The 46,352-nt window shown below is 67.9% G+C and carries 37 protein-coding genes and 5 pseudogenes; 20 read left to right on the top strand and 22 right to left on the bottom strand.

Features of this window, described 5'->3' with window-relative positions:
- On the top strand, positions 1–2,926 hold a 2,926-nt coding region (locus tag ACE3P2_RS05930), incomplete at its 5' end, for a translocation/assembly module TamB domain-containing protein (protein WP_374262092.1).
- A gap of 7 nt (positions 2,927–2,933) precedes the next feature.
- Here the strand turns inward: ACE3P2_RS05930 and ACE3P2_RS05925 are convergent.
- Complete coding sequence (locus ACE3P2_RS05925) at positions 2,934–3,362, bottom strand: organic hydroperoxide resistance protein (protein WP_374262090.1); 429 nt, start codon at positions 3,360–3,362, stop codon at positions 2,934–2,936.
- 189 nt (positions 3,363–3,551) lie between these two features.
- On the bottom strand, positions 3,552–4,268 hold the full coding sequence (locus tag ACE3P2_RS05920; RefSeq protein ID WP_374262097.1) for an alpha/beta fold hydrolase: 717 nt from the start codon (positions 4,266–4,268) through the stop codon (positions 3,552–3,554).
- A gap of 130 nt (positions 4,269–4,398) precedes the next feature.
- Here ACE3P2_RS05920 and ACE3P2_RS05915 point away from each other — a divergent pair, with 130 nt between their 5' ends.
- From ACE3P2_RS05915 to ACE3P2_RS05905, 3 genes are read left to right on the top strand one after another with little or no spacing between them, the layout of a single operon-like run.
- The gene (locus ACE3P2_RS05915; protein ID WP_374262087.1) at positions 4,399–5,121 is read left to right on the top strand and encodes a DUF2189 domain-containing protein; all 723 of its coding nucleotides are present in this window, start codon (positions 4,399–4,401) and stop codon (positions 5,119–5,121) included.
- Between the two features lie 29 nt (positions 5,122–5,150).
- Positions 5,151–5,699 carry a peptide-methionine (S)-S-oxide reductase MsrA gene (gene msrA / locus ACE3P2_RS05910; RefSeq protein ID WP_374262084.1) on the top strand — a complete coding sequence of 183 codons (549 nt, stop codon included), beginning with the start codon at positions 5,151–5,153 and terminating at the stop codon, positions 5,697–5,699.
- 35 nt (positions 5,700–5,734) lie between these two features.
- On the top strand, positions 5,735–6,079 hold the full coding sequence (locus ACE3P2_RS05905) for an FKBP-type peptidyl-prolyl cis-trans isomerase (RefSeq protein WP_374262082.1): 345 nt from the start codon (positions 5,735–5,737) through the stop codon (positions 6,077–6,079).
- A gap of 76 nt (positions 6,080–6,155) precedes the next feature.
- Here the strand turns inward: ACE3P2_RS05905 and ACE3P2_RS05900 are convergent, their stop codons facing one another.
- The 5 genes from ACE3P2_RS05900 to ACE3P2_RS05880 all read right to left on the bottom strand — a co-directional run bounded on the left by ACE3P2_RS05900 (position 6,156) and on the right by ACE3P2_RS05880 (position 10,383).
- A complete protein-coding gene (locus tag ACE3P2_RS05900) occupies positions 6,156–6,686 on the bottom strand; it encodes a glycine zipper family protein (RefSeq protein ID WP_374262080.1) in 531 nt (176 codons plus the stop codon).
- 15 nt (positions 6,687–6,701) lie between these two features.
- The gene (locus ACE3P2_RS05895; RefSeq protein ID WP_374262077.1) at positions 6,702–7,079 is read right to left on the bottom strand and encodes a hypothetical protein; all 378 of its coding nucleotides are present in this window, start codon (positions 7,077–7,079) and stop codon (positions 6,702–6,704) included.
- A gap of 127 nt (positions 7,080–7,206) precedes the next feature.
- Complete coding sequence (recQ, locus tag ACE3P2_RS05890; protein ID WP_374262074.1) at positions 7,207–9,027, bottom strand: DNA helicase RecQ; 1,821 nt, start codon at positions 9,025–9,027, stop codon at positions 7,207–7,209.
- Positions 9,028–9,054: 27 nt separating this feature from the next.
- The gene (locus ACE3P2_RS05885) at positions 9,055–10,044 is read right to left on the bottom strand and encodes a hypothetical protein (protein WP_374262071.1); all 990 of its coding nucleotides are present in this window, start codon (positions 10,042–10,044) and stop codon (positions 9,055–9,057) included.
- A gap of 72 nt (positions 10,045–10,116) precedes the next feature.
- Positions 10,117–10,383, bottom strand: a complete 267-nt coding sequence (locus ACE3P2_RS05880) for a hypothetical protein (RefSeq protein ID WP_374262069.1) — start codon at positions 10,381–10,383, stop codon at positions 10,117–10,119.
- A gap of 151 nt (positions 10,384–10,534) precedes the next feature.
- On the opposite strand from ACE3P2_RS05880, the gene ACE3P2_RS05875 reads away from it, so the two are divergent.
- Positions 10,535–11,476: an MBL fold metallo-hydrolase gene (locus ACE3P2_RS05875; RefSeq protein WP_374262066.1), complete on the top strand. Its 942-nt coding sequence runs from the start codon at positions 10,535–10,537 to the stop codon at positions 11,474–11,476.
- 45 nt (positions 11,477–11,521) lie between these two features.
- On the opposite strand, the gene ACE3P2_RS05870 is transcribed toward ACE3P2_RS05875, so the two are convergent.
- Both ACE3P2_RS05870 and ACE3P2_RS05865 read right to left on the bottom strand, forming a co-directional pair.
- A complete protein-coding gene (locus tag ACE3P2_RS05870) occupies positions 11,522–11,971 on the bottom strand; it encodes a YbaN family protein (RefSeq protein ID WP_374262063.1) in 450 nt (149 codons plus the stop codon).
- 123 nt (positions 11,972–12,094) lie between these two features.
- Positions 12,095–13,531 carry a catalase gene (locus ACE3P2_RS05865; RefSeq protein ID WP_374262061.1) on the bottom strand — a complete coding sequence of 479 codons (1,437 nt, stop codon included), beginning with the start codon at positions 13,529–13,531 and terminating at the stop codon, positions 12,095–12,097.
- 234 nt (positions 13,532–13,765) lie between these two features.
- Between ACE3P2_RS05865 and ACE3P2_RS05860 the strand changes: the two genes are divergently transcribed.
- Genes ACE3P2_RS05860 through modC form a run of 4 tightly spaced genes read left to right on the top strand, consistent with a single transcriptional unit; the run spans position 13,766 to position 17,140 of the window.
- Positions 13,766–14,593, top strand: a complete 828-nt coding sequence (locus tag ACE3P2_RS05860; RefSeq protein ID WP_374262058.1) for a TOBE domain-containing protein — start codon at positions 13,766–13,768, stop codon at positions 14,591–14,593.
- Between the two features lie 22 nt (positions 14,594–14,615).
- Positions 14,616–15,371, top strand: a complete 756-nt coding sequence (gene modA, locus ACE3P2_RS05855) for a molybdate ABC transporter substrate-binding protein (protein WP_374262056.1) — start codon at positions 14,616–14,618, stop codon at positions 15,369–15,371.
- Between the two features lie 6 nt (positions 15,372–15,377).
- Positions 15,378–16,067 (top strand): molybdate ABC transporter permease subunit, encoded by a 690-nt coding sequence (gene modB / locus ACE3P2_RS05850; protein WP_374262054.1) that lies wholly within the window; start codon positions 15,378–15,380, stop codon positions 16,065–16,067.
- A complete protein-coding gene (gene modC / locus ACE3P2_RS05845; RefSeq protein ID WP_374262051.1) occupies positions 16,064–17,140 on the top strand; it encodes a molybdenum ABC transporter ATP-binding protein in 1,077 nt (358 codons plus the stop codon). The genes modB and modC overlap by 4 nt, the downstream gene beginning before the upstream one ends.
- A 245-nt stretch (positions 17,141–17,385) precedes the next feature.
- Here the strand turns inward: modC and ACE3P2_RS05840 are convergent.
- Positions 17,386–18,158, bottom strand: a pseudogene (locus ACE3P2_RS05840) (transposase); the annotation flags it as partial.
- 126 nt (positions 18,159–18,284) lie between these two features.
- Positions 18,285–18,434 (bottom strand): annotated as a pseudogene (locus ACE3P2_RS05835) (transposase); the annotation flags it as partial.
- 151 nt (positions 18,435–18,585) lie between these two features.
- Here ACE3P2_RS05835 and ACE3P2_RS05830 point away from each other — a divergent pair.
- Positions 18,586–19,467 (top strand): annotated as a pseudogene (locus tag ACE3P2_RS05830) (IS5 family transposase); the annotation flags it as partial.
- Positions 19,468–19,474: 7 nt separating this feature from the next.
- On the opposite strand, the pseudogene ACE3P2_RS05825 reads toward ACE3P2_RS05830, so the two are convergent.
- Positions 19,475–19,597 (bottom strand): annotated as a pseudogene (locus ACE3P2_RS05825) (IS5/IS1182 family transposase); the annotation flags it as partial.
- Between the two features lie 733 nt (positions 19,598–20,330).
- Between ACE3P2_RS05825 and ACE3P2_RS05820 the strand changes: the two are divergent.
- On the top strand, positions 20,331–21,854 hold the full coding sequence (locus tag ACE3P2_RS05820; RefSeq protein WP_374262048.1) for a hypothetical protein: 1,524 nt from the start codon (positions 20,331–20,333) through the stop codon (positions 21,852–21,854).
- Between the two features lie 183 nt (positions 21,855–22,037).
- Here the strand turns inward: ACE3P2_RS05820 and ACE3P2_RS05815 are convergent, their stop codons facing one another.
- Entirely contained in the window at positions 22,038–23,483 is a 1,446-nt protein-coding gene (locus ACE3P2_RS05815; protein WP_374262045.1) for an IS5 family transposase, read from the bottom strand.
- Between the two features lie 130 nt (positions 23,484–23,613).
- On the opposite strand from ACE3P2_RS05815, the gene ACE3P2_RS05810 reads away from it, so the two are divergent.
- A complete protein-coding gene (locus ACE3P2_RS05810; protein ID WP_374262042.1) occupies positions 23,614–24,678 on the top strand; it encodes an ATP-binding protein in 1,065 nt (354 codons plus the stop codon).
- A gap of 12 nt (positions 24,679–24,690) precedes the next feature.
- Here ACE3P2_RS05810 and ACE3P2_RS05805 read toward each other — a convergent pair whose 3' ends face one another.
- From ACE3P2_RS05805 to ACE3P2_RS05795, 3 genes are all read right to left on the bottom strand, one after another.
- The gene (locus ACE3P2_RS05805; protein ID WP_374262040.1) at positions 24,691–26,706 is read right to left on the bottom strand and encodes a TonB-dependent copper receptor; all 2,016 of its coding nucleotides are present in this window, start codon (positions 26,704–26,706) and stop codon (positions 24,691–24,693) included.
- A 134-nt stretch (positions 26,707–26,840) separates the two neighbouring features.
- Entirely contained in the window at positions 26,841–28,451 is a 1,611-nt protein-coding gene (locus tag ACE3P2_RS05800; RefSeq protein ID WP_374262037.1) for a methyl-accepting chemotaxis protein, read from the bottom strand.
- Between the two features lie 202 nt (positions 28,452–28,653).
- Positions 28,654–30,264 (bottom strand): methyl-accepting chemotaxis protein, encoded by a 1,611-nt coding sequence (locus ACE3P2_RS05795; RefSeq protein ID WP_374262035.1) that lies wholly within the window; start codon positions 30,262–30,264, stop codon positions 28,654–28,656.
- Between the two features lie 176 nt (positions 30,265–30,440).
- On the opposite strand from ACE3P2_RS05795, the gene ACE3P2_RS05790 reads away from it, so the two are divergent.
- From ACE3P2_RS05790 to ACE3P2_RS05770, 5 genes and pseudogenes are all read left to right on the top strand, one after another.
- Positions 30,441–31,304 carry a spermidine synthase-like protein gene (locus tag ACE3P2_RS05790; protein ID WP_374262032.1) on the top strand — a complete coding sequence of 288 codons (864 nt, stop codon included), beginning with the start codon at positions 30,441–30,443 and terminating at the stop codon, positions 31,302–31,304.
- Positions 31,305–31,510: 206 nt separating this feature from the next.
- A pseudogene (locus tag ACE3P2_RS05785) lies at positions 31,511–32,272 on the top strand (PAS domain-containing protein); the annotation flags it as partial.
- A complete protein-coding gene (locus tag ACE3P2_RS05780) occupies positions 32,270–32,827 on the top strand; it encodes a methyl-accepting chemotaxis protein (protein ID WP_374262095.1) in 558 nt (185 codons plus the stop codon). The pseudogene ACE3P2_RS05785 and the gene ACE3P2_RS05780, both read left to right, overlap by 3 nt.
- Before the next feature lie 281 nt (positions 32,828–33,108).
- Positions 33,109–33,438 (top strand): YnfA family protein, encoded by a 330-nt coding sequence (locus ACE3P2_RS05775; RefSeq protein ID WP_374262029.1) that lies wholly within the window; start codon positions 33,109–33,111, stop codon positions 33,436–33,438.
- 54 nt (positions 33,439–33,492) lie between these two features.
- On the top strand, positions 33,493–33,825 hold the full coding sequence (locus ACE3P2_RS05770; protein ID WP_374262026.1) for a multidrug efflux SMR transporter: 333 nt from the start codon (positions 33,493–33,495) through the stop codon (positions 33,823–33,825).
- Positions 33,826–33,904: 79 nt separating this feature from the next.
- Here ACE3P2_RS05770 and ACE3P2_RS05765 read toward each other — a convergent pair whose 3' ends face one another.
- Positions 33,905–34,846: a PEP-CTERM sorting domain-containing protein gene (locus ACE3P2_RS05765; protein WP_374262023.1), complete on the bottom strand. Its 942-nt coding sequence runs from the start codon at positions 34,844–34,846 to the stop codon at positions 33,905–33,907.
- Positions 34,847–35,358: 512 nt separating this feature from the next.
- Here ACE3P2_RS05765 and ACE3P2_RS05760 point away from each other — a divergent pair.
- Positions 35,359–36,378 (top strand): diguanylate cyclase domain-containing protein, encoded by a 1,020-nt coding sequence (locus tag ACE3P2_RS05760; protein WP_374262021.1) that lies wholly within the window; start codon positions 35,359–35,361, stop codon positions 36,376–36,378.
- A gap of 121 nt (positions 36,379–36,499) precedes the next feature.
- Here the strand turns inward: ACE3P2_RS05760 and lldP are convergent, their stop codons facing one another.
- From lldP to ACE3P2_RS05735, 5 genes are all read right to left on the bottom strand, one after another.
- Entirely contained in the window at positions 36,500–38,146 is a 1,647-nt protein-coding gene (gene lldP / locus ACE3P2_RS05755) for an L-lactate permease (protein WP_374262018.1), read from the bottom strand.
- A 107-nt stretch (positions 38,147–38,253) separates the two neighbouring features.
- On the bottom strand, positions 38,254–41,028 hold the full coding sequence (locus ACE3P2_RS05750; RefSeq protein ID WP_374262015.1) for an FAD-binding and (Fe-S)-binding domain-containing protein: 2,775 nt from the start codon (positions 41,026–41,028) through the stop codon (positions 38,254–38,256).
- Positions 41,029–41,112: 84 nt separating this feature from the next.
- Positions 41,113–42,567, bottom strand: coding sequence for a LutB/LldF family L-lactate oxidation iron-sulfur protein (locus ACE3P2_RS05745; RefSeq protein ID WP_374262013.1), 1,455 nt, complete (start codon positions 42,565–42,567; stop codon positions 41,113–41,115).
- The gene (locus tag ACE3P2_RS05740) at positions 42,564–43,238 is read right to left on the bottom strand and encodes a lactate utilization protein C (protein WP_374262011.1); all 675 of its coding nucleotides are present in this window, start codon (positions 43,236–43,238) and stop codon (positions 42,564–42,566) included. Before ACE3P2_RS05740 ends, ACE3P2_RS05745 begins: the two co-directional genes overlap by 4 nt.
- The gene (locus ACE3P2_RS05735) at positions 43,238–44,050 is read right to left on the bottom strand and encodes a (Fe-S)-binding protein (protein ID WP_374262008.1); all 813 of its coding nucleotides are present in this window, start codon (positions 44,048–44,050) and stop codon (positions 43,238–43,240) included. The genes ACE3P2_RS05740 and ACE3P2_RS05735 overlap by 1 nt, the downstream gene beginning before the upstream one ends.
- 278 nt (positions 44,051–44,328) lie before the next feature.
- Here ACE3P2_RS05735 and ACE3P2_RS05730 point away from each other — a divergent pair, with 278 nt between their 5' ends.
- Positions 44,329–45,093: a GntR family transcriptional regulator gene (locus tag ACE3P2_RS05730; RefSeq protein WP_374262005.1), complete on the top strand. Its 765-nt coding sequence runs from the start codon at positions 44,329–44,331 to the stop codon at positions 45,091–45,093.
- Positions 45,094–45,189: 96 nt separating this feature from the next.
- On the top strand, positions 45,190–46,352 hold a 1,163-nt coding region (locus tag ACE3P2_RS05725), incomplete at its 3' end, for a leucine-rich repeat-containing protein kinase family protein (RefSeq protein WP_374262002.1).

The raw sequence follows: 46,352 nt of genomic DNA, 5'->3' as shown, positions 1-46,352 counted from the left end.
CGGCCCGGATACCGCGCCCGCCGGCTTCGGCGCCGTGGATGCCGCGCTGCGGGTGGTCGGGATCGACGCCCGTAAGCTCGACCGCCGCGCCGTCGCCACCCGCATCGCCGGTCGCATCGACGCCGAGGCCGATGCCGACGCCCAGACCGTCAGCGCCGACCTGCGCGACCCGCAGCTCGCCCTGCGCCTCGAAGCCCGCCACGCCGCCGGCGTCGTCACCCTCGACAAACTCGTCGCCAGCGCCCGCGCGGCCCGCCTCGAAGCCCGCGGCACGGTCGCCCTGGCCGAGCCGGGCGCCTTCGAGGCCAGCGGCCGGCTGAGCCGCTTCGATCCCCGCGCTTTCGTCGCCACCGCGCCGCCGGCCGATCTCAACACCCGATTCAGCATCCAGGGCCAGCGCGCGCCGCAGTTCAAGGGCGCGCTCGATTTCGACCTCGCCCCCAGCACCCTCGAAGGCAAGCCGCTCGAAGGCGGCGGCCGGCTCGTCGTCGACGGCCGGCGTCTCGCCGACGCCCGCCTCGCCCTCGCGCTCGCCGGCAACCGGGTCAGCGCCAAGGGGCGCTACGGCAAGCCTGGCGACGCCCTCGACATCGCAGTCGATGCGCCGGCCCTGGCCGCCCTCGGCCATGGCCTCGGCGGTCGGCTGCGGCTCAGCGGCGTGCTACGGGGCAGCCCCGATCACCCGGCCGGCGAATTCGACCTGGGCGCCGAGCAGCTCAGCGTCGGCGGGCTGCGGGTGGATGCGGTCAATGGCCGCGGGCGCGTCGCCGAAGGGCGCAGCGGCCCCATCGCCCTGACGGTCGGGCTTGCCGGCCTGCGTCAGTCCGGCCCGGCGGGCAGCGGCAATGGCAATGGCAATGGCAATGGCGATGCGCTGGTGCGCCGCGCCAGCCTGGTGTTCGACGGCACGCGGGCGGCCAACACCGCGCGGCTCGACATCCAGGCCCGTGGCGACAACGCGCTGCAGGTCGCGCTCGCCGGCGCGCTCGGCGACGGGCCGCGCTGGCAGGGGCGCCTCGAAAGCCTCCAGGTCCGTGGCGACTACCCGATCGCGCTGCTGGCGCCGGCCACGCTGTTGCTCTCGCGCGACAGCGTCCAGCTCGGCACCGCCGAACTGCGCGGCCCCAGCGGCGGCCGCTACCGCCTCGACGAGACCCGCTGGGATGCCCGCCATCTGGTGGCGCGTGGCAGCGTCAGCGGCGTGCAGGTCGGGGTGATGCTCGATCCGTCCACCCGCAAGGTGCAGTCGCGGGGCGATTCGCTCCAGGTGGGCGGCGAATGGAATGTGAACATCGGCGAGCAGGTGAATGGGCTGGTGCGCTTCTACCGCGAAAAGGGCGATCTCGAACTGCAGGGCGATTCGCCGGTGCGGCTGGGGCTGGACGAGCTGCAGCTCACCATCAACGCGGTCGCCAACCGCATCGCCTTCGGCTTCTCGGCCCACGGCAGCCGGCTGGGCAGCGCCTCCGGGGCGGGTACCGCGCTGGCCGAACGCACCGCCGACGGCACCGTGCGTCTGGTGCCGGGCGCGCCGCTGCTGGGCTCGGCGCGCCTCGACATCCCGTCCATCGCCTGGGCCGGCCCGCTGGCCGACCAGAACCTGAAAACCGACGGCAGCCTGAAGGGCGAATTCACCCTCGCCGGGACGCCGGCCCATCCTGAGGCCGCCGGCCGCATTCGCGGCGAGCAGCTCTCCTTCGTGATGGCCGATCAGGGCCTTCATCTGTCGGGCGGCACGCTGCAGGCCGACTTCAACCGCGACCGCCTGCGCCTGGAGGATTTCAGCTTCGTCTCGCCCAATCGGGTCAAGCCCCGCGAAGGGCGCATCGACGTGGCCCGCCTCACCGCGACGCCCGGCACCCTCAAGGCGAAGGGCGAGATCCAGCTGGCTAGCGGCGAGGGCAGCTTCGATTTCCGCGCCGAGCGTCTGCCGCTGCTGCAGCGGGTGGACCAGTGGCTGATCCTCAGCGGCGAAGGCGAGGTCAAGACCGGCTGGAACTCCGCCTACCTCAAGGGGCGGCTGGTTGCCGACGCGGGCTTCGTCGAGCTGTCGCGCACGCCGCCGCCGAGCCTTGGCGAGGACGTGGTGGTGCTCGACCCGGCGAAAACCGGCAAGCCCGCCGCCAGCCCGTTCAAGATGGGCGTCGATCTCACCATCGGGCTCGGCAACGCGCTCTACGTGAAGGCCCTTGGCCTCGACACCCGTCTGGCCGGCAACCTGCACCTCACCGCCAGCGAAGGCCGGCCGCTTGCCGCCAGCGGCACCATCAACACCGTCGGCGGCGTCTTCGAGGGGTACGGCCAGAAGCTCTCCATCGAGCGGGGCATCGTCACCTTCAACGGTCCGGTGTCCAACCCGGGGCTCAACGTGGTGGCGCTGCGCAAGGGGCTGGCCGTGGAGGCCGGGGTGGGGATCAGCGGCACCGCGCGGCGGCCGGTGGTGCGGCTGGTATCCGAACCGAACGTGCCCGACCCGGAAAAGCTCGGCTGGATCGTGCTCGGCCGTCCGCCCGATCAGGGCTCGGGCGGGGAAATGGCGCTGCTGCTGCCGGCCGCCCAGGCGCTGCTGGGCGGCACCGGTGGCGGCCTGTCGGCCAGCGTCGCCAGCGCCCTCGGCTTCGACGAGATTTCCTTTGGTTCGAGCATCGACAGCCGCAGCCGCGTGCAGACCAGCAGTGTCGCCACCGGCAGCGTCACCGGCACCGCGTCCAGCGCCTCGGCGAGCAACATCGACAGCGTGCCGGGGCAGGTGGTGACGATCGGCAAGCGCCTGTCGTCCCAGGCGATGCTGAGCTTCGAGCAGAGCATCGCGGGCACCTCGAGCATCGTCAAGCTCACCTACCAGCTGACGCGCCGCATCGCCGTGATCGGGCGGGCCGGCAGCGAGAACGCGCTCGATGCGATGTTCTCGCTGTCGTTCCGCTGAGCGTCGCTCAGGCGACGTTCAGCACCACCTCGATGTTGTCCCGCGTGGCGTTGGAGTACGGGCATACCTGGTGCGCGGCCTGGACCAGATCGAGGGCGAAGCCGCGCGCCATGCCGGGCAGGTGCACCGTCAACTCGACCCGCAGGCCGAAGCCCTGGGGGATCGGGCCGAGCTCCACCACCGCGTCGATGTTCGCGTCGGCGGGCACGGCGATCTTGCTCTGGCCGGCGACGTACTTCACCGCGCTCAGGAAGCAGGCGGAATAGCCGGCGGCGAACAGTTGTTCCGGGTTGGTGGCGCCGCCGGTGCCGCCCAGGCCCTTGGGTGGGTTGAGCTTCACGTCGAGCAGGCCATCGTCGGAGACGGCGCGTCCATCGCGGCCGCTGGTGGTGTGGGTGCGGGCGGTGTAGCGCACCTGGTCGAGCTGGACTGCCATGATTTCGTCCTTTGCCTTGGCGTAGGGCGCCACGTGGGGCGCGCGTCGGGGGAGGCGAGCGCCGCGAGGGGCGGGCGGCGACTCGATGGCTGCAGTCTAGGCAGCGCCCTCCGTCACGCCCAATGAATTGTCGGCATGGATTCGATTGGCGAACGCTATCCGCCCGCCATGGCCGCCCGGCACGCGGAATCAGGGCGGGGCGATGAAGTCGCCGATGGCGGCGATGACGCCTTCGGGCGCGCTGACGTGGGGCAGATGCCCCTCGGCGTCCACGAACACCAGCGTGCTGGCGGGAATGTGGGCGTGGAGGTATTCGGCCACCGCCGTCGGCACGAAGTCATCGTCCCGCGAATGGAGCAGCAGCGTCGGCACGCGGACGCGGGCGAGCTGGTCGCGGTGGTCGGTCTGCAGCACCGAGCACAGGATGGTGAGCATCATGTCTGGCGGAATGCCGAGGATCGAGTCGGCAAAGCGCTGGGTCAGCAGCGGGCGGTCCGGGTTGCCCATGGCCGCGGCGGCCAGCCTGGTGGACCACTGGGCGTAATCCTGGTTCACCGCGCTGTAGATGGTCTTGATGTCCTCGGCCGTGAAACCGCCTCGGTAATCCGCCGTGTCGGTGTAGCGGGGCGAGGCGCCGATCAGCACCAGACGCCGGAACTGGGCGGGGTGATCGATGGAGGCCAGCAGGCCGGCCATGGCGCCCAGGGAGTGCCCGATCACCACCGTCTCGCCGTTCAGGCCAAGGGCCGAGTGCAGAGCTCGAGCAAATCGTTGGCGTAGCCCTTGACGTTCAGGTAGCGCAGCTGCTTCTCGCGGAAATAGGCCTGATTCGCCTGCGTCGTGCCGACGTGGTCGAAGAGCACCAGCCGGTAGTCGTCCGCGAAGGCCGGTGTCAGCCGGCTCCAGTAGCCCTGGTCGGTGCCCAGGCCATTGACGAAAACGATCGTCCTCGCCGCGGCCGGCGGGGCTTGATTCAAATCATGGACGCCGCCGTCGCCGGGCCAGATATTCCGTCCGATTCCCGTGGAGGTCGTCCATGTCCGAACCGCTCGTTCCCCGCCGCGTCGCCGTTGCCACCGTCCTGTCGTCCATCGCCGGTGGCTGGCGGACGTATCGTCGCTGCGCGATGCCCGCGCTGGCCTTCGCCGCCGTGTTCGCGGCGCTGGGGGTGGGGATATTCGTCGCGCTGGCGCATTTCGGGCTCGCGGCGATGATGCTGCCCTTCGCCGGCGGCTTCCTGCTGGTCGGGCCGGCGGTGCTGGCGGGCTTCTTCGGCCTCCGGCGGGCCGTCGCGGCGGCGCGGCGGCCGGGCTGGGGCGACGTGTTCGCCGGCTTCCGCCGTGCGCCGCGCGGGCTGTGGGTGCTGGCCGGGGTGTGCAGCCTGCTGCTGCTGATCTGGCTCACCGATGCGGCGACGGTGTACAGCTTCATGATCGGCGCCGCGACCCCCGACGTGGCGCAGGTGGCGCGCTTCCACTTCTGGACCAGCCTGATGGGCGCCGTGCTGGCGTTCATCGTCTTCAACGTCACGGCCTTCGCGGTGCCGTTGCTGTTCGACGGGCGCGCCCAGCTGGTGACGGCGGTCACCGCGAGCGTGCGGGCGGTGTTCGCCAATCCCGGGGCGATGCTGGCCTGGGGCCTGATCCTGGCGGTGGCGATCATCGCGACGATCCTGTTCCCGCCGCTGCTCCTGGTGTCCCTGCCGTGCCTCGCGTTTGCCAGCGATCTGCTTTATCTTGAGGTCTTTCCGCCGGCCTGAGCCGGGCCGGCCCGACCCGGAGAGACGAGATGACGGATAACACGAGCGAGGTCGCCATCCTGGCCGGCGGCTGCTTCTGGTGCATCGAGGCGGTGTTCCTCGAAGTGAAGGGCGTGCGCGCCGCCCAGTCGGGCTACATCGGCGGGCACGTGGACGCGCCGAGCTACGAGCGGGTCTGCCAAGGCGAGACCGGCCACGCCGAGGCGGTGCGCATCGAGTTCGATCCGGCGGTCGTCGGCTACGACGACCTGCTCGAGATCTTCTTCGCGATCCACGACCCGACCACCCCCAACCGCCAGGGCCACGACGTCGGCACCCAGTACCGCTCGGCGATCTTCACGACCACGGACGCCCAGGCCGAGACGGCCCGGGCGAAGATCGCGCAGCTCGCCTTCGAGGGCGAATTCGACGCCCCGATCGTCACCGAGGTGACGCCCGCCGGCACCTTCTGGCCCGCCGAGGCGTATCACGACAATTACTTTGCCCGCAACGGCGGCCAGCCCTACTGCCGGATGGTGGTGGCGCCCAAGGTGGCTAAGTTCCGCAGTGCCTTTGCCGGCCGTCGCAAGGCGAATTGACTTAGAATCGCGCGGTCTTTCATCAGGAGCATTTCATGACCCAAACCACCACGGCGAGCGGCCTCGTCATCGAAGATCTGGAAGTGGGCAGCGGCACCGAAGCGGTCGCCGGAAAGCACGTCCAGGTGCATTACACTGGCTGGCTCACCGACGGCCGCAAGTTCGATTCCAGCAAGGATCGCAACGACCCCTTCGTGTTTCCCCTCGGCGCACGCCACGTGATCGCCGGCTGGGACGAAGGCGTGCAGGGCATGAAGGTCGGCGGCAAGCGCAAGCTGACGATTCCGCCCAACCTGGGCTACGGCGCCCGTGGCGCCGGCGGCGTGATTCCCCCCAACGCCACCCTGGTGTTCGAGGTGGAGCTGCTGGCCGTGCAGTAAGCGGGGCTGCGCTTCGCGGTTCCAGGCAGGACGGGCGCCCGAGGGCGCCCGTTTTCATGGCGGTGACGACCGCGCCTCAGTTCATGCCGGGCGGGCGGTAGCCCGGCGGCGGCGGGGGCGGGGGATAGGCGGAGGAGGGTGTCGAATAGCCTGGCGCCTGGCGGACGGGCAACTGGCCCTGCGGCACCGGCACCTGATGCCCCTTGGCATACATGCACTGGATGTAGGCGTTGTCGTACTGCCGCTGGCTGCCATAGGCCGAACTCTGCGCGGCACCCGAGCCGGCGGCGCTGCCGAACAGCAATCCCGCGCCGGCGCCCACGCCGGCCCCGTTGTGTCCGCCCATCGCCGCGCCGGCTGCGGCGCCGACCACCGTGCCGATCGCGGCGGAGCGCACGCCGGCGTCCACGGCGGCCTGGTCGGCCGTCCTGCCGCCGATCTGGTACTGCGCGTACTGACGGCAGTCCATGTCGTCGGAGCGGAATTGGTCGAAGTTCTTGCCGGTGCCCGGGAGCACCATCGCGGTCGGTCCGGTGGGGGCGACCGCGCAGCCGGCGAGCACGACGAGGGGGAGCGCGGCGAGCAGAGCGGTGCGAGCGATCTTCATGGTGGTTCCTCCGGTTCAGCGCGGTGCCGACGGCGGCGGCTGAGGTGTGACGCGCTGCCATGGGCCGGCGCATTCCTTGACGTAGGGGTAATACGTCTTCGATTCGGCGCAGTAATACCAGTAGTTTTCGGCCGGGGCGGGCGCGGCGGCGGCCGGCGGTGCGGCCACCGGTTGCTGTTCGACGTAGACCTGCGGCACCGGGCGCTCGACGACCACCGGCGGGTAGTAATACGGGTAAGGCGGGTAGGCGTAGGGGCCCCAGTAGGGGCCGATCACCGGGGCGCCGATCACCACGCCGAAACGGGTGTGGCCGTGACCGTGGTCGGCATGGGCAGTGCCCGCACCGGCGAGGCCCAGCGCGGCGGCGACGAGGAGGGTCGGGAGAATTTTCATGGCATGCCTCCGCAGGCGGTGGAGTGGCCGGCCCGGCGCCGGTCCTTCATCCACTGCATGATCGGCGATCTGCCGGTAAAGGGGCGTTCGTCGGGTGTAAAGGGAGGGATGTAACGCCCTGCCGGACTCAGGCGGCGCCGGCAAGAAGCGCCAGGATGTCCTCGCCGTAGGCGTCGAGCTTGCGGTCGCCGACCCCGGAAATGGTGGCGAGTTCGTCGATGCTGGTGGGGCGGCGGTGGGCGATGTCGCGCAGGGTGGCGTCGTGGAAGATCACGTAGGCCGGCACGTTGCGTTCCTTTGCGGTGCTGGCGCGCCAGGCCCGCAGGCGGTCAAGGCGCTCGGCTTCCTCGCCGGTGGCCTCGGGCCAGTCGGCGGCCTTGCGGGCGCTGCCCACGTTGCGGCCCTTCTTGGCGGCGGCCATGTCGAGGCGCATCGTGAAGGCGGCTTCGCCGCGCAGGAGCGGCCGGGCGGCTTCGGTGAGGGTGAGCGCGCCGTAGCGTTCGTGGTCGACGGCCAGGGCGCCGTGGGCGACGAGCTGGCGGATCAGGGTGCGCCAGCCCTTGTCGTCGAGCTCGGTGCCGATGCCGAAGGTGCTCACCTGGTCGTGCTGCCACTTCTTGACGTTGTCGGTGGCCTTGCCGATCAGCACGTCCACCACGTGGGCGGCGCCGAAGCGGCTGCCGGTGCGGAACACGCAGGACAGCGCCTTGCGGGCCGATTCGCTGGCGTCGCGGGTTTGCGGCGGGTTGAGGCAGGTGTCGCAGTTGCCGCAGGGCTCGGAGTCTTCGTCGAAATAGCCGAGCAGGCGCTGGCGCCGGCAGCCGGTGGTCTCGCACAGGCCAAGCAGGGCGTCGAGCTTGGCGGTGGCAACGCGCTTGACCTCGGCGTTGGCCTCGCCCTGGTCGATGAAGCGGCGTTGCTGCACCAGATCGGCCACGCTGTAGGCCATCCAGGCTTCGGCGGGCTGGCCGTCGCGGCCGGCGCGGCCGGTTTCCTGGTAGTAGCCCTCGATGGAGCGGGGCAGGTCCAGGTGGGCGACGAAGCGCACGTCGGGCTTGTCGATGCCCATGCCGAAGGCGATGGTGGCGACCATCACGATGCCGTCCTCGCGCAGGAAGCGGTCCTGGTTGATCGCCCGCTCGTCGGCGCCCATGCCAGCGTGGTAGGGCAGGGCGGCGATGCCTTTTTCCTGCAGCCAGGCGGCGGTTTCGTCCACCTTCTTGCGCGAGCTGCAGTACACGATGCCGGCTTCGCCCAGGTGGCCGTCGCGGATGAAGGCGAGGAGCTGGGCGCGCGGGTTGTCCTTGGGAACGATGGTGTAGCGGATGTTGGGCCGGTCGAAGCTCGAGACGAACTCGCGGGCGTCGACGAGGCGCAGGCGCTCGGCGATCTCGCGGCGGGTCTGGGCGTCGGCGGTGGCGGTGAGGGCGATCCGCGGCACCTGCGGGTAGCGCTCGGGCAGGATCGACAGTTGCAGGTATTCGGGCCGGAAGTCGTGGCCCCATTGCGACACGCAGTGGGCTTCGTCGATGGCGAACAGGGCGAGCTGGCCGGCTTCGTGGAGGTGGTCGAGCAGGTCGAGGAAGCGCGGCGTGACGAGGCGCTCCGGCGCCACGTAGAGTAGATCGAGCGCACCGGCGAGCATCGCCCGCTCGATTTCCATGGCCCGCTCGAAGCTCAGGCTGGAGTTGAGGAAATCCGCCGCCGCGCCGACTTCCTTGAGCGCGGAGACCTGGTCCTGCATCAGCGCGATGAGCGGCGACACGACGATCGCCACGCCGGGGCGCAGCAGCGCGGGGATCTGGTAACACAGCGACTTGCCGCCGCCGGTGGGCATCAGCACCAGGGCGTCGCCACCGGCGCTTACGTGTTCGACGATGTCTTCCTGCGTTCCGCGGAACTGCGTGTAGCCGAAGACGTGGAAAAGGGTTTCGCGGGCGCGGCTCATAGACCCGTGATTTTAACCCGGCCAGGCTCAGAGCAGCCGGGCAAGATGGTCGGACAGGCCCTGCGGAGTGACGAAAGTGAGCTCGTAGGTGCTCGATAGACCGGCCGCCTGCTCGTCGCTGAGGCCGGTGGCGCAGAGGATGAACTGGCTGCGGTCGATGCCCAGGCGCTTGCGCAGGCGCAGGTATTTGTCGATGTCCTGGCGGAACTCGCCGGTCTTGCATTCGATGCAGATCGGCGTGCTGCCGTCGACGAGGAAGAACACGTCGAGTTCGTGGAGGTCTTCGTTCGGGAAGATCACCGACAGCTGGCGGGCGCACGAAAAGTGCTGCCTGCGCTCGCGCAGCAAGGCCAGCACCTTCATGAAGGCGTACCACTCAAGCCACTCGCCGGCGAAGAAGTTGCGGATGGCGGGGGCCGACTGGATGGTGGCGCGGCCGATCTTCTCCTGCTTCTGGTAGAAATATTTGGCGAGGAAAGCGCAGTCGTAGAGCCGCTTGCAGAAGGCGTTCACGGCCTGGCCGTCCTTCTGGCTGAGCTTGCCGAGGTTGAGGCTGAAGTTGGGCACGTCCTTCTGCTGGCCCCAGCGGATCTTGTCGACGACCTCGCGGAGCAGGTCGTAGTTGTCGCCCAGTTCGATGGCGATCTCGTCGAAGAAGCCGGTGGTGTCCACCGCGTCGTGGTTGGCGCGGATCTGGATCTGCCGGCGCTCGAACCATTGCAGCACCGCCGCGTGCTGCGCTGCGCTCGCGAGGTGGGACGAGTTGTGGATGTCCACGGCCAGATCGGGCGTGGCCGCAGCGTCGTTCAGCGTGGGCAGCGGGGTGCGCTGCGCCGCCTTGAGCGTGTTGAGTTCGTCGCGCTGGCTGAAATACTGCTGGAGCACCTTGCGGACGAACAGCACGGTGTCGTAGACCGCGACCGGCTGCGTGCATTGCGGGCAGGCGATCTGCTGGCCGGTAAGTTCGCCGGGGACTTCGGCGACGTGGCCGCATTTGTTGCAACGGAGAATGGCCATGACGGGGAACGCACGAAAACGAATTGGCGGATTATGCCAACCCGTCCGGCGTCTGGCGATATGCCGAAAGAACTAGGCGGCGAGCGTCTGGTGCGCGGCGACGTAGTGTTTGAGCACGCTCTTGAGCAGCGCGGCGTGGGCGGCGTCGCCTTTTTCGCGGGCGTGGGCGAGGTCGTCGACGATCATGCGGCGGATGCGCTTTTCGCCGCTGGGCGTGTGGCAGAGATAGCAGCCCATCTCGACGGCGGCCATCTCGGGAATGTGTTCGTGTTCGGCGATGGCGAGGATTTCGTCTTCGGTCAGATCGGACAGTTCGATGCAGTCTTGAAGCGTCAACATTGGATTCTCCCCCGTCGTGTGTCAGCGTGTTTGTAAGTCTTTTTCTTACTTGACATTAGGCGCTTTTTTGGTGAAGGAAATGTTGATGTAACGCAAGGCGACTCCGTTCAGCGCGAATGGATAGAATCGAGTCTTTTTGCTGGGGACGGTCATGCAGGGCTTGAAGGCGTTCGGAAACGGGATTTACGCGGTCGATTCGGGCTACACGGGGCCGGATGTGGCGGCCATTCACCTGATCGAGCAGGGCGGCCGGGTGGCGCTGGTGGATACCGGCAACAACGAATCCCTGGGCCCCGTTCGCGAGGCGCTGGCCGAGCTCGGGTTGGGCGCCGAGGCGGTGGATTTCGTGCTGCTGACCCATATCCACCTCGATCACGCGGGGGGCGCCGGTGCCTTTATGGCGGCGTTTCCCAATGCGCAGCTGGTGGTCCACCCGCGCGGCGCCCGCCACATGGCGGAGCCGTCGAAGCTCTTCGCCGGCGTGTCGGCGGTGTATGGCCCGCAGCGCGCGCGGGAGCTCTACGGCGAACTGATCCCGGTGCCGACCGAACGCATCGTCGAGGCCACCGACGGGCGGGTTCTCGATCTGGGCGGGCGGGCCATCCGCGTCTTCGATACGCCGGGCCACGCGCGGCATCACGTGTGCTACTTCGACACCCTGAGCCGCAGCTTCTTCACGGGCGACACCTTCGGCCTATCGTACCGGCAGTTCGACGTGGCGGGCCGGCCGAGCATCTTCCCCACCACGACGCCGGTGCAGTTCGAGCCGGAGGCGATGCACGATTCGATCCGCCGCATGGAGGCCGAGCAGCCCGCGGCGATGTACCTGACCCATTACGCCCAGGTCACCGACGTGCCGCGCCTCGCCGCCGACCTGCATCGCCTGATCGATGCTCACGTGGCGATCGCGAAGCGCCACGCCGGCGCGGGCGACGCGCGCAAGTTGCTGATCGAGAACGATATCTGGGCTTTGGTCGGCGAGGAGGCGCAGCGCCAGGGGTGGACGCTGCCGGAGGCCGAGTGGCGGCGCATCCTGGCCCTCGATGTGGAGCTCAACGCCCAGGGGCTCGACGTGTGGCTGCAGGCGCACTGAGGCGTCCGCGCGCCGCCGCCGCCGGGCGTTGAACGGCAGCGGCGGTCAGGCGGTCGGCGGCGTGGCTTCCGGACGGGTGGCGACGAAACAGGCCGCGGCGAACTGCGGCAGCCCGGCCACCGCGAGGATCGTGGCGTTGTCGTGGAGGGCGAAGGTGGTCACGGCGAGCCCGAAGGCCAGCCCGCCCAGGGCGAAGTGCTTGCCGCGGCGGCTGATGGTGCCGTCCTCGATCCAGGCCCGCACGTGGAGGCCGACTCCGGGCAGGCCGTAGAGCCAGTGCTGCAGGCGCGGACAGCTCTTGCTCCAGGCCCAGGCGGCGACGATCCAGAAAATGGTGGTGGGCAGGAGCGGCAGGACCAGGCCGACGGCGCCGACGGCGAAGCTCAGCGTGCCGAGCACGAACAGGCCGTGACGGCTCGCGCTGGCGAGCAGGCCGACCGACGGCGGGGCGGTGTCGGGGGCGGCGGGGATGCCGGCTTGATGGCACGGGGGCATGACGGCGCTCCTTTCTTGTTGTTGTGGGCGATGCCCGGCGGGTCTTGCTTCGACGCCCGGCGGGAGCGCAGGTTCGTTCGGCGTGGGCCGCCGGCCGGATGATCCGACCGGCGGTGGCCGGGCTTACTTGCCGAGGGCTTTCCTCACGCCCGCGCCGTAGGCCGGATCGGCCTTGTCGAAGTGGGCGAGCTGGCGCTCGACGATGTCGTCGGGCACGCCCTTCATGGCCGCGGCGATGTTGGCGAAGAGGCGCTGCCGCTGGCCTTCGTCGAAGAGCCGGAACAGGTCGCCGGGCTGCTTGTAGTCGTCGTTGCCGTCGCGGTGGTTCCAGCGGGCCGCGTCACCGCTGATGCGCAGCGGCGGTTCGGCGTAGCTCGGGTCCTGGGTCGGGCCGCCGAAGGAGTTCGGCTCGTAGTAGAAGTCGCCGGGCATGTTGGGGGTGAAGCGCATCGCGCCGTCCTTGTGGTAGTGATGCACCGGACACCTGGGGGCGTTCACCGGGAGCGACTCGTAGTGCGTGCCGAGGCGGTAGCGGTGGGCATCGGCGTAGCTGAAGATGCGCGCCTGGAGCATCTTGTCGGGGCTCGCGCCGATGCCCGGCACCATGTTGCTGGGCGACATGGCGACCTGCTCGATCTCGGCAAAGTAGTTGTCGGCGTTGCGGTTGAGTTCGAGCACGCCCACTTCGATGAGCGGGTAGTCGCCGTGGGGCCACACCTTGGTGAGGTCGAAGGGGTTGTACCAGTGCTTGTCGGCGTCGAGCTCCGGCATGATCTGCACGTACATCGTCCACCGCGGGAAGTCGCCGCGGGCGATGGCGTCGTACAAGTCTTCCTGGGTCGATTCGCGGGTCTTGCCGACCACGGCCTCGGCCTCGGCGTTGGTCCAGTGCTTGTGGCCCTGCTGGGTCTTGAAGTGGAACTTGACCCAGAAACGCTCGCCGTTCGTGTTCCAGAACGAATAGGTGTGGCTGCCGTAGCCGTTGATGTGGCGCACGTCGGTGGGCAGGCCGCGATCCGACATGAGGATCGTGACCTGGTGGAGCGACTCGGGCGAGAGGCTCCAGAAATCCCACATCGCGGTGGGCGAGCGCAGGTTGGTGCGCGGGTGGCGCTTCTGGGTGTGGATGAAGTCCGGGAACTTGAGCGGGTCGCGGATGAAGAACACCGGCGTGTTGTTGCCGACCAAGTCCCAGTTGCCTTCCTCGGTGTAGAACTTGAGGGCGAAGCCGCGCACGTCGCGCTCGGCGTCGGCCGCGCCCATCTCGCCGGCGACGGTGGAGAAGCGGGCGATCATCGGGGTGGTCTTGCCGACCTCGCTGAAGATCTTCGCGCGGGTGTACTTGCTGATGTCGTGGGTGACGGTGAGGGTGCCGTGGGCGCCCCAGCCCTTGGCGTGGACGACGCGTTCGGGGATGCGCTCGCGGTTCTGATGGGCGAGCTTTTCGAGCAGCTGCCAGTCCTGCATCAACACCGGACCGCGCGGGCCGGCGGTGAGGGTGTTCTGGTTGTCGGCAATCGGCGAACCGGCGCTGGTGGTCATGATCGGGCATTTGCTCATGATTTTTCTCCTGATGGCGGGTGGTGGGCAAGGCCGTGTGGCTTGTTGGACTTAGTATCGGCCGGGAGATTTGATAAGACAAGTTGAATGATTTTCTGGTTTTGATAGCTTTGGTCTATGATCCGATAGCTGGCGCCCGGCCGGACGCCACGCCGTGGGGGCGTCGGGTTTGTGATGGCGGTCGCGGTGGGGTAAAGTACGTTTCGTTATATACCTGAATATATAGGTTGTCCCATGTGCCCTCGCGGCCCCGTTCCCCACAAGCTCGTCGGCAAGCTCAGCGTGGATACCGAATCCGGCGCCTTTCTCGGCGATACCCGCATCCGCCTGCTCGAGGCCATCGACCGCCACGGTTCGATTTCCCGGGCGGCAAAGGCGGTGCCGCTGTCGTACAAGGCGGCCTGGGACGCGGTCGATGCGATGAACAACCTGGCCGATGCGCCGCTGGTCGAGCGGTCGGTGGGCGGGCGGCAGGGCGGCGGCACGGCATTGACCGCCTACGGGCGCCAGATGATCGCCCTGTACCGGGCCGTGGAGCAGGAATACCAGGGCGCCATCGACCGCCTGGTGGAACGCCTGGGCGACGCGGACCCGGGCAGCGTGCGCCAGTTCCAGACCCTGCTGCGCCGCATGTCGATGCGCACCAGCGCCCGCAATCAGTTCGTCGGAACGGTCGTCGAGCTGCGCGCGGGCGACGTGGATGTGGAGGTCGCCCTGCGCCTCGACGACGCCAACCTGCTGCGGGCGCGGATCACCCGCGCCAGCGTCGAGAACCTGGCGCTGACCGTGGGCAAATCGGTGCACGCCTTCGTCAAGGCGCCGTCGGTGGACATCGTCACCGACGGGCTGCGGCCCGCCACTGCCGACAACCTGTGGTGGGGCGAGGTCGGCGCGATCCACCACGGCGCGGTCAGTGCCGAGGTGACGCTCGTGCTGCCCGGCGGCCGCAGCGTCACCGCGCTGGTGAGCGACGCGCGTGTCGCGGCGCTCGGCCTCGCGGTGGGCGGCCGGGCCGGCGCGGTGTGCTCGGCCAACGCGGTGATCCTCGCCGTCTTCGATTGATGTCCAACTCACGGAGCGCCTCATGAAGCCTTTCCTTCGCGCCTTTGCCGCGACTTTCGCCCTGCTCGCCGCGCCGTTGGCCGCGCGGGCCGACGAGGTGTCGGTGGCCGTCGCCGCCAACTTCACCGCGCCGATGAAGCAGATCGCCGCCGACTTCGAACGGGCCACCGGCCACAAGGCGCAGCTGGCCTTCGGCTCGACCGGCAAGTTCTACGCCCAGATCAAGGCCGGCGCGCCCTTTCAGGTGCTGCTCGCGGCCGACGACGAAACTCCGACGCGGCTGGTGAAGGAGGGCGACGGAGTGGCCGGCAGCCAGTTCACCTACGCCATCGGCAAGCTGGTGCTGTGGTCGCCGAAGCCCGGCCTGGTGGACGACAAGGGTGAGGTGCTGCGCTCGCAGCGCTTCGCGCACCTCGCCGTCGCCAATCCCAGGCTCGCGCCCTACGGCCTGGCGGCGCTCGAGACGATGAAGGCCCTCGGCCTGGCCGACGCGCTGCAACCGCGGCTGGTGGTCGGCGAGAGCATCGGGCAGGCCCTGCAGTTCGTCAGCTCCGGCAACGCCGAGCTGGGCTTCGTGGCCTTCGCGCAGATCCACCAGGACGGCAAGCTGATCGACGGCTCCCACTGGCTGGTGCCCGACGCCTACCACAGCCCGATCCGCCAGGACGCGGTGCTGCTCGACAAGGGCAAGGCCAGCGCCGCCGCGACGGCGCTGCTGGGCTACCTGAAGTCCGACGCGGCCCGGGCGGTGATCCGCGCCTACGGCTACGCGCGCTGAGCCGCCATGGAACTCGGCCCCGCCGACTGGTCGGCGATCCGCCTGACGGCCGCGCTCGCCACCCTGGTGACCGGGCTGCTGCTCGTCGTCGGCACGCCGCTGGCGTGGTGGCTGGCGCGCACCTGTTCGCCCCTGCGCGGGGTGGTCGCGGCGGTGGTGTCGCTGCCCATCGTGCTGCCGCCCACGGTGCTCGGCTTCTACCTGCTGGTGGCGATGGCGCCGGACGGGCCGGTCGGCCGGCTTACCGCCGCGCTGGGCATCGGCGGGTTGCCCTTCACCTTCGCCGGGCTGGTGGTGGCCTCGGTGATCTATTCGCTGCCCTTCGTCGTGCAGCCGATCCAGAACGCCTTCGCGGCGATGGGCGAGCGCCCGCTGGAAGTGGCGGCCACCCTGCGCGCCTCGCCGCTGGCGGCCTTCTTCACGGTGGCGCTACCGCTGGCGCGACCGGGCTTCGTCACCGCGGCGATCCTCGGTTTCGCCCACACCGTGGGGGAGTTCGGGGTGGTGCTGATGATCGGCGGCAACATTCCCGGCAAGACCCAGGTGCTGTCGATGCAGATCTACAACCACGTGGAGGCGCTGGAGTACGCCCAGGCCCACGGGCTGGCCGCCGGGCTGCTGGTGTTTTCCTTCGTGGTGCTGCTGGGGCTCCACGCCCTGGGCGGCGGGCGCCGCGGCGTGGGCGTCGGCGCATGAGCGCGCTGACGATCCAGGCGCGGCTGCCGCTGGCGGATTTCGCGCTGGACGTGGATCTGCACCTGCCGGGACGCGGCGTGACGGCGCTGTTCGGCGCCTCGGGCTCGGGCAAGACCACGCTGCTGCGCTGCGTCGCCGGGCTCAGCCGGGCGGCGGGGCGGGTCGAGGTGAATGGCGAGCGGTGGCAGGACGACGGCCGCGGCGTCTTCGTGCCGACCCATCGCCGCGCCCTCGGCTACGTGTTCCAGGAGGCCAGCCTGTTCGCCCACCTTTCGGTGCGCGACAACCTGTTCTTCGGCCAGCGCCGGGTGCCGCCCGGCGAGCGGCGGATTGCCGCCGACACGGCGATCGGGCTGCTCGGCATCGGTCACCTGCTCGACCGGCGCAGCGCGACCCTCTCCGGCGGCGAGCGCCAGCGGGTGGCGATCGCCCGGGCGCTGCTCACCAGCCCGCGCCTGCTGCTGATGGACGAGCCCCTGGCGGCCCTCGACGCGGCGCGCAAGCTCGAGATCCTGCCCTACCTCGAACGCCTCCACGACGAGCTGGCGATCCCAGTGCTGTACGTGAGCCACGCCCTCGACGAGGTGATGCGGCTGGCCGATCACCTGGTGCTGCTCGAAGCCGGCCGGGTGCGCGCCAGCGGACCCTGCGCCGAACTGCTGGCGCGGGTGGACCTGCCGCTGGCCCAGGGCGAGGATGCCGCGGTGCGGATCGAAACCACCGTCGCCGGCCACGACGAGGCCTACCAGCTCACCCGCCTCGATTTTGCCGGTGGCAGCATCCGGGTGACGCGCATGGCGCGGGCGCCCGGCGAGCGGGTGCGGCTGCGCATCCACGCCCGCGACGTGAGTCTGGCGTTGTCTGCCGAGGCGCCGTCGAGCATCGTCAATCGCCTGCCGGCGCGGATCGCCGGTTTCTCGGCGGCGGCCCATCCGGCCCACTGCCTGGTCAGCCTCGACGCGGGCGGCGTGCCCTTGCTGGCGCGGATCACGCGCCTGTCGAAGGATCAGCTGGGGCTCGCGGCGGGCATGGCGGTGGTGGCGCAGATCAAGTCGGTGGCGCTGCTGGGCTGAACGTCGCCCGTCGGCTTCAGGAGGCCGGGCCCGCTGCCGTTAAGCGGAGGTCTGCGACCGTGGTCGCGCCCACCTGCCGTGATTCGCCCGATGTCCTCTCCCGCCAGTCCTGCCGCGGTCGGCCCCCGATCCATTCCCCATGTCGTGCGCGAGCGGCGCTGGTGGCTGCTGCCGCTGGTGGTGTGGGGTGTGGTGGTGGCCTTTTCCCTCGAGATCCAGATCGCGAAGATCCGCGAGCAGTCGATGATGCGCCGGGCTCGTTCGAGCCACAGGGTGACCATCTGCTTGATGCCGTCGGAAAGCATCGGCAGACGGCGTTCCAGGTCACGCAGGACCCGGCCCAGGATCGTCCGCTGGCGCCTGAGCACCCGGCGCAGCCGCCGGTATTGTCTGGCGTGGGCATAGCCACCGGCTCGCCGCTTGAGGCTGCGGCCTTCCTTCTCGAAGGTCTGGCGCAGCACCAGGCCAGACCGTTTGGCGATGAGCACCCGTTTGCGCCGGGCCACGTCGAGCAGCCGGCTGTCGGTGGGAAAAGGGAAAAGTGGGCGATGGCTTTCATCGACACGGCGGCCTCGATGGTCTTGGCCAGGCGTTCTTCCACGCCCGCGTCCCCCAGCGCGCGACGGAAGCGTGTCAGGCCACTCGGGTCGCAGGGCAGCCGGGTCTCGAAATACTCACCGCCGCAAAAGAACTGCCAATACGGATTCTCCGCCCATCGTTGCACGACCGTTTCATCGCTCTCGCCGAACGCGTGCTTGAGGTACAGCAGCCCGACCATCAACCGGATCGGAAGGCGTCGCCGCCCTGCCGGGCTCGTACCCGCTCCGGCTACCTGCAAGCTCGGGCCGAACAGATCCAAACCCTCAATCGGACGCCCTTGGCGGTCCTGGCGGGCAAAGCATGGCGCCAGCGCCGATTCGATCTCGGCCCACGGCATGCGGGTGGCCAATACCGCCAGCGGGTGACGCAGATCGATCATCGCGTCCAGCCGGGCGCGGAAAAAGTCCGGGGTCGTCATCGAAAATCTGCGCTCCAAATCTTCCAGAAAGTGAGTGTGATTGCACTGGAAACTGGAGGATTCGGCAAGGCCTCAGGGGTGCTCAGCCCGCGTGGGGAAAGGGGCGGGATGGTTGTTCAGGGCCGACTCAATACTCGCCGCCAGCGGCTCCACGCTTTTGCGCGCAAGCGGCAGCATCAGGCCACGGCAATAGCCCCGCAGGCCTTCGCGTCGGTCCGCGTGTCCGAGGGCGGAACACAGGTGCTCAAGGTACGCATCGAAACGCATTTCCATCATTCCGCTCGGGGTCAATGACAAGTTCTGAAGGAACGAATAATGCGCTTATTTTTGTGACACAGTAAGAATAGCAGGTCGATGCAAAACCCAGTGAACGATCCCGCCACCCACCTGTCCTAACCGTACCCTTCAAACCCCAGGCACAGCAACGATGCGCGGCGAAGTCGATCCTCAGTCCTCGATGTTCCACTATTTCTCGGTCGAATCCCGGATTCCGGCCGATCACCCGCTGCGTCCGGTGAAGAAACTGGCTGACTCGGCGCTGTCGGCCATTTCGACAGAGCTGGATGGGCTTTATGCCGAGGGTGGCCGACCGTCGATTCCGCCGGAGCGGCTGCTCAAGGCCCAATTGCTGATCGCCTTCTACTCGGTGCGCTCGGATCGGCAATTCTGTGAGCAACTCGATTACAACCTGCTGTTTCGCTGGTTCCTCGATCTGGACCTGGAATCGGGCGGTCTGGACCAATCCAATTTCAGCCGTTTGCGCGAGCGCCTGGTGCAGACCGACATCGCCCGGCGCTTCTTCGACGAAGTCGTGCGCCTGGCCCGCAAGGGCAAGCTGCTGTCCTCCGATCACTTCACCGTGGACGGCACCTTGATCGACGCCTGGGCCTCTTTCAAGAGCTTCAAGCGCAAGGGCGATGACGAACCACCCAAGCCCGGCGACGGCACCGGGATAGTGGATTTCAAGGGCGAGAAGCGTTCCAACGCCCCCCACCAGAGCACCACCGATCCCGACGCAAAGCTCATGAGGAAAGGCAACGGGCAGCCGGCCAAGCTCAGCTACGGGGGTCATGCGCTCATGGAGAATCGCAGCGGCCTGTGCGTCGATCTGCTGATCACCGATGCCACCCAGGCCGAGCACAAAGCCGCCCGCCAACTGCTCACCCGCGCCCGGCGCCGCAGGATTCATCCCAAGACCCTGGGGGCCGACAAGGGCTACCACGTGAAGGACTTCGTGAAACATCTTCGCGATCACGACATCCGGCCGCACATTGCGCGCATTGAAGGACGCAAGACACCGGGGCTCGATGCTGGGTTCGGGCTTCTCCGATGAAGCGGGTCTTTCTCATTGCGCCCACCGTCTTCAGCCAGCCGAAGATCTCCTCGATCCGCTTTCGTTTGCGCTGACTGACCTCGTAGCCCTCAGTGCGTGTCGTGCGTCATCACCGCCTACCTGTCGACGGCCGCATACAACCTGCTGCGGATTGCCAAATTGCAAGCCGCGGGGAGCGCGGCATGATGCGGGCCCCGGAATCGGGTGAAAACCCATTTATCTACCCATTCAATGGGCATCAAAACGGGATTGGAAATCCAATTCCGGGAATGAAGTCATGAGAGATCAAACAACGGGCATCAGGCTGAACGTGGAGTCTGAGCTTTTTGCATCGGCCTGCTAGCTACAATGTAGAAGAGTAGCGTAGTATGTAAACTTAGCAGGGTGATGCAAAAGTAAAAAACCAGCCCCGGAAAAATATGACGACCCGTCAGAACGGTCTACACGCAATTTTTTCGGGGGTGGCGGAGGTGAAGAGACCCCTTAAAACAACGTTTATGACGACTCGAAATAGTTTTGCATCAGCCTGTTAGGGGAAACGCTGATTTATTCCACTCTCACTCGGGCGTAGTACTGTAAATCGACAAGTTGCAATCGCCCGCTTCGACAAAATACGATTTAATCAGCACTCCCCTAAGGGGGGATCGTAGAAGCCCCTCGGAAGGTGCGGTTGCTCTGGCTGAGGGGATGCATGCAGCGAGGATGATATGAAAGTTATGCAGGAGCACGCGCGTCACAAAAAATCCCCCCGGCGCTATCGACTCTGGATCGGAGCAGCCTCGCTGATGCTGTCAGCGTGCGCGGCGCCCCTGCCATTGGTAAGGTACGAGGAGTATCAGATGGGATACGCCAAGACACCATTGTTCTCCTTGAAGGACGGCAACGAGGTCTTCCTCCTCGTTGATTGCTATCAAAAGGATGCATGGGGGTCCTCCGGCACATTGGAGTCCTCCGACAGATTGGCATGCAGTGAGGGTCAGGGCGTGGTAAGTCGTCAGTTGGTCATCCGTCCTACAAATTGGAATCTGTTCGATGAAATCACGTCGAAGCTTGAGAAGGATGACAGCCCTTACTACGCTAGCGATGCCCGCCGGCTTCCAGAAAATCTGGAGTTTCCATATGGTGGCGGTGAGGCTGTTGCTTTTCAGCGACCGGCTAGCGGTCTGCATGGAACCACGGCGGAGTTCGTTGGGTATGTTGTAGGGCTTGGTCTCGTCTGGGTTGACTCACAGAGCCAATTGGATGCGTCGTCAGGGCGCAGTTATAAATACGAAGTCATCAAGGCGCATTCATCTCGGTATTATCCATTCCTTCCAAGGCTGGTCTTGCGCGACGGAAACGATGTGTGGGTGTTTGCGGAACGCGGGGGAGAGTGTCCCGACACAGTTTGTTTTCCGGTTGTGGAAACTCTGGGACTTTCCGTGGCAGACATTCCCGAATCTCTGCAGCGGAAGTTCATGCTCTATCATGCGACTATTGGTGGCGACAGTTCATTTGAACGTGTCCTGCCCGCTCGCTGGAATGTCGATGCGCGAGGTCCTCGCCCCGTTCCTCCTTCGGCAAGTATTCCGTTCAACTTCGATACGCAGCGCATAGTTCCCCGGAGCAATCTTTCGGCTTTTACCCCTGATGTAAATTGCGTTTCCAGGAGCCGCTCGGGCGAGTACTTGGGCGTTGTCTTTGTACCGATACCTGTCCCCATCGGTACAATGGGGAATATGAAAAATAAAAAGATTTACGAGCATTGCATGATCCCCGAAGTGGCCTCAAAAAGCGCCACAGGGCGAAACGAACTGGTTCCGGCGCCTGACGTCGTCGTGCCGGCTTCGGCTCCGCCCTTGTTCCCCGATCCTATCCCACCTGTTCCATCTTCTTACGAGTGCTGGCCTGACGCGATAAAGGGACAGCAACAGGTTGGCTCCGGTAAAAATGGCTGCTACTACGTCTTGCGAGAGCCCAAGACGGGTGCGCCGATGCCTAACACTCCTTATCTCGTAGCGTGGCAAGGAGTAACGGATACGGCGTGGAGAGGGTACAGTGGAATAACGGACAACATGGGGCGTACTGCATTCCTGCGCCCAAACGCACCGATTCGCGTGGAGAGTTCACAAGTGGTTCGACGCTTGGTTTCGCGTAAGGATTTTTCTGCGCCCGGTTCTTCTCTTGCACGAAGCGCCACCGAGCCGATGAAGTTCGGGGGGCCTGTGCGGTTCTTAAGCCCCGTTGGGGCAAAAGTCAGGTACCGCGTAACCCTATGCTCCGGCGCAGTCTTTGAAGGCTATACGGACCCACACGGCTGGACAGTGGATATCGAGCCAGGCCTCAATAAAGAGTGCCCGGCGACGATAGAAGGAATTTGGTAAGTGATGGTTTGGCGGCGAGCCGGGGGACGTAACGCAGGGCTGTCGAAACCTAAGGAGAGGCTGATTTATTCCATCCTCACTGGGGCGTGTCCATATAAATCAACAGGTTGCAAGCGCTCGCTTCGAAAAACGATTTAATCAGCACTTCCTGAAAGCCCGCGTAAGTCGTCGGCCCTGAAATATTCAATTCGCCACCTCCAGCCGCCTGCCCACCGGCCAGGAACGCTCGTCGCCGGCTACTCGCCCAAGCATCCCGAGCAGAAACCAGAGCGCAAAAAGCGCCCTCAGCCCCAAGCGGGCAATGGCCCGCAGCAACCAGCGCAGGTTGTAGCCCGCCGCACAGAGCACGGGGTGCAGCACATCGCCTTCCGATCCTTTAAGCCAATTGCGCCGTAGTCCGCAGTCGTCCTTCAGGTGCCCGATCACCGGCTCCACCGCCTGACGGCGTTTGAGCAGTCGGCGCGCCTTGGCGCTCAGACTCTTGATCCGGCCGCGGTGGATGATCTCGATCCCGGGCACCTCCACACCCCGATAGCCCAGATCGACGATGGCGGTATGAGGCTTCGGGGCACCTTGGACGTCCTGCATCAGGATCGTCGCCTGCTCGATCTGCTCGGCGAGGGTGTGGCCGTCGTAGGGATTGCCGGGAAAGGCCCGGGCGCCGACGATCAGGTTGCCTTTCTCGGTGGTGGCAATGCCCACCTTGACCCCGAATTCGTAAGGCTGGCGGGCCTTGCCCTTGCCGATGCATTCGACTTCCGGCGCGTGCAGGGCGTACAGCTTGTGCTTGTCCTTGGGCCGCTGGGTGTGGATGCGCCGGGCCCGTTCGAGCCACAGGGTGGCAATCTCCTTCATCCTCTCCGCCAGCGTCGGCAGACGGCGTTCCAGGTCACGCAGGACCCGGCCCAGGATCGTGCGCTGACGCTTGAGCACCCGGTGCAGGCGCCGGTACTGTCTGGCGTGGGCGTAGCCGCCGGCCCGCCGCTTGAGGCTGCGGCCTTCCTTCTCGAAGGTCTGGCGCAGCACCAGGCCAGCCCGCCTGGCGATGAGCACCCGTTTGCGCCGGGCCACGTCGAGCAGCCGGCTGTCGGTGGGAAAGGCGATGGCCTTCTCCTGCACCGTGGAATCGACGATGACCCGCTCCAGGTCCTTCGGGGCAATGGCCTTCATCGACACGGCGGCTTCGATGGTCTTGGCCAGGAGTTCCTCCACCCCCGCATCCCCCAGCGCGCGACGGAAGCGGGTGAGGTTGCTCGGGTCGCAGGGCAGGCGGGTCTCGAAGTACTCGCCGCCGCAGAAGAACTGCCAATACGGATTCTCCGCCCATCGTTGCACGACGCTCTCATCGCTCTCGCCGAAGGCGTGCTTGAGGTACAGCAGCCCGACCATCAGGCGGATCGGCAGGCGCGGGCGACCTGCTGCGCTGGTGCCTGCGCCCGCCACCCGCAAGGTCGGGCCGAACAGATCCAGGCCTTCGATCGGGCGTCCCTGGCGATCCTGGCGGGCAAAGCATGGCGCCAGCGCCGATTCGATCTCGGCCCACGGCATGCGCGTTGCCAATACCGCCAGCGGGTGGCGCAGGTCGATCATCGCATCGAGCCGGGCGCGGAAAAAGTCCGGGGTCGTCATTGAAAATCTGCGCTCCAAATCTTCCAGAAAGTGAGTGTGATTGCACTGGAAACTGGAGGATTCGGCAAGGCCTCAGGGGCCCTCAGCCCGCGCGGGGAAAGCGGCGGGCGAGTTGTTCAGGACCGACTACATGGCGCCGCTCAAGGTGCAGGAGAGCTGCCTCGCCTGCCACGCCAGCCAGGGCTACAAGGTGGGCGACATCCGCGGCGGGATCAGCGTGACCCAGCGCTTCGCGCCCATCGAGGCGGCGACCCGCGACGGCATCCGCCAGACCACCCTGGCCCACGCGGCGGCCTTCGCGGTGGTGTTCCTGGGGGGCTGGGGGCTGCTCGAGGTGCTGCGGCGGCGCTGGCTCGAACTGGCCGGCAAGATCGCCGAGGTGGAGGAGGCCCACGGCCAGCTCCTGCAGTCGGAGAAGATGGCCTCGATCGGCGTGCTGGCGGCGGGCATCGCCCACGAGATCAACAACCCGGTGGGCTTCGTCAATTCGAACATGGGCACCCTGAAGGGCTACAACGAGACGATGATCGGCCTGCTCGAGGCCTGCCGTGCCGGCCGCGCGACCGAGGCCGACTTCGCCGATGCGGAGTTCGACTTCCTGAAGGAGGACATCCCCGACCTGCTGCGCGAATCCCGCGAGGGGCTGGAGCGGGTGCGCAAGATCGTCGCCGACCTGAAGGATTTCTCCCGCGTGGATCAAGCCGAGTGGCAGGAGGCCGACCTCAATGCCGGCATCGAATGCACCCTCAACGTGGTGTGGAACGAACTCAAGTACAAGGCCGAGGTGATCCGCGACTACGCGCCGGCGTTGCCGCGGGTGGCCTGTCTGCCGGCGCAGATCAACCAGGTGGTGATGAATCTGCTGGTCAATGCGGCCCATGCCATCGTGCAGCGGGGCACCATCACCGTGCGGACCGGCTTCGACGACGCGCAGGTGTGGATCGAGGTGAGCGACACCGGGCAGGGCATGCCGCCAGCGGTGCAGAAGCGCATCTTCGATCCGTTCTACACCACCAAGCCGGCGGGCAAGGGCACCGGCCTGGGCCTGTCGATCTCGTACGACATCGTGACCAAGCACGGCGGGCGCATCGAGGTGAGCAGCGCGCCGGGCGCGGGCTCGACCTTCCGGGTGTGCCTGCCGCGCCAGGGGCTGACCCCGCGGGCGGACCCGCCGCCCCCGGCGAGCGGGGGCTGAGCGTCCGGCGGGTCAGCGCAGCGCGAAGTTGGCCTTCAGCCAGAAGGTGCGGCCGGGCTCGTTCACCCGCGTGGTCTGGGTGAAGCCGCCGATGCTGGCGCCGCCACGGCTGATGAACTCGGCGTAGGTCTTGTCGAACAGGTTGTCCACGCCGGCGGAGATCAGCGTGTCCTTGGCCGGGCGGTAGCCGGCGTTCAGCGAGAAGATCGCAAAGCCGGCCGAGCTGCCGATGTCCTGACCGACGATGTTGCCGGAGTTGATGTCGTAGCGCTTCTGGCCCTGCACCAGGCGCAGCAGCGCGCCGCCGCTCCAGGTGCGGTCGTCGTAGGCGGTGCCGAGGCGCGCTTCGAGCGGCGCGATCTGCGCCAGCGGACGGCCGGTGCTGTCGTTCTCGCCGTGGGTCCAGGCCAGCGTCGCGTAGCTCTGCCAGTGGCTGGCGAAGCGGTAGCTCAGGTCGCCTTCGAGCCCGTAGGTGGTGGCGTCGATGTTGAGGGCGTCGGTGGCGTAGGCGTTGAGCTTCTGGATCTGGATGAAATCCTTGTGCTTGGCGTAGAAGGCCGATGCCGAGGCGCGCAGCGGGCCGGCGGCGTAGATCACGCCGGAGTCGAGCTGGGTGGTCTTTTCGGGCTTCAGGAAGAAGGTGCTGGCGACGCCGTTGCCGCTGGCGGTGGCTTCCGGCGCCTTGCTGCGTTCCCAGTAGTCGGCGGCCCGTTCGCTGTGGCCGAGGCCGGCGAACACGGTGGCGGTGGGGGCGAGGGCGCTTTCCCAGCGCACGAAGCCGGCCTTGAGGGTGTCCCTGTCGGTCTGCCCCGAGCTGCTGCGGCCGGTGCGCTGGTCCTGCGCTTCGCTGAAATCGACGCGCAGGCCGCCGATCAGGCGGTGGGCGGCGTTGAGTTCGTGGGCCAGTTCGCCGAACACGCCCCAGCTGTTGAAGCGCATGTCGGCGATCCGCGGCTTGCCGTCGTAGCCGGCCGCGGCGGCGCCGCTGGCGGTGCGCAGGGTGTGGTCGTTGGTCTGGAAATCGAGGCCGGTCTCGAGGGTGGTGCGCGGCGAGAGGTCGAGGGTGGCGGCGAGGCGGCCGCCCTTGGTCTCGCGGTCGGGGTTGCTGACCATCTTCATCATCGGGGCCGCGCGCAGGCTGTAGTTGTCCATCACGTGGTCCACGTAGTTGTAGTAGACCTGCGCCTCGAGCTTGGCCAACAGCGGGCTGATGCGGGATTTCTCGAACTTGAGCCCGACGTTGCTGCGGTCGAAGCGCACGCCGTCCATGCTGCGGTCGGCGTAGGCGGCCTGGCCGTCGCTCTTGGCGAAGCTGAGTTCGACGCGGGTGTCGGCGTCGGGCGTCCAGCCGACGGCGCCGTTGGCGCTCCAGCGGTCGTAGGACGAATGCACGCTGCGGCCCTTGCCGTCGCGGTAGTCCTGGGCATGGGCGTGGGTGCCGGTGATCTCGCCGTAGAAACGCTCGTTGCCGACGCCGGCCTCGAACATCTGGTCGTTGCGCCCGAAATTGCCGGCCAGCAGGCTGGCGTCGGCGTAGGCCGAGAAGCCGGTGCGGGCCTTCGGCTTGCGCTCGAACAGCACCACGCCGGCGCTGTTGCCCGGGCCGTACTTGACGGTCTGCGGGCCCTTCAGCACGGTGATGCGGTCGTAGGCCTCGGGAAAGACGTAGGCGGTGGGCGGGTCCATGCGCATCCCGCAGCCGCCGAGGATCATCTCGCCGTCGAGCAGGATGCCGAGGCGCGAGGCGGCCATGCCGCGGAACACCGGGTCGCCGTCGGTGCCACCCTTGCGGATCACCGAGAAGCCGGGAATGGTCTTGAGGTAATCGGCGCCGTCATGGGCGGGCACCGGCTGGCGCGGCGCGCGCGGGTCGGTGGTGACGGTGAGCGGCGCGTCCATCGCCGGGGCGGTGACGACCACCTGGCCGAGGGATGGCGTGTCGTCGGCGGCGCCAGCGGGCGCCCAGGCAAAGACACTGGCAATGGCCAGCGGAAGGATGGCGTGTCGGCTCGGAACACGTTGATTCATGGTGACGCTCCCTGTTTCGCAAGAGCGCGCACCTTAAATCGACGGAGACGGGGTGCGGATTGATGGAACGCAAAATCTTGCACCAAGATGGTGCGACATGGTGTCGCACGGGCCGTCGCGGCGGCCCGGCGGCTTTACATCCGGAAGCGTTCGACGCTGTTGCGCAAGCTGTCCGAGACACGTACCAGGCGGTTTGCGGTGTCGGCCACCGAGGCGACGGCGGCGGCGTTTTCCTCGGACATCTGGGCGATGGCCTCGACGTTGCGGGCCAGTTCGGTCGAGGCCACGCGCTGCTCGCGCAGGGCATCGCTGATGCTCTCGATGGTCGACTGCATGGTGTCGGCGGAGCTGCGGATATGGCCCATCGAGGCGCTGGCGGCGTTCGAGGCGCCGACCACCTCGCCGACCAGTTCGCGGCTCGACTTCATGCTGCTCACGGCGTCCACGGCGCCCTGCTGGATGGTGCCGATGACGGTGCTGATCTCCTGCACCGAGGTGGTGGTGCGTTCGGCGAGCTTGCGCACCTCGTCGGCGACGACCGCGAAGCCGCGGCCCTGCTCGCCGGCGCGGGCGGCCTCGATGGCGGCGTTGAGGGCCAGCAGGTTGGTCTGGTCGGCCACTTCGCGGATCACCACGGTGATGGTGTCGATGTGCTTGACCTGCTCGGAGAGCTGCTGAATCCGCTGGGAGGTGTGCTCGACCTGGGAGGCGACCCGGCCGATCTTGTCGGCGGCGGCATCGACCCCGTGGGCGCTGGCGGCAGCCTGCTGACCGGCCTCGAGGGCGCGCTGACGGGCCTCGTCGGCATTGCCGCCGACGTGGTCGATGCTCACCGTCAGCTCCTCGACGGCGGCGGCGGCGGTCGCGGTGGCGCCCGATTGCTGGTCGGTGCTCACCGACACCTGGTTGGCGGCGGTGGACAGGCCGGTGGCGGAACTGTTCACGTCGCCGGCGTTGCCGAGGATGTGGGCGATCGTCGCGGCCAGGTCCACCCGCATTCGCTCCAGCGCGTGCAGCAGCTGGGCGATCTCGTCGGTGCCGCTGACGGGCTTGTCGCCGCGGGTCAGATCGCCGCCGGCGATGCGGTCGGCCATCCGGTTGGCTTCGGTGAGGCGCGAGGTGATGCCCCGCACGAGGGTGAAGCCGAACACCGCGAAGATCAGGCCGGCGACGGCGGTGAGGCCCACGGCGACCCACACGGCGTGCTGCTGTGTTTCGGTGCCGACGGCGGCGGCGTCCTTGCCGATCTGCTCGTTGAAGCGGGTGTGGGCGGTGAGCTGGTCCTCGAAGCGCAGGGCGTCCGGCACGTGCTTGAGGAGCAGTTGCTGGGCTTCTTCGTTGCGTCCGGCGCGGGCCAGGGCCAGGGCAGCGTCCACCGAGCGGTTGTAGTGGGCGAGGGATTCGCGCTCGGCTTCGAGCAGGCGCCGGTCCTCATCGTTGGAGATCAGGCCGGTGTAGTCGGCGAGGGCCTTCTCCATGCTGCCGCGGGCTTCCTGCAGCAGCTTGTCGAGCTCGGCGCGCTGGGCGGGGTCGGTCTGGATCAGGTAGCGGTAGGCGCGCACGCGGGCGCGCCCGAATTCGGCGGTGACGTGGTTGAGGCGTTCGATACTCGGCACCACGTTTTCGTTGGCGTAGTTGGCTGCCGAATAGACGCGCTGCATCTGGTAGAGATTGAGCCCGGACAAGGCCAACAGGCTGACGATGGCGCCCGCGACGAGGGCGAGCAGGCGGTTGGCGATGGTCATGGTGGTCGTACCGGAAGGAAGGTCGTTGATCGAGGGGCGCCGCAGAATCCGCGATGGAGTACGGCGGCCGGCGGACGAACTTGACCCGGTTAACCCGACATTCTCTTCGGCTACCTCTTTGGGGGTAGAGGGCCCCGCAAGACTGTTCAGGTAAACGAAAGCAGCCGCCCGTGGGCGGCTGTCGGCGAGGGTGCGCGCGGCGTCAGACGCGGAACCGGGCGACGCTCGACTTGAGGTTGTCGGACACGCCCACCAGGCGATGGGCGGTGTCGGCCACCGACGAGACGGCGGCGGCGTTTTCCTCTGACATCTGGGCGATGGCCTCGACGTTGCGGGCCAGTTCGGTCGAGGCACCGCGTTGTTCGCGCAGGGCGTCGCTGATGTTCTCGATGGTCGACTGCATGGTGTCGGCCGAGGCGCGGATGTGGCTCATCGAATCGCTGGCGGCGCTGGCCGAGGTGACCACCTCGCCCACCAGGCTGCGGCTGGACTGCATGCTGTGCACCGCGCCGACCGCGCCCTGCTGGATGGTGCTGATGACGTTGCTGATCTCCTGCACCGAGCTGGTGGTGCGTTCGGCGAGCTTGCGCACCTCGTCGGCGACGACCGCGAAGCCGCGGCCCTGCTCGCCGGCGCGGGCGGCCTCGATGGCGGCGTTGAGGGCCAGCAGGTTGGTCTGGTCGGCCACCTCGCGGATCACCACGGTGATCTTGTCGATCTGCTGGACCTGCTCGGAGAGCTGCTGGATCTGACCCGCGGTGGACTCGACCTGCTGCGCCACCTTGCTGATCTTGTCGGCCGCGTCGGCCACCCCGTTGCCGCTGCGTGCCGCTTGACTGCCGGCCTCGGCGGCGCGGTGGTTGGCCTCGTCGGCGCTCTGGCCCACGTGGTCGATGCTGACGGTGAGCTCCTCGACGGCCGCCGCGGCGGCCGAGGTGCTGGACGACTGCTGTTCGGAACTGGTGGAGACCTGCTGGGCGGTGGCCGACAGCTCGGTGGCGGAATGGGCCACCGCTTCGGAGTTCTCGACGATCTGGCCGATGGTGCGGGCGAGCTCGCCGCGCATGTTCTCGAGGGCGTTCAGCATCTGGCCGATCTCGTCGTTGCCGAGCCCGACGTTCTGGGTCCGGCGCAGATCGCCGTCGGCGATGCGGGCTGTCACGGCGTTGGCCTCGGCGATGCGGGCGGCGATGCTGCGGATCGTCACCAGGCTGGTGACCACCAGTGCCAGCGCGCAGGCGCCGAAGATGCCCAGCCCGATCCAGGTCGCGCTGTCCTTGGTGGCAGCGGCTTCGTCGGACGCGCGCTTGGCGATCTCGCGGTTGTAAGCCATGTGGGCTTCGAGTTCCTCGTTGAACTTGACGCCCAGCGACTGGCGCTGCTGGAGGATGCTCCGGGCTTCGTCCTGCTTGCCCTGACGCGAGGCCACCAGGACGTCTTCGAAGGATTTGACGTAGGCCGCCAGCGTGGTGCGTTCGTTGTCGAGCAGGCGCCTGTCCTCGTCGTCGGCGAGGTAGCCTTCGTAGCTCTTTATCGAATCCTCGAGCCACTTCCTGGCCTGGAGGATGCTCCGGTCGACCTCCGCCATTTCCTTGGCATCGGTGGCCAGCACGTGGCGATAGACGCGCAGACGCAGGCGGCCGAACTCCACCGCCATCTTGTTGAGGATCTCGAGGCTCGGCACCACGTTGATCGTCGCGAAGTTGGTCCGCTCGTAGACCTTGTTCATCTGCAGGTAGCTGACGGTGGTCAGCGCGAGCAGGCTCGTCAGGGCGATGGCCACCAGCAGCAGCAGGCGTTTGGCGATGGTCATGGGCGATCCTCGTTGTGTATTTTGAACGACATGCCGGACAGCCCCCCCCTCGGGCAATTCAGCCGGCGCTGATGCAGCTAACGACCCCGGGGGCGTCAACTTTAGGTGCCGGCCCGCGCCGGTGTCCGCGGGGGCGCCGGCGTACAATGGCGCTCCCCCTTGTCCTGGCATCGCCCGTGTCGTCTTCTTCGCCGCACATCCTGGTCCTGCCCAGCCCCTTCCTGTCGGATACCGACACCATCCGGCTCCTCGAGCCCGCAGACGCCGACAGCCAGTGGCTGCTCCACAAGGTACGCAGCGGCGACTACGACAAGCCCTTCGTCATCGATGACGGCACCACCCGCAGCCTGCATTTCTCGCTGTCGCTGATCCAGAGCACCATGAATCTCAAGGAGCCCTTCGAGCTGGCGCTGGACTACACCCAGGCCATGATGAGCTTCCTGCTGTTCCTGCCGCGCCCCCAGCACATCCTGATGCTCGGGCTGGGGGGCGGTTCGCTGGCCAAGTTCTGCCACCGCCACGTGGGGTCGGCGCGCATCACGGTGGTCGAGATCGACCCCCACGTGATCGCCTTTCGCGACGCGTTCGCGGTGCCGCCCGACGATGCCCGCCTGACCGTCGTGGAAGGCGACGGCGCCGACTGGGTCGTGCGCAGCCGCGGCTGGGAGACGCGGCCCGACGTCGTCATGATGGACGCCTTCGACCGCCACGGCCTGTCGGGTTCGGTCAGCTCGACCGATTTCTACCGCAGCGTCCTCGACGCCCTCGCCGGGCGCGGCGTGATGGTCGCCAACCTCGCCGGCGACAAGGACAGCCGCGAGGACCATCTGGCGATGATCGCCGAGGTGTTCGACGAGCGCCTGCTGACCCTGTCGCTGCCCGACGGCAACGACATCGTGCTGGCCTTTCGCAACCCGGCCTTCGCGCCCCGCTGGCGGGAGGTCGGCAATCTCGCCAAGGCGCTGCGCACCCGCACCGGGCTCGATTTTCCGCGCTTCGCCCAGCGCCTCGAGCGCAGCCGTCGCCTGCGTTACCTGTGACGCGCCCCCGAGTTGGTGTTTTTGACAAATTTTGAACATTGCGCGCTGAATTCTTCGCCGCCGACGCCGTAAACCCCTCATGCGCCCGCTGTCTTTCGCCGACACCGGGCGAGCGTGACGCCCGGCGCGGTCGGAGGCTGCCCGTTCGGGCATCCCGCCTGCCGTGAGCGGCACGACGCCAGACCCGCCGAAATTGAGGAGCGTGCATGTTCTGTAAGAAACACCTGTTGAGGATCGAGGCGCTGGAAGCCGAGCTTCGCCAGGGCCAGGCCCTGCTGAGCGCCATCGATCGATCCATCGCGATCATCGAGCTGACGCCCGAAGGCGAGGTCGTAGCCGCCAACGCCGCCTTCTGCACCCTCGTCGGCTATACCGCGGAGCAGCTCGCCGGCCAGTCCCACCGCCTGCTGTGCGATCCGGACTACGCCGAGAGCCGCGACTACGCGGCGTTCTGGTCGCGCCTGCGCGGTGGCGAGTTCTTCCGCGGGATGGTCAAGCGGCGCCACCGCGACGGCCACGATCTGTGGATGGAGGCGACTTACAACCCCGTGTGCGACGACAGCGGCCGGGTGGTCAAGGTGGTCAAGCTCGCCGCCGACGTCACCGCCCAGGTCGAGGACGCCGCCCGCACCCGGGCGATGATCGAGGCCATCGAGCGCTCCACGGCGGTCATCGAATTCTCGACCGACGGCATCGTGCTGCGCGCCAACGACACCTTCCTGCGCACCATGGGCTACGCCGCCCGCGACGTCGTCGGCAAGCACCACCGCATGTTCTGCCCGGCGGACTTCGGCCAGAGCGTCGAATACGCCGATTTCTGGGGGGCGCTGGCGCGGGGCGAGTTCATCAAGGGCCAGTTCGCGCGGGTGGACCGGCATGGCCGCGAGGTGTGGCTGGAGGCCAGCTACAACCCGGTGTTCTCGCCCGACGGCTCGGTCGTCAAGGTCGTCAAGTTCGCCGCCGACGTGACCGAGCAGGTGCTGCGCCATCAGGCCGAGAAACTGGGCACCAACACCGCCTACGAGGTCGCCCTGGAGACTCGCAGCATCTCCCAGAGCGGCGAAGCGATCATCCTCGAGACGGTGGCCAAGATGGGGGCCATCGCCGGCATCGTCGAGGAATCGGCAGCGCTGGTGGACAAGCTCGGCACCCAGACCACCCAGATCACCACCATCGTCAATACCATCCGCGAGATCGCCGACCAGACCAACCTGCTGGCGCTCAATGCCGCCATCGAAGCGGCCCGCGCCGGCGAGAGCGGCCGTGGCTTCGCGGTGGTGGCCGACGAGGTGCGCAAGCTCGCCGAGCGCACCAGCACCGCCACCGGCGAGATCGGCGGAATGATCCACGCCATCCAGTCCGAGTCCAATTCGGTGACCGCGAGCATGAACGCCGGCCTCAACGAAGTGAAGCTCGGCGTCGGCCTCGCCGGCGATGCGGGCGAGGCGATCAAGAAGATGCGCGACGGCGCCACCCGGGTGGTGGACGTGATCTACGACCTGTCCAAGACCGTCGCCAAGTGAGCCCGGCGCGGCCCGCGATGGGCCACGACGGGGCGCGCGCGCCTAGCGGTGCGCCAGTCTGGTGCGCTTGAAGGCCGACCACGCGGCGATCAGCGTCAGCGGCGAATAGGCGCCCAGCGTCGCCATCAGTACGATTTCCGTCAGACCCATGTCCATGGCACGTATCCTTGAGCAGAAGGGGGTAAGCCGTTTCATGCAGGCTTCGTGCCAGGTTTGCTGCGGTGCAGCAGCGGCGGCCCGGTGGCACAATCGGGTCTTTCCGGTCTCGAGAAGGCCCACTCGTGGAGTTGCTCCGCCTGAGTTTCCTGTTCGCCGCGACCGCGCTGGCCGAAATCGTCGGCTGCTACCTGCCCTGGCTCGTGCTCCGGCAAGGCCGGACAGCCTTGCTGCTCCTGCCGGCGGCGGCGTCGCTGGCGCTCTTCGCGTGGCTGCTGACCCTGCATCCCAGCGCGGCCGGCCGTACCTACGCGGCCTACGGCGGCATGTACATCGCCGTGGCATTGGGCTGGCTGCGCGTCGTCGAAGGCGTCGCGCTCACCCGCTGGGACGTCGGCGGCGCGGCTATCGCCCTGGTCGGCATGGCGGTGATCGCCCTCCAGCCCCCGGCGTGAGGCCCGCCGGTTGCCGGCCCCACCCCCGCTCATCGTGTCCCGTCGGGAGTCCCCGTGAAGCACTGGCTTTTCCTGTTCGTCGCGATCGTCTCGGAGACCATCGCCACTTCGGCCCTCAAGTCGAGCGAGGGCTTCAGCCGGCTGTGGCCGTCGCTGCTGGTGGTGGCCGGCTACGCCACCGCGTTCTACTTCCTGGCCCTCACCCTGCGGGTCATCCCGGTCGGCGTGGCCTACGCGATCTGGTCGGGCGTCGGCATCGTGTTGATCGCGCTCGCGGGCTGGTTCATCTACGGCCAGCGGCTCGACGCGCCGGCGCTGTTCGGCATGGGGCTGATCGTCGCCGGGGTGGTGGTGATGAACGTTTTCTCGCGCACCGGCGGGCATTGAGCCCCCCGTTGCGCCAAGAAAAAACGGCGACCTCGCGGTCGCCGTCGAATCGCCGCCGCGCGCGGTGGCGTGGGCTGGATCAGGCGGTCTTGCGACGCTGCGCCAGCAGCCCGGCGGCGCCCAGGCCCAGCAGGGCCAGCGCGCCCGGCTCGGGAATCGGCGCGGCCCCGGCGGGCAGGTCGATGAACGCGGTGATCGCGCTCAGTGCGTCGTTGAAGCCGTCGTCGAGGGTGATGTGCAGCGAATTGCTGCCCGGCACCAGCAGGCTGGTGATGTCGTAGGACTTGATGTCGAACAGGTTGCCGTTGCCCACCGAGGTGCCCGGCAGCGAATCGCCCTGGAACAGGCCACCGCTGGCGATGGGCACGCCATTGACTTTGAGCGTGCCGTCGTCGTTGGCGCTGAAATTCTGGCCGTCGGACACGAACAGGCGCAGGAAGGCCTGACCGCCGGAGTAGTTGATGCCGTTCAGGGTGATGTCCCAGCCGGCGGGGTCGTAGGTGGTGGCGAAGTTCGAGTCGTTGCCGTTGAAGATCACCACGTCGCGGTTGTTGGTGGTGTCCGCGTCCTTGAAGAACAACGCGGCGCCGGCGCCGTTGCCGGTGGTGGTGCTGGTGTTGAAGCCCGACAGGGTGTAGGCGCCGTTGCCGTTGATGGTGGCGGTGGTGTCGGCGCGGTAGGCCTGGCCGTTGAGGCGGCCCCAGAAGTTGTCCGACGAGAAGCCGATGTTCGTGCCGGTGATCGGGCTGCCGTTGACCTGGATGTTGGCCATCGCGTTGGGGTCGGTGGTGTTGGTGGGCCCCTGCCAGTACAGGAGCGACTGGTTGACCGTGCCGGTCACCCCGCTCACGGTGATCGTTCCGCTGCCGCCACGCAGGCCGCCGGTGCCGGCGGTGGCCCAGTCGGTATCGAAGACGGTGCTGTAGTAGCCGATCACGTTGGCCTGGGCCGGTGCGGCAGCGATGAAAGCGGTGCTGGCGATCAGCGCCAGGCCGCATGTGCGCATCTTGCTCTCGAACATGGCAACTCCTTTGATCTCGGGGTGAAGGCTTGCGGGGAAATTCGGCGCCGAGGCCCGATGGGCTTCATGGGCAACCAGAAGGCATGTAGCAATTCCGGTGCCTGACAAAAAAACACAATTGTTTTAAATGGTTACACCCGTTTTGGGATGGCGCTGTAAAAAATCCCGACAGCGCGCAGCGGCGAATGCCGGCGGAATGATCCGCCGCGGTGGTGGAGGCGCGGCCGATGGGGCGTGCCTCCGCGACATCGGCCACCCGGAAACGCCGTCGGACACTGTAAGAAATGCCGCCTCCCGTGGTGCGACGCCCATCGCGTAGCCGCGCAGGGGGCTCGACGGGGTGGAAGCCCGGCTCGGGGGCGGCCCGGGCCGCCCGGCGGAATGGCGCTGCGGCGTGGGCGCCACCATCCGCGGTTGTCGTGAAACCCTGACACATTAAAGGTTTATGCAATGCCCCCTATGACTAAAGGTGTATAGTTTTTGCGATTAGACCAGCCATCGTGGGGTTACCCATGCCAGCCAAGACGCAGCTGTTGGACATCATCGCCATCCAGGCCGACATCGCCCGGCTCGGGCTGGATCTGAGCGGCACCATGAGCCTGGTGGTCGAGCGTACCTTGCCGTTGATCGGTGCGGACGGCGCGGCCATCGAGCTGGCCGATGGCGAGGAGATGGTCTATCGCGCCGTCGCGGGGCTGGCCGAAAAGCAGCTCGGGCTGCGCCTGCGGCTGGGCGAAAGCCTCTCCGGACTGTGCGTGCGGACGGGCGAGATCCTGTACTGCCGGGATGCGGAAGACGACCCGCGGGTTGATCGGGAGGCCTGCCGCAAGATGGGGCTGCGCTCGATGATCGTGGTGCCGCTGCGCCACAAGGGTGAGAACGTCGGGGTGCTCAAGGCGATGTCCCGGGTGCCCGACCAGTTCGACGATGCCGACGTGCGGGCCCTGCGCCTGCTGTCGGACGTGGTGGCGGCGGCCCTGTACTTCGCCGCGAAATACAACGCCGACGCGCTGTTCTACAAAGCCACCCACGATGCGATGACGGGGCTGGCGAACCGGGCCTTCTACATCGAGCGACTGCGCAACGCGCTGGCGCTGCACCGGCGCGACAAGCGGCCCGCCAGCGTGCTGATGATCGACATGGACGGGCTGAAGCACCTCAACGACTCCTTCGGGCACCGGGTCGGCGATGCCGCGATCAAGGAGATGGCCCGGCGGCTGGCGGCCTGTGCCCGCGAGTCCGACACCGTCGCGCGGCTCGGCGGGGACGAGTTCGGCATGATCTTCTCGCCGGTGGATCAGCCCATGAATGGCGCGTTGCTGGTGCACCGCATCGAGGACGAGATTGCGCAGCCGCTGAGCTTCGAGGGGCACACCTACCCGCTTCGCGCGAGCATCGGTCTGGCGGAATATCCGGCCGACGGGCTGGACGTGGACAGCCTGCTCGAGACGGCCGACCGGCGGATGTACCGGGTGAAGCGCCTGCATCACGGCGGCGTGGAGCACGGCGGGGTGTCGGAGCGCGCTCAGTAGCCCTGGCCCGGGCGGGCCCGGAGGAGGCTCCGCCGCATAAAAAAACGGCGACCGGATCACCGGCCGCCGTCGAGGCTCCCAGGGGAACGCAATCCCCGTCCAGAAAGCGGTGCTGCGTGGCTTACGGGATCATCCAGGTGAACACGTAGGCCTGCAGGGTGGTGATGATGCCGACCATCGTCGCGAACAGCAGGCTGTGCTTGACGGTGAAGCGGAACAGGTCGGATTCCTTGCCCACCAGGCCGACCGCCGCGCAGGCCACGGCGATGGACTGCGGGGAGATCATCTTGCCGGTGACGCCGCCGGTGGTGTTGGCCGCCACCAGCAGGGTGTCGGAGACGCCGACCTGGTGGGCGGTGGTGGCCTGCAGCGAGCAGAACAGCGCGTTCGACGAGGTGTCGGAGCCGGTGAGGAACACGCCCAGCCAGCCCAGGAACGGCGAGAAGAACGGGAACAGCGCGCCGGTGCCGGCCAGCAGCAGCGCCAGGGTGGCCGACAGCCCCGAGTAGTTGGCGACGAAGGCGAAGGCCAGCACCATGCCGATGGAGTAGATCGGGCGCTTCAGCTCGAACACGGTCTCCTTCAGGGTCTTGGCGGCTTCGCTGGTGCGCATACCGAGCACGACCATGGTGATCAGCGCGGCGATGAAGATCGCGGTGCCGGTGGCCGACAGGATGTCGAGCTTGTACACCGCGGCGTACGGGGTGGCCTTGGCGACGATCGGCTCCATCTTGATGACCAGCTTGTCGAGCATCGGCACCGGGAACTGGAACACCAGCGCGTACAGCGGGCCGTCCTTGGCGAACAGGGCCTTGAAGGGCTTGAGGCTCCAGATGGTGACCATGATGGTCAGGATCAGGAACGGCGACCAGGCCTTGGCGATCTGGCCGAAGGCGTAGTGCTTCTCGGCGGGGCGCTCGGCGTGGGCCTGCTTGTCGAAGCGGAAGATGTTCTTCGGCTTCCAGTTCTTCAGGAACACGGTGAGGCAGATCAGGCTGACCAGCGCCGAGGTGATGTCCGGCAGCTCGGGTCCGATGTAGTTGGCGGTGAAGTACTGGGTGACGGCGAAGGAACCGCCGGCCACGATGATCGCCGGCCAGGTCTCCTTGATGCCGCGCCAGCCGTCCATCATGGCGACGAGCCAGAACGGGACGATCACCGACAGCAGCGGCAGCTGGCGGCCGGCCATCTGGCCGATCTTGAACGGGTCGATGCCGGTCACCTGGCCGCCGACGATGATGGGAATGCCCATCGCGCCGAAGGCCACCGGGGCGGTGTTGGCGATCAGGCACAGGCCGGCCGCGTACAGCGGGTTGAAGCCCAGGCCCACCAGCAGCGCGGCGGTGATCGCCACCGGCGCGCCGAAGCCCGCCGCACCTTCCAGGAAGGCGCCGAACGAGAAGCCGACGAGCAGCATCTGCAGCCGCTGGTCATCGGTGATCGACACCACCGAGGCGCGGATGATGTCGAACTGCCCGGTTTTGACGGTGATCTTGTAAAGGAACACCGCCGCGATGATGATCCAGGCGATCGGCCACAGGCCGTACAGGAAGCCGTAGCCGGCCGACGCGAGCGCCATCGGCACCGGCATCTTGTAGAAGAAGATGGCCACCGCCAGGGCGATGGTGACGGTGATGGTGCCGGCGACATGCCCCTTCATGCGCAGCACCGCGAGGGCCACGAAGAAGAAGATGATCGGCAGCGCGGCGACCAGCGAGGACAGCCAGAGGTTGCCCAGCGGGTCGTAAATCTGCATCCAGGGTTGCATTCGGTATTCCTCCTTTGAGAATGCGGGTGTGGTCTTTGATGAGGCTTTTTGTGCCGGTCGGGCCGGCGGATGTCCGCGGGGGCGGGGGGTGCCCGCCCCCGCGGGGGCTAACAGGTCGCGATGCGCGCCGCTTCGGCGCTGCACTCGTCGAGCAGATGCACGATCGAGCGGTAGGGCAGGCCGGTGGCGTTGGTGAGGCCGATCTCGCAGGTCTGGTTGCTCGAATAGCCGCCGCAGCAGCCGGCCGGCACCTCCAGCTTGCGCAGGGCGTGCGCGTTGAGCTCCGGCACCACGAAGCCCCGGTCGCCGCCGAAGCCGCAGCACTTCACTTCGGGCGGCAGCACCGGCTGCTCGGCGCAGGCGGCGGCGAGCTGCTTAAACTTGCCCTCGAAGCCCATGCGGCGCGCCGAGCAGTTGAGGTGGATCAGCACCGGGTCGGACTTCTTCTGGAGCATCAGGCGCGGCAGCAGGGCGTCGTGGGCGAACTCCACCAGATCGAACACCGGCAGGCGTTCGGTGAGATAGGTCTTCATGCGCAGGCTGCAGGCGCTGGCGTCGAGCACGATGGGGTACTTGCCGTTGTCGCTGGCCTTGCGGAGCACGGCTTCAAGCTGGGCCGACTTGGCGTCGGCCTCGGCGGCCATGCCCTTGCTGGCGAAGGACTGGCCGCAGCACAGCGCATCGACGCCTTCGGGGACGACCGGGGCGTAGCCGGCGCACTCCAGCACCCGGATGACGGTGGCCGACAGGGCATGTTCCGGCGTGTCGGCGCCGAACATGCGGCCGGCACAGGTGGGAAAGTAGACGACTTTGTCGCCCTGGCTGCGGGTGGCGCGGCCCAGGGGCTGCGGCCTGGGCATGCCTTCCTTCCAGGCGCCGCCGGTGAGGCGCGACAGGGCCTTGGGCCCGATCACTGCCTCGGCCAGGTGGCCGGCCTTGAGGGCGGTGCGGGCCAGCGCCTGGGTGGCGCCGAAGTGCTTGGCGGCCAGGCTGCCGAGGCTGCGCGCGACGCCGGAGAGCTGCTCGCCGCGCACCGCGCGGGTCAGCGCGCCGGTCTCGATGCCCACCGGGCAGGCGGTGGCGCACAGGCCGCAGGTGGCGCAAGTGTCGAGGCCCATGTAAAGGTAGTCCTCGCCGAGCTGGCCGGGGGCCTCGCCAGCAGCGTCGCGGCGGGACAGCTCGCGCCAGCCGACGATGCGCTGGCGCGGCAACAGGGTGAGGCCGTGGGACGGGCATTGCGGTTCGCAGAAGCCGCACTCGATGCAGCGGTCCACCGGCGCGTAGAGCTGGCCGGCGGCGGGCATCGGCTTGAGGTGCTTGAGGTGCGCGGCCGGGTCGTCGTTGATGATGACGCCCGGGTTGAGCAGGCCTTCGGGGTCGAAGAGCTGCTTGATCTCCTTCATCAGCCCGTAGGCCTGGGTGCCCCATTCCAGCTCGACGAAGGGCGCCATGTTGCGGCCGGTGCCGTGCTCGGCCTTGAGTGAGCCGTCGTACTTCTCCACCAGCATCGCGCACACGTCGTCCATGAAGGCGGCGTAGCGGGCGACTTCGGATTCGATGCCGAAATCCTGGGTGAACACGAAATGGACGTTCCCCTCCAGCGCATGGCCGAAGATGATCGCCTCGAAGTAGCCGTGCTTGGCGAACAGCTTCTGCAGGTCGAGGCAGGCGGCGGCGAGCATCGGCACGGCCACCGCGACGTCCTCGATGATGACCGTGGTGCCGGGCTTCCTCACCGCGCCCACGGCCGGGAAGGTGCCCTTGCGCACGTTCCACAGGCGCTCGATCTCGGTCGGGTCGGTGGTGAAGGCGGGCGCCTCGATGAGCGGGTGGCGGTTCAGTTCGGCCAGCACCGCGGCGATGCGGGCCGCGAGCTGCGGGGCGTCGGGGGCGCGGGTTTCGATGAGCAGCGCGGTGGCGCCGTCGGCGAGGGTCTTGAGCAGCGGTGGCATGCCCGGCTTGTCGGCCACGGCGCGCAGCGAGGCGCGGTCGAGCAGTTCGACCGCGTCCACCGGCTGCTGCTTGAGGCCGACCACCGCGCGGCAGGCGCTCTCCATGTCCGGGAAGAACACCAGCGCGCTGGCCTTGTGGGCGTACTCGGGCACGGTGTGGTAGGTGACCTCGGCGATGAAGCCGAGGGTGCCTTCCGAGCCGATCATCAGGTGGGCGAGGATGTCGATCGGGTCGGTGAAATCCACCAGCGCGTTGAGGCTGTAGCCGGTGGTGTTCTTGATCTTGTACTTGGTGCGGATGCGCTCGGCGAGGGCCACGTCGCCGCGCACCGCGTCGGCGAGGCGGGCGAGGCCGTCGAGCAGGCTGGCGTGGTGCGCCCGGAAGGCGGCGACGCTGGCGGCATCGGCGGTGTCGAGCACGGTGCCGTCGGCCAGCATCACGCGCAGGCTGGCGAGGGTGCGGTAGCTGTTCTGGGCGGTGCCGCAGCACATGCCGGAGCTGTTGTTGGCGGCGATCCCGCCGATCTTGGCGGCGTTGATGGAGGCCGGGTCGGGCCCGATCTTGCGGCCCAGGGGGGCGAGGCGGCGGTTCACCTCGGCGCCGACGATGGCCGGGCCGACGCTGACGGTGGCGCCGTCCGGGGCGATGCGGCAGGTGGCGAGGCCCTCGCCCAGCAGCACCAGCACCCCGTCGGTGACGGCCTGGCCGCACAGGCTGGTGCCGGCCGCGCGGAAGGTGACCGGGCGGCCGTGCCGGCGGGCCAGGTCGATCACGTCGCGCACTTCCGCTTCGTCGTTCGCCACGGCGACGACTTCGGGGATCAGGCGGTAGAAGCTGCCGTCGGTGCCGTAGGCAAGGCGGCGCAGTTCGTCGATGATGACGCGATCGGCGGGCAGCCGTTGGCGCAGGGCGTCGATGAGCGCGGACACAGGGGTTACTCCCGTCAGGGATTGGATTGGATGCTGGGGGTTGGCGGGGCGGCGCGGTGGCCGCCCGGAGGCGTTACGCGGCCGCTATCTGCGGTCGCGCAGCATGTCTCTGAGCCGGCGCGGGGCGGGCTGCAGCGGCAGGCGCGCGGCGGTCCAGCCGGACTGCTTCCTCGGGGTGAGGAAGCGCAGGCGGGTGGCCAGCCAGCTGAAGGCCCGGTAGCTGCCCGGCCGGCCGTAGACCCGCGCCCACATCCGCCAGACGAAGGTGGTGAGGCGGTCGAAGCCGGCGCCCTGGCCGACCATCGCCGGGTTGGCGTGGGGTTCGCTGTTGGCTTCGCCGCGCAGGCGGATCAGCAGCTCGGGGATCGGGATCTTCACCGGGCAGACTTCGCCGCAGGCGCCGCACAGGCTCGACGCGGTGGGCAGCAGGTGGGTCTGCTCGAGGCCCATCATGTGCGGCGAGACGATCTTGCCGATGGGGCCGGGGTAGGTGGTGCCGTAGGCGTGGCCGCCGATGCGGGTGTACACCGGGCAGTGGTTCATGCAGGCGCCGCAGCGGATGCACTGTAGCGTCTTGCGCAGCTGCTCGTCGGCGTAGGCCTGGGAGCGGCCGTTGTCGAGGAGTACGAGGTGCACCTCCTCGGGGCCGTCCTTCTCGTGGGGCTTGCGCGGCCCGGAGATCATGTTGAAGTAGGTGGACACCGCCTGGCCGGTGGCCGAGCGGGTCAGGATGGAGAACAGCGGGGCGACGTGCTCCAGCTTCTCGACGACCTTCTCGATGCCGGTGATGGCGATATGGACCTTGGGCACGGTGGTGCACATGCGGCCGTTGCCTTCGTTCTCGACGAGGCACAAGGTGCCGGTCTCGGCCACCGCGAAGTTGACGCCGGACAGGCCGATGTCGGCGATCTCGAACTTCTCGCGCAGCACGCGGCGGCCGATCTGGATCAGCGCGTCCACGTTGTCGGTGTAGCTCACGCCGGGGATGTGCTCGGCGAACAGCTTGGCGATCTGCTGCTTGGTCTGGTGGATCGCCGGCATGATGATGTGCGACGGCTTCTCGCCGGCGAGCTGGACGATGTATTCGCCCATGTCGGATTCGAGGGCGCCCACGCCGGCGGCTTCCATGGCGTGGTTGAACTCGATCTCCTCGCTCACCATCGACTTGCCCTTGACGATCAGCTTGGCCTGATGCTGCTTGGCGATGCCGAGCATGATGGCATTGGCTTCTTCGGGCGTTTCGGCCCAGTGCACCTTCACGCCGTTGGCGGTGAGCTTGGCTTCGAGCTGCTCCAGCAGGTCCGGCAGCTTCGACAGGCTGTACTGGCGGATGCTTTCGGAGAGGCTGCGCAGCGAGTCGAGCTCGCCTTCGTCGGGGAACTGGGCGGCCCGCTTGGCCATCAGGAAGTCCATCGCGCCGCGGAAGCTGCTGCGCAGGTGGGCGTCGTTCACCGCGTCGTGCATCCGCTCCCGAAGCTGCTTGGCGGAGACGAAGGCGATCGGCTTTTCGGTGGCGGCGCTGACGTGGGTGGTGCTCATTGCGGCGCTCCTTCGGCGTGGGTGACGATCACGATCAGCTCCTTCGGGCCGTGGGCGCCGTAGGCCAGGGTCTGCTGGATGTCGGCGGTCTTGGACGGGCCGGAGATCAAGAGCGCGTTGGTGGGCATGTCGGCGGACCAGTCCTCAAAGCGGATCGCGTCGAAGAAGGTGGGCTGGATGGTGCGCGCGTCGAGCAGCGCAAAGTGCACCGGTGGCACCAGCGACAGGGTGCGCGGCTCGGCGTCGGACGGCCACAGGATCAGGCTGCCGGTTTCGGCGATGGCGCCGCGGGCCTGGGTGAAGCCGGCGCCGACGCGGTGGAAGAGGTCTGCCTTGATGTCCTCGACCTGGCCAGCCCACGGGCGGAGCGTGGTGCCGGAAAAGGTGGCGGCATCCAGGCGGCGGCCGGCGGGCGTGGCGTCGCCGTAGAGCAGGGTGCCGACGGCCTTTTCGACGCACAGCCGGGCCAGCAGCGCGGGCCAGTCGGCGTCGGTGGCGAGATGCACTTCGGCGTGGAAGGCCTCGATGCCGGCCTTGAAGCGGGCGGCGCGCTGGGCGACGGATTCGCCGCGGGCGCGGGGCGCGTAGTGTTCGTCGAGGCTGGGCAGCGGGTTTGCCGCCGCGGGCTGGGCGCCGCGCAGCTTGGCGAGGATGCGGTCGCGGGCGCTCATCAGACTTTTCCTCCGGTGCGGCGCAGCAGGAAGGTGGCGAGGTGCTCGCCCGGCAGCGACGGCGTGGCGCGGCCGGCTTCCTGGTCCTGCAGCGCGGCGCGCTTGGTGATGTTGAGCATGCAGCCGCAGTCGGCGGTGACCATCTGCTTGGCGCCGGTGGCCTTGATGGAGGCCACCTTGTCGGTGACCATCGCGGTGGAAATGTCCGGGTGCTTGAGCGAGAAGGTGCCGCCGAAGCCGCAGCATTCCGATTCGTGGTCCTGCACCGCGAGGGTGACGTTGCCCAGGCGCGCCAGCAGCTCGCGGCCGACCAGCAGGGTGCCCATCTCGCGGCGGGCCGAACACGAGGTGTGCAGCGCGACGGTGGTCGGGGCACCCTGATCGGGCCGCTTGAAGTCGAGCACATGCACCAGGAACTCGGCCAGCTCGTAGGTGCGCGCGCCGATGGCGGCGGCCCGGGCCTTGAGGCCGGCGTCGTCGCCGACGGCTTTCTCCCAGTGCCAGCGGATCATGCCCGCGCAGGAGCCGGAGGGCACCACGATGGGGTAGTCCTCGGGAAACAGGTCGAGCTGGGCGGCCACCACGTCCCGCGCTTCGGCCGGGAAACCGCTGGTGAAGGCCGGCTGGCCGCAGCAGGTCTGGTTGTCCGGGAAGATCACCCGCACGCCTTCGCGTTCGAGCAGGGTGATGGCATCCATGCCCGCCTCGGGCACGAACATGTCCACCAGGCAGGTGGCGTAGAAATAGACCGCCTGCGGGCGCAGGGGGTAGGTTCGGGCGCCGTGTCCGGTGCCGGTCGAGATGGTGCTCATTCGTCTCCTCCAGTCCTGCCGCTTGGAGACGGAATTCTGATCCGTCGTCGCGGCCATTGGCCAGATGATTCTGGGTATTTCCGGTAAATTGGTAAGACCAATTGATCGGCTGAGGAAAAATTTACCCGGCTCCCATCGTCAAGTCAATCCTCTAAAAGAGTCAAACCTCTGATTTTTTGAGTTTCTAAGGGTAAACGCGGAGCTTTTGCGGCGTTTCGTCTTGAGGTCCGTCAAGTTCGTCGGGTAGTATTTTGGTCAGACCAATTTCAGGGGCTACCATGACCATCGGAAAAATCGCCGTCCAGCGCCTCTCCGACACCATCGCCCACGAGCTCGAACGGCGCATCCTCGAAGGGGCGCTCAAACCGGGCGACCGCCTGCAGCCCGAGCGCGAACTGGCCGCCGAGCTGGGCGTGTCGCGCCCGTCGCTGCGCGAGGCGATCCAGAAGCTGGTGTCCAAGGGCCTGCTGCACAGCCGCCAGGGCGGCGGCACCTTTGTCACCGATCGCCTCGACGCGGGCTTCACCGACCCCTGGGGCGAGATGCTGCGACAGCACCCCAACGTGCAGGCCGATCTGCTGGAGTTTCGCGGGATGCTCGAATCCGAAGCCGCCAGCCTGGCCGCCAGCCGTGCCACCGACATCGATCTGCAGCGCATCGGCGAGGCGTATGCGCGGGTCGAGGGGCTGTTCGCCGAGGGGCCGTCGGCCAGCGTCTTCGAGGAGCAGGTGAAGGCCGACCTGGCCTTTCATCAGGCGATCGCCGAGGCGGCCCACAATGTGATGTTCGGTCACCTCACCGCCAGCCTGTTCCGCGTCACCCACGATCACATCGACCGCAACCTGCGCCACCTGCGCCGTCGCGACGACGACTGGCTCGAACTGCGCGACCAGCACCGCGCCATCTGGGATGCCGTGCAGGGCTGCGATCCGCTGGCCGCGCAGATGGCGGTACGCCGCCACATCGCCTTCGTCCAGGAAAGCATGCTGGCCCGCGCCCAGCTCGAGGAGCGCGAATTGCGCGCCCGTAACCGGATCGGGTAGTCCGGGCGTCCCACGGGGCATCGGATGAGGACTTTGTCGGCAAGGCGAAACATGCGCGCCGGCTAGAATCGGCCATCTTCCGCAAGGCTCGTCGCGATGCACACCCTCGAACAACTCCGCTCGGGCGCCCTGGCCGGCGCGCGCCACCTCAAGCTCGCCGCCGGGCTCACCGAATTCCCGCGCGAGATTTTCGCGCTGGCCGATTCCCTGGAGATCCTCGATCTCTCGGGCAACCGCCTCGCCGCGCTGCCGGACGATCTGCCGCGCCTGCACCGCCTGCGGGTGCTGTTCTGCTCGGGCAATCCCTTCGAAGTGCTGCCCGCGGTGCTGGGCGCCTGCCCGCGGCTCGAGATGATCGGTTTCAAGTCATGCCGGCTGCGCAGCGTGCCGGAGGCGTCGCTGCCGCCCGGGCTGCGCTGGCTGATCCTCACCGACAACCGCATCGAGGCCCTGCCGGCGCGCATCGGGCGCTGCGCCCGGCTGCAGAAGCTCGCCCTGGCCGGCAACCGGCTGGTCCGCCTGCCGCCCGAGATGGCCGCCTGTACCGGGCTCGAACTGCTGCGCATCTCGGCCAACCGCCTGGAGGCGCTGCCCGACTGGCTGCCGGCATTGCCGCGCCTCACCTGGCTGGCCTACGCCGGCAATCCCTTCTGCGCCGAACTCGACGCCGCGTGGCAGCAGCGTGCCTGCGCCCGCCCGGTGGCGTGGCGCGACGTGGCCCTCGAACGGGTGCTCGGCGAGGGCGCATCGGGCGTCATCCATCGGGCCGAATGGCGGGCGGACGGCGTCCGCCGCGACGTGGCCGTGAAGCTCTTCAAGGGCGCGGTGACCAGCGACGGGCTGCCCCTCAACGAACTCGCGGCCTGCCTCGGCGCCGGCGCCCACCCGCACCTGATCCCGGTGCTGGGTCGGCTGGCGGACCACCCGGACGGCACCGACGGCCTGGTGATGGCGCTGATCGACCCGGCCTTCCGTCCCCTTGCGGGCCCGCCGAGTCTGGATTCGTGCACCCGCGACGTCTATACCGCCGAGGTACGCTTCACCCCGGCCGGTGTGCTGCGGATCGCCCGCGCCATCGCCGCCGCGGCCGCCCACCTGCACGGGCGCGGCATCCTCCACGGCGACCTGTACGCCCACAACATCCTGCACGGCGGCGAGGGGCGGGCGCTGCTGGGCGACTTTGGCGCGGCGTCGTTCTTCGCGCCCGACGGCGTGCACGCCCCGCGGCTGGCGCGGGTCGAGGTGCGCGCCTTCGGCTG

The sequence above is a fragment of the Zoogloea sp. genome (assembly GCF_041911615.1).
Taxonomy (GTDB): Bacteria; Pseudomonadota; Gammaproteobacteria; order Burkholderiales; family Rhodocyclaceae; genus Zoogloea.
The sequence above is the reverse complement of the archived record's forward strand: the minus strand, read 5'-3'. Positions and strand labels throughout refer to the sequence as shown.

Bases quoted from the DNA above. Each gene is read 5' to 3' on its own strand.
- ACE3P2_RS05880 (WP_374262069.1), bottom strand. From the start codon at position 10,383: ATGTTGACGCTTCAAGACTGCATCGAACTGTCCGATCTGACCGAAGAC.
- ACE3P2_RS05885 (WP_374262071.1), bottom strand. From the start codon at position 10,044: ATGGCCATTCTCCGTTGCAACAAATGCGGCCACGTCGCCGAAGTCCCC.
- recQ (WP_374262074.1), bottom strand. From the start codon at position 9,027: ATGAGCCGCGCCCGCGAAACCCTTTTCCACGTCTTCGGCTACACGCAG.
- ACE3P2_RS05815 (WP_374262045.1), bottom strand. From the start codon at position 23,483: ATGACGACCCCGGACTTTTTCCGCGCCCGGCTCGATGCGATGATCGAC.
- ACE3P2_RS05925 (WP_374262090.1), bottom strand. From the start codon at position 3,362: ATGGCAGTCCAGCTCGACCAGGTGCGCTACACCGCCCGCACCCACACC.
- ACE3P2_RS05895 (WP_374262077.1), bottom strand. From the start codon at position 7,079: ATGAAAATTCTCCCGACCCTCCTCGTCGCCGCCGCGCTGGGCCTCGCC.
- ACE3P2_RS05795 (WP_374262035.1), bottom strand. From the start codon at position 30,264: ATGACCATCGCCAAACGCCTGCTGCTGCTGGTGGCCATCGCCCTGACG.
- ACE3P2_RS05745 (WP_374262013.1), bottom strand. From the start codon at position 42,567: ATGAGCACCACCCACGTCAGCGCCGCCACCGAAAAGCCGATCGCCTTC.
- ACE3P2_RS05905 (WP_374262082.1), top strand. From the start codon at position 5,735: ATGACCCAAACCACCACGGCGAGCGGCCTCGTCATCGAAGATCTGGAA.
- ACE3P2_RS05865 (WP_374262061.1), bottom strand. From the start codon at position 13,531: ATGAGCAAATGCCCGATCATGACCACCAGCGCCGGTTCGCCGATTGCC.
- ACE3P2_RS05735 (WP_374262008.1), bottom strand. From the start codon at position 44,050: ATGAGCACCATCTCGACCGGCACCGGACACGGCGCCCGAACCTACCCC.
- ACE3P2_RS05915 (WP_374262087.1), top strand. From the start codon at position 4,399: ATGTCCGAACCGCTCGTTCCCCGCCGCGTCGCCGTTGCCACCGTCCTG.
- ACE3P2_RS05765 (WP_374262023.1), bottom strand. From the start codon at position 34,846: ATGTTCGAGAGCAAGATGCGCACATGCGGCCTGGCGCTGATCGCCAGC.
- lldP (WP_374262018.1), bottom strand. From the start codon at position 38,146: ATGCAACCCTGGATGCAGATTTACGACCCGCTGGGCAACCTCTGGCTG.
- ACE3P2_RS05860 (WP_374262058.1), top strand. From the start codon at position 13,766: ATGTGCCCTCGCGGCCCCGTTCCCCACAAGCTCGTCGGCAAGCTCAGC.
- msrA (WP_374262084.1), top strand. From the start codon at position 5,151: ATGACGGATAACACGAGCGAGGTCGCCATCCTGGCCGGCGGCTGCTTC.
- ACE3P2_RS05800 (WP_374262037.1), bottom strand. From the start codon at position 28,451: ATGACCATCGCCAACCGCCTGCTCGCCCTCGTCGCGGGCGCCATCGTC.
- ACE3P2_RS05870 (WP_374262063.1), bottom strand. From the start codon at position 11,971: ATGCCCCCGTGCCATCAAGCCGGCATCCCCGCCGCCCCCGACACCGCC.
- ACE3P2_RS05760 (WP_374262021.1), top strand. From the start codon at position 35,359: ATGCCAGCCAAGACGCAGCTGTTGGACATCATCGCCATCCAGGCCGAC.
- ACE3P2_RS05820 (WP_374262048.1), top strand. From the start codon at position 20,331: ATGGGATACGCCAAGACACCATTGTTCTCCTTGAAGGACGGCAACGAG.
- ACE3P2_RS05875 (WP_374262066.1), top strand. From the start codon at position 10,535: ATGCAGGGCTTGAAGGCGTTCGGAAACGGGATTTACGCGGTCGATTCG.
- ACE3P2_RS05810 (WP_374262042.1), top strand. From the start codon at position 23,614: ATGGCGCCGCTCAAGGTGCAGGAGAGCTGCCTCGCCTGCCACGCCAGC.
- modB (WP_374262054.1), top strand. From the start codon at position 15,378: ATGGAACTCGGCCCCGCCGACTGGTCGGCGATCCGCCTGACGGCCGCG.
- ACE3P2_RS05730 (WP_374262005.1), top strand. From the start codon at position 44,329: ATGACCATCGGAAAAATCGCCGTCCAGCGCCTCTCCGACACCATCGCC.
- ACE3P2_RS05900 (WP_374262080.1), bottom strand. From the start codon at position 6,686: ATGAAGATCGCTCGCACCGCTCTGCTCGCCGCGCTCCCCCTCGTCGTG.
- modA (WP_374262056.1), top strand. From the start codon at position 14,616: ATGAAGCCTTTCCTTCGCGCCTTTGCCGCGACTTTCGCCCTGCTCGCC.
- modC (WP_374262051.1), top strand. From the start codon at position 16,064: ATGAGCGCGCTGACGATCCAGGCGCGGCTGCCGCTGGCGGATTTCGCG.
- ACE3P2_RS05740 (WP_374262011.1), bottom strand. From the start codon at position 43,238: ATGAGCGCCCGCGACCGCATCCTCGCCAAGCTGCGCGGCGCCCAGCCC.
- ACE3P2_RS05805 (WP_374262040.1), bottom strand. From the start codon at position 26,706: ATGAATCAACGTGTTCCGAGCCGACACGCCATCCTTCCGCTGGCCATT.